56 protein-coding genes and 5 pseudogenes (1 of these 61 running past the window's edge) are annotated in these 55,623 nt (G+C 63.8%); 29 read left to right on the forward strand and 32 right to left on the reverse strand.

Annotated features, from left to right (window positions below):
- Positions 1-14: 14 nt before the first annotated feature.
- The 3 genes from U5L98_RS12920 (at position 15) to putP (ending at position 3,940) form a co-directional block, all read left to right on the forward strand.
- Positions 15-1,177, forward strand: a protein-coding gene (locus U5L98_RS12920) for an IS3 family transposase (protein ID WP_322558684.1) whose coding sequence is annotated in 2 segments (ribosomal slippage) — positions 15-273 and positions 273-1,177 — 1,164 coding nt in all. Because the reading frame shifts where the segments join, the coding sequence is not laid out codon by codon here.
- A 176-nt stretch (positions 1,178-1,353) separates the two neighbouring features.
- A complete protein-coding gene (locus tag U5L98_RS12925) occupies positions 1,354-1,725 on the forward strand; it encodes a hypothetical protein (RefSeq protein WP_322558685.1) in 372 nt (123 codons plus the stop codon).
- Between the two features lie 724 nt (positions 1,726-2,449).
- Positions 2,450-3,940, forward strand: coding sequence for a sodium/proline symporter PutP (gene putP / locus U5L98_RS12930; RefSeq protein ID WP_322558686.1), 1,491 nt, complete (start codon positions 2,450-2,452; stop codon positions 3,938-3,940).
- Between the two features lie 177 nt (positions 3,941-4,117).
- Here putP and U5L98_RS12935 read toward each other — a convergent pair whose 3' ends face one another.
- Positions 4,118-4,411 (reverse strand): hypothetical protein, encoded by a 294-nt coding sequence (locus U5L98_RS12935; RefSeq protein WP_322558687.1) that lies wholly within the window; start codon positions 4,409-4,411, stop codon positions 4,118-4,120.
- 227 nt (positions 4,412-4,638) lie between these two features.
- Between U5L98_RS12935 and U5L98_RS12940 the strand changes: the two genes are divergently transcribed.
- Positions 4,639-5,268 carry an OmpW/AlkL family protein gene (locus U5L98_RS12940; RefSeq protein ID WP_322558688.1) on the forward strand — a complete coding sequence of 210 codons (630 nt, stop codon included), beginning with the start codon at positions 4,639-4,641 and terminating at the stop codon, positions 5,266-5,268.
- Between the two features lie 65 nt (positions 5,269-5,333).
- Here U5L98_RS12940 and U5L98_RS12945 read toward each other — a convergent pair whose 3' ends face one another.
- Complete coding sequence (locus tag U5L98_RS12945) at positions 5,334-5,834, reverse strand: gamma-glutamylcyclotransferase family protein (protein ID WP_322558689.1); 501 nt, start codon at positions 5,832-5,834, stop codon at positions 5,334-5,336.
- A 3-nt stretch (positions 5,835-5,837) separates the two neighbouring features.
- Complete coding sequence (locus tag U5L98_RS12950; RefSeq protein ID WP_322558690.1) at positions 5,838-6,170, reverse strand: YqcC family protein; 333 nt, start codon at positions 6,168-6,170, stop codon at positions 5,838-5,840.
- A gap of 297 nt (positions 6,171-6,467) precedes the next feature.
- On the opposite strand from U5L98_RS12950, the gene U5L98_RS12955 reads away from it, so the two are divergent.
- From U5L98_RS12955 to U5L98_RS12970, 4 genes are all read left to right on the forward strand, one after another.
- Positions 6,468-7,493: a DUF3549 family protein gene (locus U5L98_RS12955; protein WP_322558691.1), complete on the forward strand. Its 1,026-nt coding sequence runs from the start codon at positions 6,468-6,470 to the stop codon at positions 7,491-7,493.
- Between the two features lie 24 nt (positions 7,494-7,517).
- Positions 7,518-7,955, forward strand: coding sequence for an ATP-dependent zinc protease (locus U5L98_RS12960; protein WP_322558692.1), 438 nt, complete (start codon positions 7,518-7,520; stop codon positions 7,953-7,955).
- Positions 7,956-7,986: 31 nt separating this feature from the next.
- Entirely contained in the window at positions 7,987-8,895 is a 909-nt protein-coding gene (rimK, locus tag U5L98_RS12965) for a 30S ribosomal protein S6--L-glutamate ligase (protein ID WP_322558693.1), read from the forward strand.
- A 108-nt stretch (positions 8,896-9,003) separates the two neighbouring features.
- Positions 9,004-9,450 carry a hypothetical protein gene (locus U5L98_RS12970; RefSeq protein ID WP_322558694.1) on the forward strand — a complete coding sequence of 149 codons (447 nt, stop codon included), beginning with the start codon at positions 9,004-9,006 and terminating at the stop codon, positions 9,448-9,450.
- On the opposite strand, the gene U5L98_RS12975 is transcribed toward U5L98_RS12970, so the two are convergent.
- The 7 genes from U5L98_RS12975 to U5L98_RS13005 form a co-directional block, all read right to left on the reverse strand.
- Positions 9,371-10,153, reverse strand: coding sequence for a SanA/YdcF family protein (locus U5L98_RS12975; protein ID WP_322558695.1), 783 nt, complete (start codon positions 10,151-10,153; stop codon positions 9,371-9,373). The two genes, U5L98_RS12970 and U5L98_RS12975, sit on opposite strands and share 80 nt — an antisense overlap.
- A 20-nt stretch (positions 10,154-10,173) precedes the next feature.
- Positions 10,174-10,746 carry a putative Fe-S cluster assembly protein SufT gene (gene sufT / locus U5L98_RS12980; RefSeq protein WP_322558696.1) on the reverse strand — a complete coding sequence of 191 codons (573 nt, stop codon included), beginning with the start codon at positions 10,744-10,746 and terminating at the stop codon, positions 10,174-10,176.
- A gap of 18 nt (positions 10,747-10,764) precedes the next feature.
- Positions 10,765-12,006, reverse strand: coding sequence for a cysteine desulfurase (locus tag U5L98_RS12985; RefSeq protein WP_322558697.1), 1,242 nt, complete (start codon positions 12,004-12,006; stop codon positions 10,765-10,767).
- A gap of 3 nt (positions 12,007-12,009) precedes the next feature.
- A complete protein-coding gene (gene sufD, locus U5L98_RS12990; protein ID WP_322558698.1) occupies positions 12,010-13,383 on the reverse strand; it encodes a Fe-S cluster assembly protein SufD in 1,374 nt (457 codons plus the stop codon).
- Positions 13,380-14,132 carry a Fe-S cluster assembly ATPase SufC gene (gene sufC / locus U5L98_RS12995; RefSeq protein WP_322558699.1) on the reverse strand — a complete coding sequence of 251 codons (753 nt, stop codon included), beginning with the start codon at positions 14,130-14,132 and terminating at the stop codon, positions 13,380-13,382. The genes sufD and sufC overlap by 4 nt, the downstream gene beginning before the upstream one ends.
- 143 nt (positions 14,133-14,275) lie before the next feature.
- Entirely contained in the window at positions 14,276-15,718 is a 1,443-nt protein-coding gene (gene sufB, locus U5L98_RS13000) for a Fe-S cluster assembly protein SufB (protein ID WP_322558700.1), read from the reverse strand.
- A 70-nt stretch (positions 15,719-15,788) separates the two neighbouring features.
- On the reverse strand, positions 15,789-16,250 hold the full coding sequence (locus U5L98_RS13005) for an SUF system Fe-S cluster assembly regulator (protein ID WP_322558701.1): 462 nt from the start codon (positions 16,248-16,250) through the stop codon (positions 15,789-15,791).
- A 393-nt stretch (positions 16,251-16,643) separates the two neighbouring features.
- Here U5L98_RS13005 and U5L98_RS13010 point away from each other — a divergent pair, with 393 nt between their 5' ends.
- The 7 genes from U5L98_RS13010 to U5L98_RS13040 all read left to right on the forward strand — a co-directional run bounded on the left by U5L98_RS13010 (position 16,644) and on the right by U5L98_RS13040 (position 23,062).
- Positions 16,644-17,309, forward strand: a complete 666-nt coding sequence (locus U5L98_RS13010) for an ABC transporter permease (RefSeq protein WP_322558702.1) — start codon at positions 16,644-16,646, stop codon at positions 17,307-17,309.
- Positions 17,310-17,348: 39 nt separating this feature from the next.
- Entirely contained in the window at positions 17,349-18,509 is a 1,161-nt protein-coding gene (locus U5L98_RS13015; RefSeq protein WP_322558703.1) for an ABC transporter ATP-binding protein, read from the forward strand.
- A gap of 4 nt (positions 18,510-18,513) precedes the next feature.
- Positions 18,514-19,245, forward strand: a complete 732-nt coding sequence (locus U5L98_RS13020; protein WP_322558704.1) for an ABC transporter permease — start codon at positions 18,514-18,516, stop codon at positions 19,243-19,245.
- A 48-nt stretch (positions 19,246-19,293) separates the two neighbouring features.
- The gene (locus tag U5L98_RS13025; RefSeq protein ID WP_322558705.1) at positions 19,294-20,175 is read left to right on the forward strand and encodes a glycine betaine ABC transporter substrate-binding protein; all 882 of its coding nucleotides are present in this window, start codon (positions 19,294-19,296) and stop codon (positions 20,173-20,175) included.
- A gap of 91 nt (positions 20,176-20,266) precedes the next feature.
- Positions 20,267-21,109: a nitrilase-related carbon-nitrogen hydrolase gene (locus tag U5L98_RS13030; protein ID WP_322558706.1), complete on the forward strand. Its 843-nt coding sequence runs from the start codon at positions 20,267-20,269 to the stop codon at positions 21,107-21,109.
- Between the two features lie 20 nt (positions 21,110-21,129).
- Complete coding sequence (locus tag U5L98_RS13035; protein ID WP_322558707.1) at positions 21,130-22,038, forward strand: complex I NDUFA9 subunit family protein; 909 nt, start codon at positions 21,130-21,132, stop codon at positions 22,036-22,038.
- A 46-nt stretch (positions 22,039-22,084) separates the two neighbouring features.
- On the forward strand, positions 22,085-23,062 hold the full coding sequence (locus U5L98_RS13040; RefSeq protein WP_322558708.1) for a ribose-phosphate pyrophosphokinase: 978 nt from the start codon (positions 22,085-22,087) through the stop codon (positions 23,060-23,062).
- Between the two features lie 38 nt (positions 23,063-23,100).
- Here U5L98_RS13040 and U5L98_RS13045 read toward each other — a convergent pair whose 3' ends face one another.
- Positions 23,101-24,156 (reverse strand): hypothetical protein, encoded by a 1,056-nt coding sequence (locus tag U5L98_RS13045; protein WP_322558709.1) that lies wholly within the window; start codon positions 24,154-24,156, stop codon positions 23,101-23,103.
- 275 nt (positions 24,157-24,431) lie between these two features.
- On the opposite strand from U5L98_RS13045, the gene U5L98_RS13050 reads away from it, so the two are divergent.
- Positions 24,432-25,070, forward strand: a complete 639-nt coding sequence (locus U5L98_RS13050) for a DsbA family oxidoreductase (protein ID WP_322558710.1) — start codon at positions 24,432-24,434, stop codon at positions 25,068-25,070.
- 107 nt (positions 25,071-25,177) lie between these two features.
- Positions 25,178-26,320 carry a histone deacetylase gene (locus tag U5L98_RS13055; protein WP_322558711.1) on the forward strand — a complete coding sequence of 381 codons (1,143 nt, stop codon included), beginning with the start codon at positions 25,178-25,180 and terminating at the stop codon, positions 26,318-26,320.
- A 103-nt stretch (positions 26,321-26,423) separates the two neighbouring features.
- Here the strand turns inward: U5L98_RS13055 and U5L98_RS13060 are convergent, their stop codons facing one another.
- The 3 genes from U5L98_RS13060 to U5L98_RS13070 all read right to left on the reverse strand — a co-directional run bounded on the left by U5L98_RS13060 (position 26,424) and on the right by U5L98_RS13070 (position 27,932).
- Positions 26,424-26,555, reverse strand: coding sequence for a hypothetical protein (locus U5L98_RS13060; protein WP_322558712.1), 132 nt, complete (start codon positions 26,553-26,555; stop codon positions 26,424-26,426).
- Positions 26,556-26,559: 4 nt separating this feature from the next.
- Positions 26,560-26,997 (reverse strand): nucleoside deaminase, encoded by a 438-nt coding sequence (locus U5L98_RS13065; RefSeq protein WP_322558713.1) that lies wholly within the window; start codon positions 26,995-26,997, stop codon positions 26,560-26,562.
- A gap of 176 nt (positions 26,998-27,173) precedes the next feature.
- Entirely contained in the window at positions 27,174-27,932 is a 759-nt protein-coding gene (locus U5L98_RS13070) for a VIT1/CCC1 transporter family protein (RefSeq protein WP_322558714.1), read from the reverse strand.
- Between the two features lie 135 nt (positions 27,933-28,067).
- Here U5L98_RS13070 and U5L98_RS13075 point away from each other — a divergent pair, with 135 nt between their 5' ends.
- The 4 genes from U5L98_RS13075 to U5L98_RS13090 all read left to right on the forward strand — a co-directional run bounded on the left by U5L98_RS13075 (position 28,068) and on the right by U5L98_RS13090 (position 32,134).
- On the forward strand, positions 28,068-29,138 hold the full coding sequence (locus U5L98_RS13075; RefSeq protein ID WP_322558715.1) for an SO_0444 family Cu/Zn efflux transporter: 1,071 nt from the start codon (positions 28,068-28,070) through the stop codon (positions 29,136-29,138).
- A gap of 81 nt (positions 29,139-29,219) precedes the next feature.
- On the forward strand, positions 29,220-29,810 hold the full coding sequence (locus U5L98_RS13080) for an NAD(P)H-dependent oxidoreductase (protein WP_322558716.1): 591 nt from the start codon (positions 29,220-29,222) through the stop codon (positions 29,808-29,810).
- Between the two features lie 19 nt (positions 29,811-29,829).
- Positions 29,830-30,792 carry a zinc metalloprotease HtpX gene (locus tag U5L98_RS13085; RefSeq protein WP_322558717.1) on the forward strand — a complete coding sequence of 321 codons (963 nt, stop codon included), beginning with the start codon at positions 29,830-29,832 and terminating at the stop codon, positions 30,790-30,792.
- 91 nt (positions 30,793-30,883) lie between these two features.
- Complete coding sequence (locus U5L98_RS13090) at positions 30,884-32,134, forward strand: M20/M25/M40 family metallo-hydrolase (RefSeq protein ID WP_322558718.1); 1,251 nt, start codon at positions 30,884-30,886, stop codon at positions 32,132-32,134.
- A gap of 70 nt (positions 32,135-32,204) precedes the next feature.
- On the opposite strand, the gene U5L98_RS13095 is transcribed toward U5L98_RS13090, so the two are convergent.
- The 3 genes from U5L98_RS13095 to U5L98_RS13105 form a co-directional block, all read right to left on the reverse strand.
- Entirely contained in the window at positions 32,205-33,098 is an 894-nt protein-coding gene (locus U5L98_RS13095) for a ribose-phosphate diphosphokinase (protein ID WP_322558719.1), read from the reverse strand.
- A 13-nt stretch (positions 33,099-33,111) separates the two neighbouring features.
- Entirely contained in the window at positions 33,112-34,695 is a 1,584-nt protein-coding gene (locus tag U5L98_RS13100) for a thymidine phosphorylase family protein (protein WP_322558720.1), read from the reverse strand.
- A 91-nt stretch (positions 34,696-34,786) separates the two neighbouring features.
- Positions 34,787-35,161, reverse strand: coding sequence for a DUF393 domain-containing protein (locus U5L98_RS13105; RefSeq protein WP_322558721.1), 375 nt, complete (start codon positions 35,159-35,161; stop codon positions 34,787-34,789).
- 192 nt (positions 35,162-35,353) lie between these two features.
- Between U5L98_RS13105 and U5L98_RS13110 the strand changes: the two genes are divergently transcribed.
- Complete coding sequence (locus tag U5L98_RS13110) at positions 35,354-35,806, forward strand: hypothetical protein (RefSeq protein WP_322558722.1); 453 nt, start codon at positions 35,354-35,356, stop codon at positions 35,804-35,806.
- Between the two features lie 347 nt (positions 35,807-36,153).
- Here U5L98_RS13110 and U5L98_RS13115 read toward each other — a convergent pair whose 3' ends face one another.
- From U5L98_RS13115 to U5L98_RS13140, 10 genes and pseudogenes are all read right to left on the reverse strand, one after another.
- Positions 36,154-37,152 carry an IS5 family transposase gene (locus tag U5L98_RS13115; protein ID WP_322558723.1) on the reverse strand — a complete coding sequence of 333 codons (999 nt, stop codon included), beginning with the start codon at positions 37,150-37,152 and terminating at the stop codon, positions 36,154-36,156.
- Between the two features lie 686 nt (positions 37,153-37,838).
- Positions 37,839-38,054: a DUF3732 domain-containing protein gene (locus tag U5L98_RS13120; RefSeq protein WP_322558724.1), complete on the reverse strand. Its 216-nt coding sequence runs from the start codon at positions 38,052-38,054 to the stop codon at positions 37,839-37,841.
- Positions 38,055-38,062: 8 nt separating this feature from the next.
- Positions 38,063-38,191, reverse strand: coding sequence for a DUF3732 domain-containing protein (locus U5L98_RS19025; RefSeq protein WP_416208260.1), 129 nt, complete (start codon positions 38,189-38,191; stop codon positions 38,063-38,065).
- Positions 38,182-38,568, reverse strand: a pseudogene (locus U5L98_RS13125) (DUF3732 domain-containing protein); the annotation flags it as partial. The gene U5L98_RS19025 and the pseudogene U5L98_RS13125, both read right to left, overlap by 10 nt.
- A gap of 1,221 nt (positions 38,569-39,789) precedes the next feature.
- Positions 39,790-40,239, reverse strand: a pseudogene (locus U5L98_RS19030) (three component ABC system middle component); the annotation flags it as partial.
- 43 nt (positions 40,240-40,282) lie between these two features.
- Positions 40,283-40,504: an ABC-three component system protein gene (locus U5L98_RS19035; RefSeq protein WP_416208245.1), complete on the reverse strand. Its 222-nt coding sequence runs from the start codon at positions 40,502-40,504 to the stop codon at positions 40,283-40,285.
- Positions 40,401-40,700, reverse strand: coding sequence for an ABC-three component system protein (locus U5L98_RS19040; RefSeq protein WP_416208261.1), 300 nt, complete (start codon positions 40,698-40,700; stop codon positions 40,401-40,403). Before U5L98_RS19040 ends, U5L98_RS19035 begins: the two co-directional genes overlap by 104 nt.
- Complete coding sequence (locus tag U5L98_RS13130; RefSeq protein WP_322558726.1) at positions 40,675-41,499, reverse strand: hypothetical protein; 825 nt, start codon at positions 41,497-41,499, stop codon at positions 40,675-40,677. Before U5L98_RS13130 ends, U5L98_RS19040 begins: the two co-directional genes overlap by 26 nt.
- A gap of 740 nt (positions 41,500-42,239) precedes the next feature.
- Complete coding sequence (locus U5L98_RS13135) at positions 42,240-43,523, reverse strand: Xaa-Pro peptidase family protein (protein ID WP_322558727.1); 1,284 nt, start codon at positions 43,521-43,523, stop codon at positions 42,240-42,242.
- A gap of 82 nt (positions 43,524-43,605) precedes the next feature.
- On the reverse strand, positions 43,606-44,487 hold the full coding sequence (locus tag U5L98_RS13140) for a hypothetical protein (protein WP_322558728.1): 882 nt from the start codon (positions 44,485-44,487) through the stop codon (positions 43,606-43,608).
- A gap of 109 nt (positions 44,488-44,596) precedes the next feature.
- On the opposite strand from U5L98_RS13140, the gene U5L98_RS13145 reads away from it, so the two are divergent.
- The gene (locus U5L98_RS13145) at positions 44,597-45,481 is read left to right on the forward strand and encodes a LysR family transcriptional regulator (RefSeq protein WP_322558729.1); all 885 of its coding nucleotides are present in this window, start codon (positions 44,597-44,599) and stop codon (positions 45,479-45,481) included.
- Positions 45,482-45,570: 89 nt separating this feature from the next.
- Here U5L98_RS13145 and U5L98_RS13150 read toward each other — a convergent pair whose 3' ends face one another.
- On the reverse strand, positions 45,571-46,047 hold the full coding sequence (locus U5L98_RS13150) for a YbhB/YbcL family Raf kinase inhibitor-like protein (RefSeq protein WP_322558730.1): 477 nt from the start codon (positions 46,045-46,047) through the stop codon (positions 45,571-45,573).
- A 180-nt stretch (positions 46,048-46,227) separates the two neighbouring features.
- On the opposite strand from U5L98_RS13150, the gene U5L98_RS13155 reads away from it, so the two are divergent.
- Positions 46,228-46,689, forward strand: coding sequence for a flavodoxin family protein (locus U5L98_RS13155; RefSeq protein ID WP_322558731.1), 462 nt, complete (start codon positions 46,228-46,230; stop codon positions 46,687-46,689).
- A gap of 486 nt (positions 46,690-47,175) precedes the next feature.
- Positions 47,176-47,793: pseudogene (locus tag U5L98_RS19045) on the forward strand (TAXI family TRAP transporter solute-binding subunit); the annotation flags it as partial.
- A gap of 264 nt (positions 47,794-48,057) precedes the next feature.
- On the opposite strand, the pseudogene fadA reads toward U5L98_RS19045, so the two are convergent.
- Positions 48,058-49,230 (reverse strand): annotated as a pseudogene (fadA, locus tag U5L98_RS13160) (acetyl-CoA C-acyltransferase FadA); the annotation flags it as partial.
- Positions 49,231-49,281: 51 nt separating this feature from the next.
- Complete coding sequence (gene fadB / locus U5L98_RS13165; RefSeq protein WP_322558732.1) at positions 49,282-51,459, reverse strand: fatty acid oxidation complex subunit alpha FadB; 2,178 nt, start codon at positions 51,457-51,459, stop codon at positions 49,282-49,284.
- 144 nt (positions 51,460-51,603) lie between these two features.
- On the opposite strand from fadB, the gene U5L98_RS13170 reads away from it, so the two are divergent.
- From U5L98_RS13170 to slyA, 3 genes are all read left to right on the forward strand, one after another.
- Positions 51,604-52,491 (forward strand): DUF5924 family protein, encoded by an 888-nt coding sequence (locus U5L98_RS13170; RefSeq protein ID WP_322558733.1) that lies wholly within the window; start codon positions 51,604-51,606, stop codon positions 52,489-52,491.
- Between the two features lie 13 nt (positions 52,492-52,504).
- On the forward strand, positions 52,505-52,948 hold the full coding sequence (locus U5L98_RS13175; RefSeq protein ID WP_322558734.1) for a DUF2914 domain-containing protein: 444 nt from the start codon (positions 52,505-52,507) through the stop codon (positions 52,946-52,948).
- Between the two features lie 85 nt (positions 52,949-53,033).
- Entirely contained in the window at positions 53,034-53,477 is a 444-nt protein-coding gene (gene slyA / locus U5L98_RS13180; protein ID WP_322558966.1) for a transcriptional regulator SlyA, read from the forward strand.
- A gap of 3 nt (positions 53,478-53,480) precedes the next feature.
- Here slyA and U5L98_RS13185 read toward each other — a convergent pair whose 3' ends face one another.
- Positions 53,481-54,011: a preprotein translocase subunit YajC gene (locus U5L98_RS13185; RefSeq protein ID WP_322558735.1), complete on the reverse strand. Its 531-nt coding sequence runs from the start codon at positions 54,009-54,011 to the stop codon at positions 53,481-53,483.
- A gap of 105 nt (positions 54,012-54,116) precedes the next feature.
- Between U5L98_RS13185 and U5L98_RS13190 the strand changes: the two genes are divergently transcribed.
- The gene (locus tag U5L98_RS13190; RefSeq protein WP_322558736.1) at positions 54,117-54,572 is read left to right on the forward strand and encodes a universal stress protein; all 456 of its coding nucleotides are present in this window, start codon (positions 54,117-54,119) and stop codon (positions 54,570-54,572) included.
- Positions 54,573-54,666: 94 nt separating this feature from the next.
- Here the strand turns inward: U5L98_RS13190 and U5L98_RS13195 are convergent.
- Positions 54,667-55,623 (reverse strand): annotated as a pseudogene (locus tag U5L98_RS13195) (ATP-binding cassette domain-containing protein); it runs 969 nt beyond the window's last position.

The following is a 55,623-nucleotide window of genomic DNA, read 5'->3' on the forward strand; positions in this document are numbered from 1 at the left end:
CAACGAGGTGACCCATGGCAAAGCAAGCTACCACGATGAAGAAGACACGTGCCCGTTACTCCGATGCCTACCGCGAGGAGGCACTCGCTCTCGCTGACCTAGTGGGGGCTGCCGCTGCCGCCCGTGAACTGGGCCTGCAGCCCAGCCAGGTCTATCAATGGCGCGCCAAGGCCCAGCAGAAGAAGAACACCTCCGAGCGTGAGCAATCACTGGCAGATGAGAATGCCCGGCTTAAGCGTCAACTCGCTGAAATGACAGAGGAATTGGCCATAACAAAAAAGGCCGCGGTGTACTTTGCGAAGAGCCTGAAGTGAAGTACGCCTTCATTCAGCAGCATCGTCAGGCATTCAGCACCCAGCGTATGTGCGCCGTGCTCGGTGTGGCACGCAGCGGCTACTACGCCTGGCGACAGTGTGGTGGCGAACCGTCCCCGCGGCGCCGCCAGCAGGCCATCACCGACCAGTGTGTGGCTCAGGCCTTTCAGCAGAACAAGGGGCGCTCAGGCGCCCCCAGGCTGACTCACGAGCTGAACGATGCCGGCGTATCGGTCTGCCGGTATACGGTGGCTGCCAGCCTCCGTAGGCAAGCGCTCCGGGCGAAAGCGGCTCGCAAGTACAAGGCCACCACAAACTCACGGCATGGACTGCCCGTAGCGCCCAACCTACTGAAACAGGACTTCACCGCCGATGCGCCGAATCAGAAATGGGTCGGCGACATTACCTACCTGGCGACCGGCGAGGGCTGGCTCTACCTAGCCGTGCTGATCGACTTGTACTCACGCAAGGTCATCGGCTGGGCAATGAGCGAGCGCATGACCGCTGACCTAGTCGGTGATGCTCTGCAGATGGCCCTGTGGAGCCGCAAGATGCCGAAGGGTGTGATTGTCCACTCTGACCGCGGGAGCCAGTACTGTTCGACGCTGCACCAGTCGCTGCTGACCCGGTACGAGCTCCAATGCAGCATGAGCGCCAAGGGCAATTGCTACGACAATGCGTGCGCCGAGAGCTTCTTCCACAGCCTCAAGGTTGAGGCCATCCATGGCGAGCGATTCGAGACGCGGAACGCCATGCGACGACAGGTATTCGAGTACATTGAGTTGGACTACAACCGGCAGCGCCGGCACAGTGCAATCGGGATGATCAGCCCAGAGACCTTCGAGGCCCGAATGATCGCTTAGATCGGTGTCCACCAATGCTGGGTAAGATCACCTCCTTGAAACCATGTCGCAGAACGTCACGACATATCGTCGTGTACGGCTGTGATTCGTACGGGGGGTCGTGTATGTTCCGTGAAGCACACACCGCATCACCGGACCCGGCAGTAGCAGGGTTCGGCCATCCGGAGTCGCGAACCATGGCCCTCTTCCTCCTGGTCCTCGTTGTCTGCCTGGCCATCTTCGGCGGCATGATCGCCCTGCTGATGCTCTCCGGCACCCCGCGCTACCGCACCGAGCCCGAGCACCTCCTCGAGCTGTTCGACAAGGCGCTGGAGAGTCGCGTCAGCGAGACCGAATGGAACGCCATCATCGGCTATCCGATACGCCATGACGACTATCTGGACGGTATCCGTCGCCGCGCCCAGCGGCTGATGGATGAACACGGGCGTCACGGTCGCGTAACCCGAGGAAAACCCCTGCTCGACACCACCGGCCAGGAGGAGTTCGCGGCTCTGCGCGACCACCTGGCGGCCCACACTTCTCTCGTGAAGCAGAAGCAAAACGAGTAATGAGCGTTGAATCTCGCTCCTGAACGATGTGATGTCATGTAGCCTTAACCGGAAGGGCAGGTTCCATGACGAGTGTGATCCGACAGAATTCCCTCGACACCGCCACCCATCATCACTCCCCTGACTTCCCTGGGTTAGTGACAGGGCATAGGGGGCAGTCGGAATTGAAGATAGAGGGTCAGGAAGACTCGATTTCGGTGTTTTCCGGATACATGGCGCCCGCCAGCCATGGGCACTGCTTCGCATCAAAGACTGACAACGAACCATCGACACTCGGCATCATCAGGAAAGCCTCCTCTCCGCCGGGTTTCCGGCATGAGCTAACCTCGCTGTTTGACGCCCCGCGTTCATTGCACACCGGACGAGCCACTGAGGTGCCTGTTCCTCGGACACAGGGCCGAGGGCCGCTCGTCCGAATTTCCTGCTACGCTTTGCGACATAGCGGAGTAACTGTCAATACAGTTGCCATCAGAAGCAACGGATCAATGTTGTCACCAGGCATCGAAAAGACTTGATAGGCGCTTTGCCTTTGAAGAAGTGAAAAACAAAAATCGGACGATAGGAGGTGAGCATCGAGATAGGAAATCTGGCGTCACAGGCGGTAGCGCCTTGTTGCGTGAATAGAAAACGAAGTTAACAAATAAAGCGGGGCGCTACCGGTTTTCCACGGTGAACGCGCCGACCTGTCGGAGCTCGCTCCGTCCTGACGAACTGGAGAATTTTTATGGCTATAGGTGTCTGGATCAGTCTATTGGGTTACTTTTTGCTGATGATTGCCATCGGCTTTTATGCAATGAAAAAAGCCACATCTTCATCTGAAGATTACATGCTGGGTGGCCGATCCCTCAGTCCACAAGTGGCGGCCCTGTCGGCCGGTGCGTCGGACATGAGCGGTTGGTTGCTGCTGGGTTTGCCCGGGGCGATGTTCGTATCTGGCTTGGGTTCGGCCTGGATCGGCATCGGCCTACTGGTGGGGGCGTTCTTCAACTGGACGCTGGTCGCACCACGCCTTCGTGAACAGACGGTTCACTATGGCAATGCGATCACCATTCCAGAGTTTCTGGCAAACCGGTTTCCGACTCGGGCAATGTCGCTGAGAACGGTATCCGCTATTGTCATAGTGATCTTCTTCGCGGTTTACACGGCGTCGGGCCTGGTGGCTGGCGGCAAGTTGTTCGAAAGCGCATTTTCGGGCATTTTCAATGTCGGTGGCCTGAGCAACTATGCCATGGGTGTCATTATCACATTGGGCGTGGTGCTGGCCTATACTGTCGTCGGCGGCTTCCTGGCCGTGAGCCTGACGGACTTCGTGCAAGGCTGCATCATGATGCTGGCACTGGTTCTCATGCCGGTGGTTGTGCTCTTTGGCGAAGGTGGCGGTGGTTACTCCCAGGCATCACAAACCCTGAATGAAGTCGATCCCACGCTGCTATCGTGGACGGAAGGACTGACCATTGTCGGGTGGCTGTCTGCGGTGACGTGGGGGCTGGGGTATTTCGGGCAGCCGCACATCATCGTACGCTTCATGGCCATCCGGACGCTGAGGGAAGTTCCTGTCGCCCGTAACATCGGCATGAGCTGGATGCTCATCTCGTTGATAGGCGCGATCTCTCTGGGTGTGTTCGGCCGGGCCTATGCGATCCGCAATGGTATGGATGTTCAGGATCCGGAAACGATCTTTATCATCCTGGCGAATCTGCTGTTCCACCCGCTGATCACCGGCTTCCTCTATGCCGCCCTGCTTGCTGCGATCATGAGTACAATCTCCAGCCAGCTTCTGGTGTCGTCTTCATCACTGACCGAGGACTTCTACCGCCTGTTCCTGCGTAAAGAGGCTTCGGACAAGGAGACCGTGTTCGTTGGCCGGGTCTGTGTCGTGCTGGTGGGCCTGGTTGCAGCCGTCATTGCCTCTGATCCGGACTCTCAAGTTCTGACGCTGGTAAGTAACGCCTGGGCAGGTTTCGGTGCGGCCTTCGGCCCGCTGATTATCCTGTCGCTCATGTGGTCGCGCACGAACGGCACTGGCGCCATCGCTGGCATGGTTGTGGGTGCGGTCACCGTCATGATCTGGATCTCACTAGGCTGGAACGGTGAATTCATGGGGGGTCCCGGCGTATACGAGATCATTCCTGGCTTCATCGCATCCTTTATCGCCATCCTGGTGGTGAGCAACGTAACGTCCGATGCTGGTGAATATCAGCAAATCACTCGCTAAACGAGCGCGCCTGACGCACTCAATCCAGTAAAAGGGCTCCTGCGGGAGCCCTATTTGTTACTGATGCACCAAGCATTTCAGGCAGCGTCTGACTGGCGCATACGCAGAAAAGCCGCCTTCCGGCGGTTTTCCTCATTTTCAGGCATCCCTTCCGCTGATACTCCGTTCCCCGACGCGTCAGATGATGGTCGCCCGAACCAGCAACACCAACGTGAAAGCGCCCAGCGCTGCAAGGCTCCAGGGAGGGGTGGTCATCCGCCGCAACCAGTGGCGGTGCGCCTCCAGTCCCATGGCCGCCATGAAGCCAGAGCCCAATGCCCAGACCCCCAGTCCGATCAGAGGCAGGCGCAGTCCCATCGGCAACGTGCTGATCAGGTCGGGCTGCCACAGCAACCACAGCGCCAGTGCTGCCGCCAGCAGCATCGCCCCCAGGGTCACACCGGGCAGGCGTCGACGTGTTTCGGTCTCCATCTCACTCTCCTTTTCGCCTATTTCCAGTCAAGACGATTCACGGCAAGGATGCGAGCCCCGAGCACGGCCTGCTATCCGACCCTGACAGCGTCGAACCATTTTCTCTTTCATGCTACTGGTAGATAAAGCTTGCGCTATATCAATAATCGACGGGCCCTGCCGAGATACACTCACAGCATGTTCCATTGCGGCAAGCGACCGCACACTCATCAAACAGGAGTTGAAACATGCGCAAGATCGCTCTTCCCACCCTGCTCGCCGCTGGCATCGCGGCAGCCGCAGTCACCACCAGTACCCAGGCCTTCGCCTACGGCGCGGGTGACTTCTTCACCCGCGTGGGTGTGGCCAAGGTCGAGCCCACGAGCGACAACGGTTCGTTGGCCAATGGCGCCTTTGAAGTCGACGTTCAAGATGATAGCGGCTTTGCCTTTACCCTGGGCTATCGCTTTACCGACAAGCTGGGCGTCGAGTTGCTTGCCGCCGAGCCTTTCGGCCATGATATCGAGCTAAACGGTGCCACGCTGGCCTCCACGGACCATCTGCCGCCGACCCTGACCCTGCAGTATTACCCCTTGGGCGGAACCGCGGCCAGAGTCCAGCCCTATGCCGGTATCGGCATCAACTACACCCTCTTCTCCAATGAGAAGATCGCCACCGGCGACGATCTCGAACTGGATGATTCCTGGGGCGCCGCCGGCCAACTGGGCGTAGACCTGCTGATCGACGACAACTGGGCGCTCAATGCCTCCGCCTGGTACCTGGATATCGATACCGATGCCAGCCTGAACGGAGCCGACATCGGCACGGTCGAGATCGATCCCGTGGTGGTGATGGCCGGTATCAGCTATCGCTTCTAGGCGTCAGCCGACAGGTGACGGGGCCCGCCCACTGGCGGGCCCCGTTGCGTTTGCGCCAGGCACCATCAGCGCGGCGAGTGGCGCGAAAGCCCGAGCGCCGTCAGGGTCGCCTCGTCGAGTCCACTGACTGCCTCCACTGACGTCAGCCGCGCATGGTAGGCGGCACTGAGAAAGGGCTCACCAGCCAGCAGGTGTTCAAGATACTCCCGCGCCGGGCGCAACGCCTCGGCGGTGGTACCCGGCGCAGCGATATACACCCAGGCATCGAACGTTCCCTCGCGGGTCACGACCGGCAGGCGATGGCGATCGTACTCCCGGGGATAGCCCTCGAAGGGATCCATGCGGCGTATATGCTCGGGGGCCTCCAGTTCGAACACCGCCCCCTCCACGCGCTCACCTTGCCAGGGGACCACATTGGCGTGGGCAATACCTGCCACCCGAGACGCCTTGTCGAAGCGCAGCGCATAGTCGTGCAATGCACCGGCGACCACCCGTCGAGTAGGGCCTATTCGGGCCGCGACCCGGGCAGGATTCATGTTGCTGCCGTAAGCGAAGTACCAGGGCATGATTCAGTTCTCGGTGACCAGGCGATCGATCTCCTCGACCACCTTGCACATCAGCAACCGGTCGCTGACACGTGCTCCATTCTGCTCCAGCCAGGCGTCCACGGCAGGGGCGACGTCGCAGGTCGCCGGCATCGGCGCGCGCGCCTCGACCAAGGCTTCCAGGCGAACGATGAACACGAAGCGCAGCCACTGGGGCAGCGTCATCGTATCGATGCAGAACGGCTGTACGCTGCGGAAGGCATCCGCCTCGGGGCGCTCCATACGCCACAGGCTGGCGGCCTTCATGGTGGCTTCGAGCTCGCGCAGGGCGGTACCGAGTTCGTCGTGAACGCTCATGGGCAATCTCTTTGGTGCATGTGAGGCTATTATCTCCGCTCGGCCCCACCGCTGGCCACCCCGAGAACCCTTGTCGATACGCTAGCGTCCCCTTCACGCATCTTGTGCACAGTGCACAGATATCCTGAACGGGCCTGTGGATAAACGTTGGAAAGGTCTCCCCTGACCGCTTCCCATGGGCCATGAGCTGGACTGGTCAACAATTGACCAATGGCGGATGGCGCCGATGACCCTCATGGGCGGCTGACAGCACCCCGACGCCGCGGTAGAGTGCACGGTTCCTGACCCGGAGAGAGCATGCAACCAATCCACAGCCTTCACGATTTCTTCCTGCGCAGCGGTGCCGAGGTGAGGCTTTACCACCTGGGACGGCGGGTCGAGCCCTGTGCGCTCGACACCCTGGCCGCCTTCGAGGTCGGCGAACTGGCCTGGCCGGTCCCCTGGCAGGGAACGGCTCGCTTGGCCATGGTGTTCCGCCTTGGCGACCTGGAAGACCCGCTGATCTGGTTCCTGGCCTTGCCGCTGGACGAACAGGGCCATCTCGACCCGGCACCGCGGGACGCCTTCGTGCAGCGCCTCCTGGAAACCCTCGGCCGCAATGTGCAGGGTCTGGGGCGCGCAGAAAGCACCCAGATCGACAACCTGATGAAAGACAATCCCCTGGCCTTCAATCCCGCGCTGCCCTTCCAGGCCATGCTGCATGCTCGCGCCAGCCTGGATACGGGCCTCCCCGCCAGCCAGCACCTAGAGCCGGTCGAGGCCTATCTGAGCGGTCAGCAGGCGATCGACTGGCAAGCCCTGGGCCTGCAGGGCCTGGCCGATTTCGCGGTGCGCCTCGACGCGACCTCGAGCCGGTCGCTAGCCGCTCGTCTCGACACTCTGCCTGGCGAGGTACTGACCTCGCTGTGCTACTGTCTGGAGCATGTGGCGATTACCGACGACCTGGCACGCGCACTGCGCCGTCGCGGGGAAGCGGCAAGCTGCACGGGGGATATCGAGGTTTTCTGCGCCTGCGTTCGAGCCATGAGCGGCGCCTCGACCGAGCTCGCCGGCACCTGGTTCGATGTGCTGCTCGATGACCCGGACGCCTGTGGTCCCGACCTGCTGGCGGCAATCGCCGGACGCGGCTGGCACCATCTGGAGGATGCCGAGCGCTTGCCCCGCTTCCTCACCCGGCTGGCCGAGACTTCCGGGGCGGAATTCACGGCGGTGGCCCGTGACCTTGCCCTGATTCCCCGACTGCGCCTGCCGCTACTGATGACACTGCGTGAGGCCGAGACGGACTCCGCCATCGGCCACCGTCTGGCTGGCCTGTCACGCTGAGTGCAGAGACCTCGGAGCGAAATGATGAAAGAACTGCCCTATACGCCCATGGCGGTAATCGGTCGCCGCGAGATGGTCACCCTGCCGGAGATGCATCTGACGCTCTGCGCCAAGGCCGATACCGGCGCCCGAACCTCGGCGCTGCATGCCGAGGACATCGAGTCCTACGAAGAGGACGACCAACTCTGGGTCAGCTTCACGACCCGCAGCGGCGGGCCAGGTACCCCGGCCCATGTGCACCGCATGCACCTGCATGACCGTAGGCGGGTCACCAGTTCCAACGGCCAGGCCGAGTGGCGCTTCGTGATCCGCACGATGATGCAACTGGGCACCCTGTCGTTCCCGGTGGAGCTAAGCCTGACCGACCGGCGCGATATGCGCCATCCCATGCTGCTGGGCCGCCGAGCCCTGCGACGCCTGCTGGTCGCGCCCGGCGTAGCCTTTCTACATGGTGAACCCTGAACCTTTCCGGCCATCGACCCTGGAGCCCTGAATGCATATCGCGCTGCTATCCCGCAACCGCAACCTTTATTCCACGCGGCGCCTGATCGAGGCGGCCGAGCGGCGAGGCCACACCGCCCGGGTGGTCGACACCCTGCGCTGCTACATGAGCATTGCCTCGCATCATCCCTCGATCCACTACAAGGGCGCCGAACTCGAACACTTCGATGCGATAATCCCACGCATCGGCGCCTCGATCACCTTCTACGGCTGCGCCGTGCTGAGACAGTTCGAGATGATGGGCACCTATGTACTCAACGACAACGTGTCCATCACCCGTTCCCGCGACAAGCTGCGTTCGCTGCAGCTCTTGTCGCGTAAGGGTCTGGGTCTGCCGATCACCGGCTTCGCCCACTCGCCGGACGACATCCCCGACCTGATCACCATGGTTAGGGGTGCCCCCTTGGTCATCAAGCTGCTTGAGGGCACCCAGGGCATCGGGGTCGTGCTGGCCGAGACCAACCAGGCAGCCGAGAGCGTGATCCAGGCCTTCATGGGCTTGAAGGCCAACATCATGGTGCAGGAGTACATCAAGGAGGCCAAGGGCGCCGATATCCGCTGCTTCGTGATCGGTGACAAGGTAGTGGCTTCGATGAAGCGCCAGGCCGCCGAGGGCGAGTTTCGCTCCAACCTGCACCGAGGGGGCAGCGCCAGCTCGATCCGCATCACCCCTGAGGAGCGCTCCACGGCGATCCGCGCCGCCAAGGCCATGGGGCTGCGGGTGGCCGGTGTCGACCTGCTTCGCTCAAACCACGGCCCGGTGATCATGGAGGTCAACTCCTCGCCGGGGCTACAGGGCATCGAGACGGCTACCGGCAAGGACATCGCCGGTCTGGTCATCGAACATCTCGAGAAGAATGCCGCCCATCGACACAAGATCCCGCCCCGCCCCAAGGGCTGACTCCTCAGCCTAAGAGCTAACGGGTGGCCGGCAAATTATTGGGTCCCGGGGGTGGCAAATAGGAAGCGGGAGCCCCACAATCTGCGTCACCGGAGGAGGTGAACGCTCATGTTTCTCGACAATCGCCAGGTGGCGATGGACAGTGCCCTCGAGGCGATGGCCGACAGTATCGACTACTTTCAGGACAATCTGGAGCGCCTGAGACCCGCGCTGCGCGACACCCTGAAGCCCCATTACGAAGCTCGCGCGACATCGATGCACGAGCTCCAGGAGCTGTCGCGCAAGCACCTCAACCTGCTGCCCCGCGACGCCGATGTCGAACGCGACGACTACATGTGGCTATGGAGCCGGTTGAAGAGCTTCGTCGGCAACGAGAGCCAGGTGGTGATCGGCGAACTGCTGGAACAGGAACGGGTACTGATGCAGGCGCTCTCGACGCTGTTCACCCACCCTCTGCCCGAACCTATGGAGCCGGTCATCGAGGAGTGCTGGAAGGGCTGTCGGGCGCTGATCCGCGAACTGTATCGTCTCCAGAAGCAGGGCCCGAAGCCCTGAACATTCCCGATGGGAGCAACAGACGATCACGCTCCCGAGGCATGATCTGCAGGGGTTCGAGCGGCCCCAGGAAATGCGGTTCGCGCTCCCACAGGTAGAGATCCCCCAGGGTGGCAACCCGCGCCACCCACTCCCGCAACTTGAGTCGCCAAATCCCGGCCACCGCGCGCTCCGGCGCCGCGCAACCCGTCACCTCTAATCCAAGCGCCTCGCCGATGAACAGCGCACGTGGCAGGTGCCAGTCCTGGGTGATCAGCAGCGCCCGCTCCACACCGAACACGTCTCTCGCCCTCGCCAGGGTGTCAAAGGTACTGAAGCCGGCATAGTCCAGGGTCATGTCCCCGTCGCGCACCTGGCGGCCACGCAGATCACGCCACATGCTCACAGGCTCGTTGTAATAGCGGGTGCTGTTGTCTCCGGAGATCAGCAGATGATCGACCCGCCCAAGCTGGATCAGGTTAGCCGCAGCATTCATGCGCCCCTCGAAGTGCGGGTTTCGCGCGCCGCTGCGCGTCCAGTGGGATGTGCCGAACACAATGCCCACGGTCTCGCTGCCACAGCGCGACAGCTCGCCCTCAATCTTGCCCTTGGTGCGGCCCAGCATATAGAAGTTGGCCGACACGAACAGCAAAGCCGCCAGGAGCGCAAGCGCTCCCAGGGACATCAGTACCGCCTTGAAGACCTTCCAGAATGGCCGGTGCATCACACTCCCCGGAGGAGGCGCTAAAACATCCCGAGTTCCAGCTTGGCCTCGTCGCTCATCATCTCACGACTCCAGGGGGGATCGAAGACGATCTCGGTATGGACCTTGCTGATCTGCGGCGCACCCAGAATCTTGTTGCGGGCATCGGCGGCAATCACGTCGCCCATGCCGCAGCCCGGTGCCGTCAGGGTCATGCGGATGGTGACGATGCGATCACCATTGATCAGCCGCTCGATGCGACAGCCATAGACCAGGCCCAGATCGACGATGTTCACCGGAATCTCGGGGTCGAAGCAGGTTCGCAGCTGGTCCCACACGAACTGCTCGATCTCGTCCTCCGAGGCATCCTCGGGCAGCGTCGGCCGCGGCAGCGCCTCGAGGCCCAGGGCATCCAGGTTGGCCCCCTCGATCAGGTAGAGGCGCCCCTCGAAGCCCACGCTGACCGTGCTGCCCTTGGCCTGCATCACGCTGACGATGCTGTCTTCCGGCAGGGTCACGGTCTTACCGAAGGGAATGGAGATCGCCGCCACGTCCCGCTGCAGGGGCAGTTCCTGGCCCTTGTGGAGGGTGGCAATCTGCTCGATATCGCTCATGTCACTCCTTGATAGGCTTCAGCGCAGCATGCCGATGACACGCTCGAGCCCCTCGACGAAAACGTCGATCTCCTCGGGCGTGTTGTAGGCGGCGAAAGAGGCCCGGCAGGTGGCGTCCACCCCGAACCGCGCCAGCAATGGCTGGGCGCAGTGATGGCCGGTACGGATCGCCACCCCGAGCTGATCGATCAGCAGTCCGATGTCCTGAGAGTGCGCCCCGTCGACCACGAACGACAGCACGCCCGCCTTGTCCGGCGCAGTGCCCAGGACACGCAGCCCCTCAAGGCTCTGCACCCTCTCGGTGGCATGCTCGAGCAAGCGCGCCTCCCAGGCACCAATCAATTCGAGGCCGATTCCCTGGACCCACTGCAGGGCACGCCCCAGGGCGATCACCTCGGCAATGGCCGGTGTCCCTGCTTCGAATTTGTGCGGGATGCCGGCAAAGGTGGTGGGCGTCTCGAAGGAGACCGTCTGGATCATCTCGCCGCCCCCCTGCCACGGCGGCATCGCCTCGAGCAGTTCGGCCTTGCCGTATAGCACGCCCACACCGGTAGGCCCGTAGACCTTATGGCCGGAGAAGGTATAGAAGTCGGCATCGATGTCGCGCACGTCGATGGCCTGGTGGGGGGCGGCCTGGGCACCGTCTACCAGGATTCGGGCGCCGTGCTCGTGGGCCACCCGCGCCATGTCGCGTACCGGATTGATGGTACCGAAGGCGTTGGAGATATGGTTCACCGCCACCAGTCGGGTGCGCTCGGTGAAGAGGTCACGATAGGCTGCCATGTCCAGCACACCGCGCTCGTCCACCGGGATCACCTTGATGGTGAATCCCAGTTCACCGGCCAGCAGCTGCCAGGGCACGATGTTGGAGTGGTGCTCCAGCTGCGAGATCAGCACCTCGTCACCGCGGCCCAGGTTGGTGCGCCCCCAACTGTTGGCCACCAGGTTGATCGCCTCGGTGGTACCACGGGTAAAGACGATCTCGCGATTCTGCTCCGCGTTCAGGAAGACACGTACCGTCTCCCGGGTGCCTTCGAAGGCCGCGGTGGCCTCGTCGGCCAGGGTATGCAACCCGCGGTGGATGTTGGCGTTGTAGCGACCGTAGTAATCGTCGAACACCGCAATCACCTGGCGCGGTGTCTGACTGGTGGCGGCATTGTCCAGGTAGACCAACGGCTTACCATGTACCTCCCGGTCGAGGATCGGGAAGTCGCGTCGCAGCTTCGCCACGTCCAGCGTCAGGTCACTGAAGTTGGCCATGGCTCACTCCTCGTTCAGGGCGGCGGCGGTTTCCACCAGGCCGGCCAGATTGAAGCGCTCGGGAAGCTTGCCCGCCACCGCCAGTTCGACCCGCTCGGCGATGGCGTCGAGATTGACCTGCTCCAGCACCTCGCCAGCGAACGCCAGGGTCAGCAGGCCGCGGGCGGTCTGCTTGTCGATGCCGCGGGTGCGCAGGGCGAAAACCGCCTCCTCATCGAGTTGGCCGGTGGTGGCACCGTGGGCACACTTGACGTCATCGGCGTAGATCTCGAGCTCGGGCTTGGTGTCGATCTCGGCGCGATCGGAGAGCAGCAGGTTGGCATTGCTTTGCTCGGCCTCGATCTTCTGGCTGTCGCGCTTGACGATCACCTTGCCGTTGAACACGCCATGGGCCCGGTCGTCGAGGATGCCCTTGTAGTTCTCGTGGGAGAAGGTGTGGGGCGCGTTGTGGTTGACCAGGGTGTGGTTGTCCACGTGCTGGCGGCCCTGTCCGTAGAAGAGGCCGTTGAAGTGGGTCTCGGCCCCCTGGCCATTGAGCTCGGCCACCAGGTCATTGCGCACCAGGCTGCCGCCCAGGTTCAGGTTGAACGACGTGTAGCGGCTGTCGCGGGCCTGCTCGATATGGATACTGGCCACGTGAAGGTCGGTAAGCGCCGCCTCCTGCAGCTTGTAGTGAGTGAGGATCGCACCGCGATCGAGGATGATCTCCTCCACCAGATTGGTGAAGTTGGCGGCATCCTCCTCGCCCGCATGATGCTCGATGACCGTGGCCTGGCTGCGCCCGGCCATCTCGATCAGGATGCGTGGATGGCTCATCACCGGCACCTCGCCCGCGCGGGAGAGAAACTGCAGGATGATCGGCTTCTCCACCACGGTGCCCGGCGCCAGGCGCAGGACAGCGCCCTCTTCCATGAAGGCAGTGTTGAGTGCCGCAAAGGACGAAAACTCGACCCCCGTGAGCCGGCCCAACGGGCCGCCCACCGCCTCGTGGTTCTCTTCGAGGGCACGGGAGAGCGGCACCAGTTGCACGCCCCCGGGAAGGTCGTCGAGCTGCGACAGGGCCGGGGCGAAGACACCGTCGACAAAGGTCAGTCGGTGGGCCTCCACGGGCAGGGTCAGCCGCGCCGCCGTGGCCGGAGAGAGCTCGGCATCCGTGGCCAGGTGGAAGTCACCGCGGGCAATGGACCGCACATCGGTGTACTTCCACTGCTCGATACGGCGGTGGGGAAAGCCCAGCGCCTCGAAGCGTGCGGCCCCCGCCTGACGTCGGGCAGCGATCCAGCTCGGCTCGACGCCCTGGGCGGCGATACGTTCAGCCACGCGTTCATTCAGCCGATCGAGGAAACGTGTCACATCGCTCTGCACTTCTTCACTCATGCGGCGGTCTCCTCCTGCACCCAGTCATAGCCACGGCTCTCGAGTTCGCGGGCGAGATCGGCATCGCCACTCTTGGCAATGCGGCCATCGACCAGCACATGCACGCGATCCGGCACGATATAATCGAGCAGACGCTGATAGTGGGTCACCAACAGGATGGCGCGGTCTTCGGCACGCAGGGAATTGACGCCGTCGGCGACCACCTTCATGGCATCGATGTCGAGCCCCGAATCGATCTCGTCGAGCATCGCCAGCTTCGGCTGCAGCACCAGCATCTGCAGGATCTCGTTACGCTTCTTCTCGCCGCCGGAGAAGCCCTCGTTGACGGCACGCTGCAGGAAGCTGGTATCCATCTTCATGGAGGCAACCTTCTCCTTGATCAGCTTCATGAACTCCGGTGCCGGAATCTCGCCCAGGCCCTGCGCCTCACGCTGGGCGTTCAGCGCCGCCTTGAGCAGATAGATGTTCTTCACCCCCGGGATCTCCACCGGGTACTGGAAACCCAGCAACAGGCCGGCACGGGCCCGCTCCTCGACTTCCATCTCCAGCACGTCCTGGCCCTCGAAGGTGATCGAACCCTGGGTGACCTCGTAGCCGTCCTTGCCGGCGATCACTGCGGAAAGGGTCGACTTGCCGGCCCCGTTGGGACCCATGATGGCGTGAATTTCACCGGCGTTGATGGTCAGGCTGAGGCCCTTCAGGATCTCGGAACCCTCGACCGTGACGTGCAGATCCTTGACTTCGAGCATGTTGACTACCTTTTCGATTCTGACGAGCCGACAGGGCGACTTCGATAAATTCGTATGTGCAGCTACGGTTTTCGTGGGAGCCCAGCTTGCTAAATTGAGCTCCCACAATGGCTGAACTCGATAACGGTTACCTCACCGGCGCCTTAGCCCACGGCACCTTCGAGGGTGACGTTCAGCAGAGCCTCGGCCTCGACGGCGAATTCCATGGGCAGTTCCTGGAAGACGTCCTTGCAGAAGCCGTTGACGATCATGCTCACCGCATCTTCTTCGGAGATCCCCCGGCTCTGGCAATAGAACAGCTGGTCCTCGCCGATCTTGGAGGTGGTCGCCTCATGTTCGACGGTGGCGGTACTGTTGCCGATTTCCTGGTAGGGGAAGGTGTGAGCGCCGCACTGATCGCCGATCAGCAGCGAGTCACACTGGGTGAAATTGCGCGCTCCCTTGGCCCGCGGCCCCACCTTCACCAGGCCGCGATAGGACTGGTTGCTGCGACCGGCAGAAATGCCCTTGGAGATGATGCTCGAACGGGTACCCTCACCGATGTGGATCATCTTGGTGCCGGTATCGGCCTGCTGGCGGCCGTTGGTCACCGCCACGGAGTAGAACTCGCCGATGCTGTGCTTGCCGCGCAGCACGCAGGAGGGATACTTCCAGGTGATGGCCGAGCCGGTCTCGACCTGAGTCCAGCTGATGCGGGAACGGTCGCCGCGGCAGTCTCCGCGCTTGGTGACGAAGTTGTAGATGCCGCCCTTGCCGTCCTCGTCGCCGGGATACCAGTTCTGAACCGTGGAGTACTTGATGTAGGCATCCTCGAGCGCCACCAGCTCCACCACCGCCGCATGCAGCTGATTCTCGTCGCGCTGTGGCGCGGTGCAACCTTCCAGGTAAGAGACCTGAGCGCGGCTCTCGCAGATGATCAGGGTTCGCTCGAACTGGCCGGTATTGGCGGCGTTGATGCGGAAATAGGTGGAGAGCTCCATGGGGCAGGTCACGCCTTCCGGCACGAAGACGAAAGAACCATCGGTGAACACCGCCGAGTTCAGCGCCGCGAAGTAGTTGTCGCCCTGGGGCACGACGCTGCCCAGATACTGCCTGACCAGTTCCGGGTAGTCGCGGATCGCCTCGGAAATGGAGCAGAAGATCACCCCCGCCTCGTGCAGCTTCTCCTTGAAGGTGGTGGTCACCGAGACGGAATCGAAGACGGCGTCAACTGCCACGCCGGCCAGGGCCGCGCGCTCATGCAGGGGAATGCCCAGCTTTTCGTAGGTCTCGAGCAGCTTGGGATCGACCTCGTCGAGACTCTGGGGCTTGTCCTCGTCACGCTTGGGTGCGCTGTAGTAGGAGATCGCCTGGTAGTCGATGGGCGGGTAGTCCAGGTGCGCCCAGGAGGGCGACGTCATCTTGAGCCACTGGTGGTAGGCCTTGAGGCGCCACTCCAGCATCCACTGGGGCTCGCCCTTCTTGTTCGAGATGAAGGCAATGGTGCTCTCATCCAGACCCGGCGGTACCGTATCGCTCTCGATGTCGGTCACGAAACCTTCCTTGTACTCGCGACGGACAAGCTGTTCCATTTCCTGACTTGCCATGATGTATCCCCTCCCGGGCGGTTGGGTCGGCGAGCAAGGCTCACCTCGGGTAGTGAAATGCTCGGGTGCGTCAGGCCTCGGCGGCCAGACTCACGCTCTGAATGGGCAGCTGCACCGGCAACTTGATCGGGCTGGTGTCGGCGAGGTGAGCCAGGGTGACGCTGTCGAGCAGGGTGCGAATGGCCAATGAGACCCGCTGCCAGTTGTCAGCAACTCCGCAGGTGGCGGCAAGATCGCATTCGCCATCGGCCTGGCTGCACTCGGTCATCGCCACCGGCCCTTCGATGGCGGAGATGATGTCGCTGGCGGTGATCCGTGACGCGGGACGTGCCAGGGAGTATCCCCCCTGGGCGCCTCGGCGCGACTCCAGCAGCCCGGCTCTCACCAACATCTTCAACGTCTTGCTGACTGTGGGATGGGGCAGCTGGACCGCCTCGGCAAGCTCCGCGGCGGCATGAGGCTGCTCCGGGTGACGGGCGATTTGCGCCATCACCACAGCGGCATAGTCGGTCAGCCGAGAAAGCTTGAGCAAGGCCTGGCCCCCCGGGGGTGAGCACCCCCTCAGTTTCGATTGGGGACCATTTTAGTCCTGTATCATTTTGATGTGAAGCCCCGGCGCACAATCGGGCGGATCGCGACACGTTCACGGACGTTAACGACAATAACGATAATCAATCTCATTTAATACGCTAGTCGAATAACTCCCCAACCGTGGCAGGCATCAGCACTACCAATTCTTACCATTGCGCATCGTCATTCTCAGAAAAACAAATAGATAGGTCGCTCTGCTAAGCTGTGGCATCTCGCATGAGGCAATTCGTCGCCCCATCGCCCCTTATCGCGATTCCGTTACGCCCGGCACCGCAGGGTTGCCGTCAGACCGCTATGCTTGCAAAGGGACGGGGCTTAACAAGAGAGAAACGACGTGGAACTGATTCTTTACGCACTGGACAACATCGACCTGTTGGTCACGCGCACCCTGGAGCACATCTCTCTGGTCGGCGTGGCCGTCGGCATCGCCACCCTCACCGGGGTACCCATCGGCATCGCCATCACCAAGAACGAGCGTGCGGCCCAGAGCGTGCTCTACGCCGCCTCGATCATCGTCACCATTCCGTCGATTGCGCTGTTTGGCATCATGATCCCGGTGCTCTCTCTGATCGGCCAGGGCATCGGCTACCTGCCGGCGGTGATCGCCGTGCTGCTCTACTCCCAGCTGCCGATCATCCGCAACACCTATACCGCCATCAACAACGTCGACCCGGCGCTGCGCGAAGCGGCCCGGGGAATCGGCATGAGCCCCAACCAGCGGCTGCGCTTCGTGGAAATTCCCCTGGCGGTGCCGGTGATCATGGCCGGCGTGCGCATCGCCGTGGTGCTCAATATCGGGGTGATGGCGATTGCCGCCTACATCGGCGCCGGGGGCCTGGGCACCTTCATCAGCCGCGGCATCTCGCAGTCCGACCCCCGCCAGCTGATCGTCGGTGCCGTGGCGGTGAGCCTGCTGGCCATCATCGTCGACTACACCCTGCTTTTCGTGCAGAAGCGCCTGACGCCCCGCGGCATGGAGCTCGACGCCTCCACCGCCTGATCGCGAGCCCCTGACGACCGAGACGACAAGGACACCCGAATGATCCAACTCGATAGCCTGACGAAGGTCTTCGACACGCCCGAGGGCGCCGTGGTCGCCGCCGACCATATCAGCATGGACGTGCCCAACGGCGAGATCTGCATCCTGCTGGGCCCCTCGGGCTGCGGCAAGACCACCACCCTGAAGATGATCAACCGCATCGTGAAGCCGACCTCCGGCAAGGTGTTCATCAACGGGGAAGACACCACCGACATGGATACCCAGGATCTGCGCCGCAATATCGGCTATGTGATCCAGCAGATCGGCCTGTTCCCCAACATGACCATCGAGGAGAACATCACGATCGTGCCCAAGCTGCTGGGCTGGAACAAGGCCCGCTACAAGGAGCGGGCCCGGGAGCTGATGGCGATGATCTCCATGGAGCCCGACGCCTTCCTCAAGCGCTTCCCCAGCGAACTCTCCGGCGGTCAGCAGCAGCGCATCGGAGTGGCCCGGGCGCTCGCCGCCGACCCGCCAGTGATGCTGATGGACGAGCCCTTCGGGGCCATCGACCCCATCAACCGGGCGGTGATCCAGGACGAGTTCCTCAAGATGCAGCAGGAACTGAAGAAGACCATCATGTTCGTCAGCCACGACATCGACGAGGCGATCAAGATGGGCGATCGGGTGGCGATATTCCGCGAGGGCAAGCTGGTGCAGCACTCCTCACCCGACGACCTGCTGGCCGCGCCGAAGAACGCCTTCGTCGAATCCTTCCTGGGCGAGGACCGCGCACTCAAGCGCCTCAACCTGGTCAAGGTTCAGGAGGTGGTCTCCGACGAGATCGCCACCGTCGCGCCCGGCGACACCATGGAGACGGCACTCGCGCGCATCGAGGAATACGGCTATCAGAACGCCATCCTGATGGTAAACGACCAGCGCCAACCGGTAGGCCTGATCTCCCGGGCCAAGGCGCGCACCACCAAGGGCTACTGCCGTGACCACTTCGAGAACGTGCCGGGTACCGTGACCCTGGGCGATGACCTGCGCAAGGTCGCCTCACTGATGTTTTCCCAGGACGCCACCTGGCTGCCCTGCGTGGATGATCAGGGGCGGGTCTGCGGCCAGATCACCCAGCGCGCCATGACGCACCACCTGGGGTCGCGCTTCCGCGCCCGCGAGGCCGCCGCCCGGAATCCCGACAGCGCCGTCAAGGAGTGAGCCGATGCCGATCCAGAGCCTGAACGGGGCCCTGCGCGCACTCCTGCTGGTGGCGATCTTCGCCGCCGGGGTATGGAGCCAATCGAGCGGGGTCATCGACGACTTCCTCTTCTATCTGCCGGATGTGCAGTACCTGGCCATCCAGCACCTGTGGCTGACGGCAATCTCCGGCAGCCTGGCGATCCTGGTCGCCATCCCACTGGGCATCGTGCTGTCACGCCCGAGCATGGCGCGCTGGGCGGAATCGCTGATGCAGGTACTCAACGTCGGCACCACCATTCCCACGCTCGCGGTGCTGGCCCTCTCCATGAGTTTCCTGGGCATCGGCATGGTACCGGCGGTCTTCGGCCTGTTCGTCGCCACGCTGCTGCCCATCACCCGCAACACCTATGCCGGGCTCAAGGGCGTTGACCCAGCGCTGATGGAGGCCGCCGCCGGGATCGGCATGTCGTCGACCCAGCGCCTGATGCGGGTGGAGCTGCCCAACGCCCTCTACGTGATCTTCGCCGGCATGCGCACCGCCCTGACCATCAACGTGGGCACCGTGCCACTGGCCTTCCTGATCGGTGCCGGGGGGCTCGGTGAGCTGATCTTCACCGGCATCGACCTGTACGATCCGGTGATGATGCTGTCCGGCGCCATTCCCACCGCCCTGCTGGCGATCGTGGTCGATGCCCTGATCGCCACCGTCGCGTTTCTGGTGGTGCCACGCGGGGTCAACCCGTCGCGCGCCTGATCGTTCGAACCGTGCCACATTATTGTTACACCACAAGGAGAAGCACTCATGAAACGCTTGATAACCACCCTGTCCAGCCTGGCCCTGGCCGGTGCCATGACCACAGCCGGCGCCGCCGACATCACCGTTGGCGGCAAGAACTTCACCGAGCAGCAGATCCTCTCCAACATGACAACCCAATACCTTGAGGGGCTTGGCTACGATGTGGAGAACCGCTCCGGCATGGGCTCTGCCGTGCTGCGTCAGGCTCAGGAAAACGGCCAGATCGACCTCTACTGGGAGTACACCGGCACCTCGTTAATCAACTACAACGACGTCACCGAACGCCTGTCGCCCGAAGACACCTACGCACGGGTCAAGGAGCTCGACGCAGAGAAGGGCCTGGTGTGGCTGGAGCCTTCCGACGCCAACAATACCTATGCCTTGGCCATGCGCGAGGAAGATGCCGAAGAGCGCGGCATCGCCACCCTTTCCGAGCTGGCCCAGGCGGTCAATGACGGCGAGGACCTGACCTTCGCCCTGAACGCGGAGTTCTATGCCCGCGAAGACGGCTGGCGCCCACTCCAGGAAGCCTATGACTTCCAGGTCGACCGCGGCGATGTCAGGCGCATGGACTCCGGCCTGGTCTACCCCGCCCTGCGTGACGGCGACGTCGAAGTGGGCCTGGTCTTCGCCACCGATGGTCGTATCCCGGCCTTCAACTTCCACGTGCTGGAAGACGACCAGAACTACTTCCCGGCCTACGCCCTGACACCGGTCGTGCGCCAGGAGACCCTCGAAGAGAACCCAGAGCTTGCCGAACAGATGAACGAGCTGTCGGCGATGCTCGACGACGAGACCATGGCCGAACTCAACGCGCGGGTCGACGTGGAGCGCGAGAACATCGAAGATGTGGCCCGCACCTTCCTCGAGAACAACGAGCTGCTGTGACGCTCCCCGACATGGCTGGCATAATGCTGGCTATCGCAGTAGGCAAGGAAGGCCGCCCACGGGCGGCCTTCCCTCTTTCCAGGGGGATGAGATGCACTATCAGGACAGACTCCGGGTCGGCGCCGCCCAGATCAACGCCACCCTCGGCGAGGTGGATGCCAACCTGGCGCAGCATCTCGACATTATCCAGGACGCCTGCGAGCAGGGCGTCGAGCTGCTGGTCTTCCCCGAGCTCTCGCTCACCGGCTACGGGCTGGGTAGCCGGGTAATGCAGGTGGCGATGCCGCTGGAGGACCCGCGCCTGCGTGAGCTGGCACTGGCCTGCCGCGAGATGCAGACGGTGGTGGGCTTCGTCGAGGAAGCGAGCCCCGGCGAGTACTACAACGCGCTCGCCATCCTCCAGGACGGCGAGATCACCGCAGTGCATCGCAAGCTGAACCTGCCCACCTACGGCGGCCTCGAAGAGGGCAAGTGGTTCACCCACGGCAGCGACCTCACGCATACGCCGATTCGCCCCGGCTGGTCGGCCACCCAGCTGATCTGTGCCGACCTGTGGAATCCGGCACTGGTCCATACTGCACTGCTGCCGCGCCCAACCGTGCTCTGCGCACCGATCAACTCGGCCTCGGGTATCGTCAGCGATGACTTCTCCAACGAGCAGAACTGGGCGCTGAACATACGCTTCTATGCCATGACCTATGGCACACCGGTGATCATGGCCAACCGCTACGGACCGGAAAATGGCAGCCACTTCTGGGGCGGCTCGCGAATCCTCGGCCCCAGGGGCGAGCTGCTCGCCGAGGCCGAAGCGCGCGAAATGCTGATCACCGCCGAGCTCTCACGCACCACCATCGCCCGGGCCCGCTTCGAGCTGCCCACCCACCGCGATGCCGATACGCCGCTGGTGCGCGAGCTGATGGCCGGTTATCGTTAAGCGGCCACAGGGAGGGGATGATGCGCGAGGGTCCAGTTACGGTCTTCGGCGGCACCGGCTTTCTCGGTGATGCCATCGCCCGCGAGTTGGTCGAGGCCGGCCGCGGGGTGCGTATTGCCGCTCGCCACCCTGCCCTACCAGCCTGGTTCGAGGACGGGGATCCGGTGGAACTCGTCACCGCCGATATTCGCGACGAGGAAAGCCTCGCCGCGGCCCTGGAGGGCGCCAGCGCCGTGGTCAATGCCGTCAGCCTCTATGTGGAAACGCGCGATGCCAGCTTCGAGGCCATCCATGTAACGGGAGCCTGGCGACTGGCCAGCAAGGCTCGGGCAGCCGGCATCGATCGGCTGGTGCAGGTCTCGGGCATCGGCACCCGCCATGACTCGGCCTCGGCCTACGTGAGAGCCCGCGCCCGGGGCGAGGACGCGGTGCTGGACGCCTTCCCCAAGGCGATCATCGTGAGGCCAAGCGTGCTGTTCGGTCCCGGAGATGCCTTCCTCACCGGCCTAGAAGGCCTCACCCGGCTACCGTTGATCCCGCTGTTCGGTCGCGGAACGACCCGACTACAGCCGGTACACGTGGTGGATGTCGCCAGGGCCATCGCCGTACTTGCGGGCCGCTCGGCCCCGGGACGACGCTTGTTCGAGCTCGGCGGGCCCGACGTGCTGAGCTACCGCGAGATCCTCGAGACATTGCTCGCCCACCTGCGCCGCGAGCGGCCGCTGGTGCCGGTTCCCTTCCTCGCCTGGCGGCTGGTGGCAGCCTTGGCCGTCTGGTTGCCCGGCCAACCGCTGACGCGCGACCAGGTGATCCTGATGCAGACAGACAACATTGCCGATGTGAACGTCGGTGGTTTCCGATACCTCGACATCATGACTCACTCGCTGCGCGAGAGCCTGCCTGCCTGCCTGCCACCTCACGACACCTGACCCCTCCTGCTCGTCAAAGCCGGGCCCCAGCGTCTATGCTGAAGACATGAAACTATTCTCTCTCAACGCCAGTCGTCCCTTTGGCGAGAAGGTGGCGCAATCGCTCGGCATCTCGCTTGCCGAACACGAGGAACGCGACTTCGAGGATGGCGAGCACAAGGCTCGACCGCTGGAAAGCGTACGTGGCGAAGATGTCTACGTGCTGCAGAGCCTCAATGGCGACCCCGAGCAGGGCGTCAACGAACGGCTCTGCCGGCTACTGTTCTTCCTGGGCGCCGTCCGCGACGCTGGAGCCCGGCGGGTCACCGCCGTGATCCCCTATATGGCCTATGCGCGCAAGGACCGCCGGACCAAGTCGCGCGACCCGCTCACCTCCCGCTATCTGGCCATGCTGCTCGAGGCCATGGACATCGATGGCGTCATGACGCTCGATGTACACAATGTCGCCGCCTTCCAGAATGCTTTTCGCTGCCTCACCCATACCCTCGACACACGCCGCCTGTTTGCCGATTACATGCGCGAGCGCTGTGGCGACGACAAGGTGGTGGTGGCTTCCCCTGACCCGGGCGGCGTGAAGCGGGCGCAGGGCTTCAAAGAGATGCTGGAGCCCATGTTGGGTCGCGAGATCGGCGCAGCCTACATGGAGAAGCGTCGCAGCGAAGGCAAGGTCAGCGGCACCCTGCTGACCGGCGAGGTCGAGGGCGCCACCGTGCTGGTCGTGGATGACCTGGTCAGCTCGGGGGGCACCCTCCTGCGCGCTGCGGAGGCCTGCCTGGAACGAGGCGCGAAACAGGTGTATGGCCTGGCGGCACACGGTCTCTTCGTCGGTGATGCCGACCGAGTGGTCAGTGATCCACAACTGACCAAGCTGATCGTCACCGACACCGTCCCCCCCTCCCGCCTCGATGACGAGGTGATCAAAAAGCACCTGGAAGTGGTCAGCGCTGCCCCGCTCTTTGCGGAGGCGATCCGGCGCGTTCATGAGAATGGCTCGCTCAACGAACTGCTCGAGGGTCCCGCGTGACGGCGACCTCGTCACCGCTTCAGCGGCGGGGGCCAGGCCTAGTCGAGATCACGGCAGGCCCGTAGCCCCAGCGCCAGATACTCCCTGGCCCGGGGCTCCCATTTATCCGGCGTGCGCGGGTCTGGATCGAGCAGATGGGCCAGCGACAGGCGAGCCCTGAGACACGCACGATAGGCCGTGTAGAATGCCAGCAGCCGTCTGTCTGGCCGATCCTGGAGGCGTCTTGCACATTCGCTGACCAGACACTCGCCTATCCAGGCGGCCCCCAGTCGCTCGCACTCGAGCCCCAGGAAACGCAGTTCATCGAAGGGGTCAACCAGCCGCAATGGCCGGCTGAATTCGAGGCAATCGATGATCACAGGGGGGTCGGAGAGACAGACATGCTCGGGGCGCAGGTCGCCATGTCCCTCGACGATCCGTCCCTGGCGAGCACGACTCCCCAGCAGCTCGGGCTCCTCCTCCAGAAGACGGTCGAGTCGATCGAGCATGAACGCCACGCCCTCTCTCGCCACGGAGAAGCGGGTATCCTCGATGACCTCCCGATTCTTTTCGAGTTCGCGCTGGAACTGGTCAAGATACGTTTCTGCCGACATCTCGACCGGCTCGAGCCCCTGATAGAAGTCTGAGAGCCGCTCGGCGACCAGGGTGATCCGTGTCTCGGTGACGGTGCCCTGCGTCAGGGCCACATCCAGCATGAGGTGCTCGGGCAGTCGCTTCATCACGACCAGCCAGTCCACCACCTGCTCGTCAACCTCCTGCCCTTCCTCCTCCAGCACCAGCGTACCGTCGTCATCGAGCCGCAACCCTGCCACCCCGAGGTAGACCTCCGGCGCCAGACGACGGTTGAGGCGAACCTCTTCGTGGCAAAGCAGCTCACGGTCGCGCAGGAAGTGGCAGTCACGGTGATTGTACTCAACGGGCTTCTTGAGCTTGTAGACCCGATCCGTCGTCAGGAAGACCCAGGCCATATGGGTCTCCTTGACATCGACCTCACCTTCGAAACCGGCGTAAGCCCGGGAATCCGACAGGAACGCGACCTTGTCCCCTAGGGAGACATTATTTGCGGCAGCGTTGTGGGATGAATCGTTGGCCATGGGAGTCCTCTTCCAGCGTGACCAGAGAATACCATACCACCTCGATGAATCCGGACGAGCGCTTCATCGGCCACTGCCGTCGATGTCGGGGTCGCGGCCGTTCCACCATCGCAGACGCACGCCCGTGGCGGTAGGCTCAGGAGAGACATCACTGGCAGGACGGAGAGAATGGGCGGCATGAGGCCATCACCCGACTGCTCCTATCCTGCCATGTCCTGTCAGATGAGCCGCTGTTACCCTTTCGGGCCCTGCCGTACCGCCACAGGAGGCAACCGATGACCCGACCGCGCATTACCCTCGATGTCTTCAGTGATTACGTCTGCCCGTTCTGCTATCTGGAAGCCCCGGAAATCGACGCCCTGGCCGAGCGCTTCGGCGACCTGGTGGAGATCCGCTGGAGAGCCTTCGAGCTGCGCCCCAAGCCCGAGCCGACCCTCGACCCTGACGGCGACTACCTGCACGACATCTGGGAGCGCGCCGTCTATCCCATGGCTGCGCAGCGCGGCATGACCCTGCGCCTGCCCCGCCTCCAGCCGCGTTCGCGGCTGGCCCACGAGGCCACTGCCTGGGCTGAAACGCAGGAAACGACCCATCCCGGGTGCACCAGCGCCCTGCGCTGGGCACTGTTTCGGGGCTTCTTCGAGGAGAGCCTGGACCTCGCCGACCCCGAGGCACTCGTCCGCGTGGCGCAGACGCTCGATCTAGATGGCGAGGCCCTGCGCCAGGCCCTGGCGCAGGGCGACTTCCGCCCGCAGGTAATGGCCGACCAGCAGACCGCCCGGGAGCTCGGTATCGGCGGCGTGCCGGGCCTGCGCTTCTCGCTGGATGGGGAGCACGCCGGCGTGCTCGAGGGCGCCCAGCCGCGCCGCCAGCTGTTCCTGGCGGTGGAACGCCTGCTCGACGCCATGCGCTGATATGACAGGCCACCGTTCTCCACCCCCGATGCCAAGCCCCTGATATGCTGTAGTCAGATGCATGAGCCACCACGATCTTATAATTTGCACAACATGGAGCTTTCACAGTGGCCGAACTGAACAGCGTGATCGCCTTCTATGACGAACGGATGCTGGGCCATGAACCGGATATCGAGGTGCCCTTCCTGCCGGGGCGCATGGACAAGCGAGTCCGCTCACTGTTGTCGGGGCTGGGGGTGCCCTGGAAGTATCCGGAACACCCTGCCCGGCTCACCGCCATCCGGCACTTGCTGGAACTCGAACCGGTCCCCGGAGTGACCTTCGAGACCGGCATGCCGGCAACTCGCGAGCAGCTAGGGCGCGTCCACACCAGCTCCTACCTGGACAGCATCTTCGAGCTGCGCGGCAAGAGCGCCTGGCTGGACGTGGATACCACGGCCGTATCACCCGGCAGCGTCGAGGCCGCCGAGGTAGCCGCCGGCACGGCGATCGCCGCCGTCGAGGCGGTGGTAATGGGGCGAGCCGAGAGCAGCTTCGCGCTGGTCAGGCCCCCCGGCCACCACGCCGAACCGGTGCGCGCCCGCGGCTTCTGCCTGTTCAACAACGTGGCGGTAGCCGCCGCCCATGCCCAGGCGGCGCTAGGCTGCCAGCGGGTCATGATCATCGATTGGGATGCCCATCACGGCAACGGCACCCAGGACATCTTCTGGGCGGATCCGGATGTGCTGTTCTTCGATATCCACCGTGCTTCTCCCTTCTACCCCGGCACGGGAAGTCTCGAGGAGGTCGGCGTGGGCCTTGGGGATGGCGCCATCATCAATGTTCCCCTACCTGCCGATGCCGGCGACGCCGCCTTCCTCAAGGCCTTCCGTGAGATTCTGGTACCGGCGGCCGAGTGGTTCCGACCCGACCTGATCCTGGTCTCTACAGGGTTCGACCCCCACAGCCATGACCTGTCGCTGAATGTCTCCTATGACGGCTTTGCCGCCATGACCGGCATCCTGCAGAGTCTGGCACGCCAGCAGTGCGGGGGAAGGCTGGTCTTCGTGCTGGAAGGCGGCTACAACCTGATATCGCTGGCGCGCGGCGTCAGATCGGTGCTCAAGGTGCTGGCCGGCGACGAACCACCGGAACCCGGCTTGCGCGGCCTTGCCGAAGTGGAGGCCGCGGCGGCCTTCCATCGTAGTGCCTTCGTCACCGAAACGGACGCTTCGGCTGTTTCACTCGACGCCGACCAAGACAGGCGATAAAGCGCGACAGGAGCCAAACAGCCTCATGTCCCACCTTTGTGACTCCTGTGACTCCAACTCGGGCCGGAAATGCCATCCTGCGGCATGCCGCTTGCGAACAAGGTTATTTGACCTCGACCTTGCGGCGATTGGCTTTCTTGCGCTTGGGCAAGGAGAGCTCCAAGACACCGCTCTTGAAGCTGGCCTCCACCTTGATACAGGTCAGCCGGCAACGCGTCAGACGCGGGCGCCACACCGCGCTACTCGCCGATATCCTCGTGCCACAGCTCGGGAGAGGCCGCGATGAAGCCCTCCATCAGCGCGATGCACTCGGGGTCCTGCAGCACCTCGACCTCGACCCCACGCTCCCTCAGCAACGCTTCCTCGCCCTGGAAGGTGCGGTTCTCGCCGATCACCACCTTGGGGATGCCGTAGAGCAGGATGGCGCCGCTGCACATCGGACAGGGCGAGAGGGTGGTATAGAGGATGCTGTCACGGTAGGTCTCACCCGGGTGGCGCCCGGCGTTCTCCAGGGCATCCATCTCGCCGTGCAGCACCGCGCTGCCCAGCTGCACACGACGGTTGTGGCCGCGGCCGATGATGACCCCGCGATGCACCAGCACCGAGCCGATAGGAATGCCACCCTCCTCGAGGCTGTGGCGGGCCTCCTCGAACGCGGCGTGCATGAAACGGTCCATTCGCTGACTCCCTGCTGCGTGACGGTGTGACCTAGCCTACGCTGCCCTCGCCCGAGCTTGCCAGCAGAGAGGCCCAGCCAGTCCCGCTCGCCCTCGCACAGCACCTGAGTGCCTCGAGAGGCCAGTGGGTTGCCATAGCCAACGCAACCCCGCGATTCAACCTGTCCGGAGCCGAGCTACAAGCCCACACCGAACAGCGCCTGCGCCAGGTGGCCAGTGAGGAAGGCCAGCCCCGCCGCGGCGCCGCCGATCAGCAGGGTCCTCAGCCCCGACTTCAGCACCGGCTGCTGGTAGACCAGGCTCTTGCCCATGCCGATCAGGAAGAACATCAGCCCGGCCACCGCCAGGCTCGCCAGGAACTGCCGGGTGGTATCCAGCCCGGGGATCGCATAGGGCAGCAGCGGCATGACGCCCACCACCAGGAAGGCGAGGAAGGTAGCCAGCGCCGAGCGCAGCGGGCTCAATCCCACGGTCTGCAGGCCATGTTCCTCGGAGACCATGGTCTCCACCCACACCTCGCGGTCGCTGCAGATGGTCTCCACCACCCGCTCCAGGGTCTCGCCGGTAAAGCCCTTGCGCTGGAAGATCTGGCGGATCTCCTCGCGCTCGCCCTCAGGTACCTCGTCGATATGGTGGTTCTCGCTGCGACGCACCCCCTCGACATGCTCGCGCTGGGCCTGGATCGCCTCGTAGTTGCTGACCGCCATGCTGAAGCCATCCGCCAGCAGGTTGGCAACACCCAGCACCAGCGCAACGGTGGAAGAGAACCCCGCGCCGAAGGCCCCGGAGACCACGGCGAAGGTGGTCACGCAGCCGTCGATGCCGCCGAGGATGGCATCGGGCAGATGCCGGAGCCGTGAAGGGGCACGTAGCCGCCGTTCGATCACCTCCGGGCGATGCTCGTGCTCCAGCGCCTCCCGCCGCCGGTCGTTCATGGCTCACCTCGCTGCCTCATTCATGATGCTTCCAGCTTGGCACAGCCGACATTCTCACGCTCCCGAGACACGACACGCTTGACGGACGGGTAACCGGCGGCCACAGAATAGGGCACCCCCCTGAGGAGTCCGCCCATGTCCCTGTTGAACGCCATCCTGGCCGTTGCCCTCTCCGCGGCCCCCTGGCTGCTGCTGGGGCTGGTGATGGCCGGGCTGATCAAGGCCCTGGTCTCCGAAGCCCTGCTCCAGCGCTGGGTGGGGGGCCAGGGGCTGGGTAGCATCGCCCGCGCGGCGGTGATCGGCGCTCCTCTGCCGCTCTGCTCCTGCGGAGCCATCCCCACGGCGCTGGCCATGTATCGCGGCGGCGCCTCGCGCGGCCCGGCCACCGCCTTCCTGATCGGCACCCCGGGCATCGGCGTGGATTCCATGGCCATCACCTATGCCCTGCTCGGTCCCTTCATGGCCGTGGCCCGGGCGACGAGCGCGGTTCTCACCGCCATCGTCACCGGCCTGCTGGTAGGCCGCACCGTTGCAAGCAGCGAGCCGGCCAGCGGCGCGCCACGGGACGAGCCCGACTGCGATAGTTGCTGCAGCAGCGGTTGTGACGAGGCGCAGGACGCCCCTGCCGAGACTGCTGAGGCAGGGCTCACCGGCCGACTGGCCGGCGGGCTGCGCTATGCCTTCACCGATATCCTCGACGATATCAGCCTCTGGCTGCTGGTGGGCCTGCTGGTCGCCGGCGGCCTGATCGCCCTGGTGCCGCCACAGCAGCTCGCCGAGCTGGGCAGCGGCCTGGGGGCCATGCTGATCATGGCGGTGATCGGGATACCGCTGTACATGTGCGCCACCGCCGCCACGCCCATCGCCGCCGGCCTGCTGCTGGCCGGTGTCTCGCCTGGCACCGTGCTGGTCTTCCTGATCGCCGCACCGGTCACCAGCCTGGCCACCCTGGGCGTGTTTCGCCGCGAGATGGGCAACCATGGCCTGGTGGCCTATCTCGTCGGTATCATGGTGAGTGCGGTGCTGCTGGGACTGGGCGTGGATGCCGTGGCAAGCTGGTGGAAACTCGACATTACCCGCCAGATCGAGGAAGTAGGCGAGCTGCTACCGGCATGGATCGAATGGCTGGGGCTGATCGTGCTGACGGGCCTTGCCGTGAAGCCGCTGCGCCGCAAGCTCGCCGACCACCTGCCCCACCCCGCCTGATCTTGCCGCCTCGACTGGCCATCAGCGTGTGAACCCGCCGGGCCCCAAGGTGTCGAGAGAGAGGCAATCAAAGGAGACTACATGACGGATCGCCTACCCCATCCCCGTATTCTGGTCTTTGCCGGCAGCAGCCGTACCGGCTCGTACAACAAGGCGTTGGCGCGCCTGGCTGCCGAGCGCATCGAGCAGCTGGGTGGCCGGCCCACCTTCATCGACCTGCGCGACCACCCCATGCCGCTCTACGATGGCGACCTGGAGGCCGAGCAGGGATTGCCGGAAAATGCCCTGGTGCTGCGTCGCGGCCTGGCCGACCATGATGGGCTGCTGATCGCCTCGCCGGAGTACAATGGCTTCATAACCCCGCTGCTCAAGAACACCCTGGACTGGCTGACCCGCCCCCACGAGGGCGAGAGCGGCCTCGCACTGTTCGAGGGCAAGCTGGCCGCGCTGGTGTCTGCCTCGCCCGGCGGGCTGGGCGGCATCCGCAGCCTGGCGCTGGCCCGCCAGCTGCTAGCCAACATTGGTGTGACGGTGCTGCCCGACCAGCTCGCCGTAGCCCGCGCCGCGGATGCCTTCGACGAGGACGGCCAACTGCGAGACGAGAAACAGAGGGAAAAGCTGGACGCCATCTGCCGGCGGCTGATCGACAGCCTGCACCGGCTGCACGGCTGACCACGGCAAAGAGCGGCCCATGCCGACAGGAACACAACGACTCTGGCGCAGCCGGATTAAAAACAGCCTGCAGACCCTGCTGATCATGGGAGGGCTGGCACTGGTGCTGGCGGTGCCCGGCTATCTGCTGGCCGGCGGCTTGGGGATCGTGGTGAGTCTGGGCATCGTGGTGGCCGTGGCCCTCGCCGGTAGCTGGGTACCGGCCCGTTACGTGCTCGCCGAGGCCGGAGCTGGCCTGCTCGACCGTCACCAGGCGCCTAAGCTCTACCGGCTGCTCGAAACCCTCTACCAACGTGCCGGCCTCACCCAACCCCCACAGCTATTCTATGCCCCCTCGCCGGACCTCAACGCCTTTGCCGTGGGCACCCGCGACGATGGCGGCATCGCCGTCACCGACGGCCTGCTGCGCACCCTGACGCTGCGCCAGCTGACCGGCGTACTGGCCCACGAGGTGAGTCACTTACGTCATGGTGATACACGAGTGATGTCCATGGCCGCGGCCATGACTCGCCTGACCCTGTGGCTGACCACGGTGCTGCAGATCAGTCTGCTGCTGATGGTGCCAATGATTCTGGCCGGTGACGTTCGACTACCCTGGGGACTGCTGCTGGTGGTAGCCTTATCACCCAGCTTGAGCACCCTGCTTCAGCTAGCCCTCTCCCGCAACCGCGAGTACACCGCCGATCTGGATGCCGTGGCCCTGACAGGCGATCCTGAAGGGCTGGCCTCGGCGCTGAACGTGCTGGAACGCTACCAAGGGCGCTGGCTAGCCACGCTGTTCGGCCGCCACCCGCCGGCGGGGCTCGACTGGCTGAAAACCCATCCGCCGACAGACGAGCGCGTTCGCCGGCTGATGAGCGTCGACGAGACCCCGGAACCCTCCCTGCATCATCCTCTCGATGATCAGGGCCAGGCGCCTGCAGAAGTCATCAGACGCCCGGGCCCCATGGGCCGGCGCTACTGGATGCGCCGCCGACGCTGAGGCGCCTTCCCCCTTCTTTTCAGTGATTCTTACTGACTATTTCCCATCGACTACTTCCTGACAACGACCAGAACGAGCGAGAAAGAACATCATGAGTGATACGCAAAAGCCCTGGAACAGCCCCATGCCCAACCCGCAGTTCGACCTGATGCGGCGCATCCTGTCGGCACCCAGCCCGGTAGGGCTCGAGGCCGCCATGACCTACGGCGTGCTCAAGCCCCACTTCGAGAGCTTCGCTCCCGCGGACTGGCAACTGCAGCAGTTCATGGGCCACGCCGGCGTGGTGCTGGACACCCACCCGGGCCGCGACGACCTCTTCAAGGTGATGATCATCGGTCATGCCGACAAGATTCGCATGCAGGTCCGCTCGATCAGTGAAGACGGCAAGATCTGGATCAATACCGACTCCTTCCTGCCAGGCGTGCTGATCGGCCACGAGGTCACGCTGTTCAGCGAGGACCCCAAGGCGCCCGGCAGCTACCGGCGCATCGAGGGCGGCACCGTGGAAGCGCTGGGCGCCATCCACTTTTCCGACCCCGAACAGCGCTCGGGCGACAAGGGCATCAAGAAGGAGCAGATCTACCTCGACCTGCAGATCCACGGCGAGAACAAGAAGCAGCAGGTGGAGAACCTGGGCGTGCGAACTGGGGATTCGATCATCCTCAACCGGCCCATCCGCCCAGGCTTCAGCCCGGACACCTTCTACGGCGCCTACCTGGACAACGGCCTGGGTTGCTTCGCCACCGCCGAGGTCGCCAGGCTGATTGCCGAGGCGGGCGGCACCAAGCAGGTGCGCGTGCTATTCACCATCGCCAGCTACGAGGAGATCGGCCGCTACGGCAGCCGCGTGATGGCCGGTGAGCTGCAGCCCGACGCCATCATCGCAGTGGACGTGAACCACGACTATGTCGCCGCACCGGGGATCGGCGATAGGCGCATGCAGCCGCTGGAAATGGGCAAGGGATTCACCATGTCGGTGGGCGCCATCGCCAGCGAACAGCTCAACCGAATCGTCGAGACCGCTGCCCGGGAACATGGCATCCCCATGCAACGCGACATCGTCGGGGTGGACACCGGCACAGACGGCATGGCCGGGGTGCTCGCCGCCGTGGACTGCGCCGCGACCTCTATCGGTTTCCCGATCCGCAACATGCACACCATCTCCGAGACCGGCTACACCAAGGACGTGATCGCGGCAATCCATGCCATCACCCATACCGTGCAGGCGCTGGATGCCCTGCCGGACCCGCACCGGGAGTTCCGCGACAACCATCCGCGTCTGGACCAGGCCGGGCCGCTGACGCACCAGGGAAGCGACAAGCCCGAAACGAAGGAAAAGTAACCCCGCACCCGCGAGTGAACGCCTCCAGCAGGGCGGGCCTTGAGGCCCGCCCTGCGGCGTTTGGGCAGCGCTAGCCGAGCGAAGCGAGTGCCTCTGCCAACACTGGCGCCATGGCGATGGCATTGCTCTCGTGCGCGATGCAGTCGGTGCTCCAGACCTTGTCGACGCCGGCCGACTGGATCACCGCCAGGGCATCGCCGGCAAACAACGCGTGGGTGATCGCCACGTCCACGGACGCCGCACCAGCAGCAAGCAGCGCCTCGGCGGCACGGGCGAGCGTGTGACCGGAGCTTGCCACGTCATCCATCAGCACCACCTGACGGCCGACCACCTCGAGAGCCGGCAGTTCGACCTGCACGTTACGGTCGCCGTTACGGGTCTTGCGACAGGTGCCGGCCTCGAAGCCGGTGATCTCGGCCGCCTGGCGGACCCACTGCCCAGCCTCCTCGTCCGGCCCCATCAGCAGCGGCGCATGGCGTTTCTCGGCAATCAGCTCGGCCAGGCGCGGCGCGCCGGAGAGCGCGATGGCGTGCTCAAGGGGGATCGCCTGGTCGAGGCGCTCGATGCGGTGCAGGTGCGGGTCAACGGTGATCACGGCGTCGAACAGGTCGGCGAGAAAGCCGCCGACGATGGTCTGGCTGACGATCTCGCCGGGGTGGAAGGCGATGTCCTGGCGCATGTAGGCGAGATAGGGCGCGACCAGCACCAGGCGCCTGGCGCCCTGCCGGCGCGCGTGTCGCGCCAGCAGCAGCAGCTCGATCAGCTTGTCGTTGGGCCGGTCGAGGCTGCGATAGAGCACCAGGGTATCGGGGAACGCGCCGTTCTCGGCAACGGGCAGGCGCAGCTTGAGCTCCTCGTCGGGGAAACGGTGGCGCTCCACCGCCTGGGCGGGCAGATCCGCCGCCTCGGCGAGGCGCCTCGCGGGCGCCTCTTCGTCGGGAAAATACACCAGTGCGCGCGTCATCGAACCTCCCTGGTCAGAACTCGACGTTGAGCCTTACGATCTCGTCGGGCCGGCCGATGGCGATGCCGGGATCCCGCTCGGTGGACTGATGGGCGAAGGTCAGCTCGTTGCGATAGGCGGCATGCACGCGATAGAGCGGCTGCCCCCTGGTGACCGGGTCACCGATGCGCCTGAGCAGATCGACCCCCGCGCCGGCCGCCTTGGGGGCACCGGCCAGGCGGGCGATGCGCGCCAGCTTGAGGTTGTTGATCCCGGTGACCACGCCGTCCGCCACGGCCAGCACCTCGAAGCTGTGGGGGGCCAGCGGCGGGCTGTCCGGGTTGAAGGGCCTGGCGCCCTGGGCCTCGATGATCGCCTGCATCTTCTCGGCCGCGCGGCCGTCGTCGAGGATGTCGCGGGCGATGCCGAAGCCGGCCCCACCGCGCACGTCCGGGTCGAACTCCAGCATCCGCCCAGCCAGGCGTAGTGCCTTCAGGCGCAGGTCCATGGGTGCCTCGGGGTGATTGGTAAGCACGCGCATCACGTCGCGGGCCTCCAGCACGGGGCCGATGCCGTGCCCCACCGGCTGGCTGCCGTCGGTGATCACCACGTCCAGCGTCAGCCCCATGCATCCGGCCACGAACTCGAACAGCCGGCGCAGCTGTCGTGCCTCGGGCATGGAACGCACCTTGGCGTTGGGCCCCACGGGGAGATCGAGCAGCAGGTGGCTGGAACCGGCGGCCACCTTCTTGGAGAGGATGGAGGCAACCATCTGGCCCGGCGAATCGATGGAGAGCGGGCGCTCAACCGAGATCAGCACATCGTCGGCCGGCGAGAGCTCGCTGGTGCCGCCCCACGCCAGGCAGCCACGATGGGTGCGCACGATGTCGCCCAGCACGTCGAAGGGCAGGTCGACATTGGCCAGCACCTCCATGGTATCGGCGGTGCCTGAGGGCGAGGTGATGGCCCGCGACGAGGTCTTGGGGCACAGCAGGCCGTGGGCCGCAACGATTGGCACCACAAGCATCGAGGTGCGATTCCCCGGGATGCCACCGATGCAGTGCTTGTCGACGACCGGATGCTCGTGCCAGTCGAGGCGGCGCCCCACCCGGCTCATGGCATCGCTGAGGTAGAAGACCTCCTCGCGGTCGAGCTCGCCGCGATCGCAGGCCACCACGAAAGCCGTCAGCTCGATCTTGGAATAGCGAAGCTCAGCAATGTCGCGGATGATGTGCAGGAAGTCTTCCCGGGAGAGCCGCTCGCCGGCGAGCTTGCGATGCAGGGCGGGAATCGAGGCCGGGGGCTCCGCCTGGGAGACGCTCACCGGATGGCCCTCCGCCACATCCAGTGCCTCGAAGGCATCCTCGGAGAGGCCGAGCTGCTCAGCATCAACGATGGCGGCATCATCTACCACGTTGAGGCTCGCCAGGATGCGCTGACCGTTGGCGCGGATCTCCACCTTGGAGAGCGCCTGGAAGCCCTCGGCGCGATAGAGGTCGCACTCGCGATGCAGGTAGGCCACGTTCTCGCGGTAGGTATCGATCCCGACCCGCTTGAGCGAGAGCGGCGAGAGGGTATCGTCCAAGGCTTCCGGCCGGGTGGCATCGGGGGTCGTCATGACGGTCTTCCTTGCAGCGAACGCCAGTCTGTTGGGCCACGCGACCCGCGAGTGACGATTTCCCTCATCCTAGCAGCGCCCCGCAGGAGGGTCATTCGGGCATGCGCCCCTCTCGCGCCAGGCGCCGGCGCACCCAACGATCGTAATACCAGCGAAGGGCTTCCTTGAGCCCCGGCAGGCCGATCAGCCAGGCCAGGGGCTTGAGGCGCGGCACCCGACGCATCAACAGGATATAGGCATCGATGCCCTCGCGGATGCGCCCGCCCTCCTCTTCCACGTGCAGGGAGAGCAGCGCCGACTGGGGGTCGACGCCCTTCTCGCGCAGTGTCTCCTGGTGCGCGTTCACATCGCACCACGCCACCTGGTCACCGGCCTCACCCGCCCAGCGTTCGTAGCGGGCGCGATCCCGCCGGCAGATGGGGCAGGCACCGTCATAGTAGACCTTCAGCGGTGGTAGATCGGACATCGGGCTTCTCCTTACGACATTGGCCTACCGCGGCAGACTCGTCTCGGCCACCAGGGTTCATTGCGTAGCGACAGAACGCCTTGGCCCCTTGCCAGAGCAGCGGCTTCTCGGCTGTGCCAAGAAAACAGCCTGACACATCGCGGCCACGCTGGCGCGCCAGGCCAAGGAAGCGTTCCAGAGGCGCCTGCCGACATGCCCGAGCCACAACCGCTTGGCGCAGTAGAGGAGGAAGACTTTAAGCAACGGGCGAGGAGCAATTCGCCGAGCCGGCACCATCAAACCGAGTTCGAGGCGCAGCGAGCGCTCACTTCGCCTCCCCATCACGCCAACAAGGCCTCGGGCGAACAAGTTCGCACCTTGAAGATCCTGATGATCTCGGGCGTCTACCTGCCGAGGGTGAGCGGCGCCTCCACCTTCCTCATCAGCTTCTGCAGTGTCCTGGAGCGACTGGGCCACTCGGTGACGCTGATCTACCCGGCTATCCAGTGGGTCAGACGGACAGGCCGGTGGTACCCACGCATTGGCTCCGCCACCGAGGCCTTGGTGTTCGCCTCGCGCACCGAAACACAGAAGCTGATGCTGCTCGAGGCTCTGGCGCTAGGCACGCCGCGCAATGGCACGAGGACATTTAGGCGTCAAGGGTAGTGGCCATCTAACGGAACTGCTTTGGATTGTAGCCCGACGCCATAACATCTCGGATTACTCAGAAAAAAACCGGACAAGGCTCGGCAACTCACTAAAAACTGACTGTATTCGGCCAAAAGCATTAATTCGCATGAGCTGATATAGCGCAGAGCGCAGCGGCGTACCGTCAGGGACGTCCGCTGGCAGGCTTACCAGCTTGGAAAAGACTTAAGGAACCGCTGAACAATTCGACTCTGGCCGGCTCAAGCGCCCAGCGCGGCAAATTTGACGCCTCAGCGGTTGTTTTCTGACCACCTCAGGTGGCCTGTCTGGCCTGGCAACCGGGTTATCCGGCTGCCAGGCCAGATTCAAGACACACTACCCCCGTCAATTCGTCCTTCACATCGTTTCGCCAGCACCAGGTTGGCCAGAGCAAACAGGCTGAACAGCTGTGCCTCGTTCTTGGCCAGCCCCTTATAGCGCACCTTTCGGTAGCCAAACAGATTCTTGATGACGTGGAACGGATGCTCGACTTTGGCACGCATGCTGGACTTGGTCTTCTCGATCTTCAGCAGCAGCTCTTTCATCGGGCTGTCTTCCATCTTCTTGATGGCGCCGCGCTTGGCAGCGATACAGCAGCGAGAATCCTCGACGTTATTGTCTTCACCAAGGCGCTTGCCCATCCCGATGTAGCCGGCATCGGCGTGGACCCGCTTATCCGCCTCTCGCACCAGGTGCTCCGCCATCGTGACATCTGCCACGTTGGCCGAGGTGCCCACGACGGTATGCGCCAGTCCGGTCACCGCATCGACACCGATATGGGCCTTCATGCCGAAGTACCATTGATTCCCTTTTCGGGTCTGCTTCATCTCGGGGTCACGCTGCTTGGCCTTGTTCTTGGTGGACGGCGCGGCGGCAATGATGGTGGCATCGACAATGGTGCCCTCGCGCATGAACAGCCCCTGGTCAGCCAGGCTGGCGTTGATCTCCTCGAAGATCCGTTGGGTCAGGGCATGTTTCTCGAGAAGGTGGCGGAACCGCAGTAGCGTCGTGGCGTCAGGCACGCTTTCGATCGCCAGGTCGATACCGACGAAGTCGCGCATGGCCTGGCTATCGTAGATGGCATCCTCCAGCGCCTCATCGGCAAGCGCATACCACTGCTGAAGGAAGTAGATACGCAGCATCCGTTCCAAGCCAATGGGCGGACGACCCCGCTTGCCCGCCGAGTTCGGGAAGTAAGACGGCGACAGCGCCTCGATCAGGCGTTGCCATGGCACCAAGGCATCCATCTCGGCCAGGAACCGCTCCCGGCGGGTGACCTTCTTCTTGTTCTGGTGCTCAGCCTGGGCAAACGAGATCTGCTTCATCGGATAGCTCGTATCAGGCAGCGACAAGGAGAGTGCCATTTTACCCCGCCAGGCGCGCTCAGGCAGCTCCAGCGGGATTTATGCAGCGTTTCCTTAATGACATTATTCGGCATGATTGCCATGGATGACCTATGCCAGTTCATCATGTTGCTCCTGTAAAGCCTGAAGAATAAACAGCGATTTCCTAATCAGGTTCCTCGCTAAGGTGCGGATCGAAGACCCCAGCGACCGTTAAACTTACCACCATGATATAAATTGTTTCTTACCCGCCGAATGTGAGAGAGGAGAATCTGAGGAGAACGTTCTTCGAGTGTTCACGACCTGCCAAGACAGAACCTGGTCTTTCAAGATCTGCTTCTTTGGCGGGTGGGCAAAGAGATAATATGATGGCGTCTTGTAATTACTCCCGTTCGGTTCGTCTAGAACCAAGCCACCAATTTCGTTCGAGAACCTATCCCATTCAGGTTCAGCTTGACCGCCTACTCCGCTACGCGCGTATTGCATCGCTTTCAGAGCATATTCGTATTGGGCGAAAAGCTTGAAAAAGCAAAATGCCAAATTATCGAGACCCTCAGGCATGCTCTCACCTTTTGGGAAGTTATCGATGTGTGTCCACTGGAGTGGTGGAGGTCCACCGTCCGATGCTTGCTGTTGATAGGTGCACGCATTATTAGTATATCTTCTGTTCACCTTCGCTCTTCCCGCCGAGGCCAATCTTCTGGAATCAGAGCGAACCCACCGCGCCACCTCTCCACGACGCCGCTCTGGTACCATTCTTCGTTGATGTCGGCGTGCTCGGTCACGATGACTTGGAAGCCCGGGGAAATGCCGGCGACCACGTCAAAGACGAAACGGAACATCCGTGACACGGCATGCCGATCATCCTCCCCGATCATGGCCATCGATCCGTCTACATCCTTCTCAGGCGGGAACTCGACTTCGACGGCTGATCCAAGAAAAGAAACCGTGGCACCGGCCGGTCGCGCTGCGTGAACCACTCGTGCAGCGCGAGACGTCGATGAGATGATAGCCGACCCAGTTCTCACCGCTCCCGATACGGTCCATGGGGACAGGGCCGTCTGCAGTATCGGCAACAATGGTCAGCTTCTTGATGTCGAGCCGTAACGGATACTTCGAATGCTCGAGATCCAGCTCGCGCGCCCAGTCTGTCATGCGACATCCGAGGATCGAGGTGATCGACTCGATGCGCTCCTTCACCCGTTCGTTGCTAAGCTCTTCTTCGAGCGCGGCGCATTGGCTCCGAAGCAGCTCGGCCTGCTCCTCTAGCTTCTTCGAGTCTGGCAGTTCGGGCAAGCTCTCCAGGTAGAGCGACACCCTGCCAAGGATGAGCGCACGCTTCGCTGCGTCATCGCGGAGGTCCTGAAGCTGCTCGCTGGAACGTCGGACGGCCTCCATCTCGGCGCGGTTCTTTGCCAGCTCAGCATGAACGCCTTGAAGTCGTCCCTCGATCTCGGCGATGGCCTTTTCCACCTGGGGCGAGCTCAGTGACTGACTCAAGCCGCGTAGAGACGTCGGTCAGTGCCGTCCGCAGGGCCTCCACACCAGGAATTGACGCAGAACCACCCAGGGACTGTGAGCACAGGGGACATGCGTGCCCTGGCTCCTGTCCCTCGAAGATGCCGATGGAGACAAGCCGCGCGCGCTGTTCATTGGCCTCACGGGAGAAGCCCTTCTCATCACGTTCAAACGCCCGGGCGGCCCCGATCTCGTCTCGTAGCCGTCTCTGTTGCTCAAGCAGCTGATTTCGCTCGTCGCTCAACCGCGTGTACTCGGTGTTCGCCTCAGTGGAAGGTGATGCCGCTGCGGCCGTTCAACCGGTACCTTGGATACATCCTGCAACGCTAAGACTGTGTCTTCCCAGGTCTGTGCGATGGCAGCAGTTAGGCCGGCGTCTCTCGCCTGAGCGCAGCAGCGTCGCGGCCTTGCTGATGCCATCACCTTGCAGGCTCGCAGCTCGGAGTCTCTGGCGGTCCACGGCACGTAGCCGCTCCCGAAGGCGCCTCAGCTGCTCACGCTTTCGAACGTACTCATCGTCAACCGCACCAAGGAAGTAGGGGAGAACGTCCTTCAAGCCTTGGGCCACGAAGTTGTCAGCAGCGCCATGGAAGAGCTGCTGGCGCCGAATGATCTCGTCCTGAGGCTGAAAGCAGAATGAGATGGCATGCCTGACCGTGGCCGAAAGCGGAGTCCGAATCTGACCCGCCGGAGGCTCGTGGATGTTGTCGCTGATCCCGGACAAGTTCGACAGCAGGCTGACAAGCCCCTTGGTATTCGTGGTCTGTCTGAGCGCGTTCGCTGCAGGGGTGGAGACTTCATCGCGGAGCTCGACGAAGCAATCTTCACTGGATTGGGCTCGCGGGTCTGGGCATCGACGGGCTATGAATGCCTGCCCCCTGTCGAGCTGGAGGCGAACACCGAACCACGACACGCAGCGACGAATCGGCCCTTCGGGGATCTCTACACTGGCTGGCACCAAAGCAGTAGTCGACAATGTCGACGAGTCGCAGACTTCCCAGTCTCAGATGCCCGTAACAACGTTCACGCGCCCAGGCTGAAGAGGTAGCTCGCGCGCCCTCCCGTCGTGGCTGAACACGACAATTCCGAGGATCTGTACGCTCATGGCCGCACTCCTATTAGGGCAAGAACCGTCGCGGCAGCGCCAGCATGAGCGAACCACTTGCCCACGAATTCAGCCTTCTTCACGGTCTCCCGCACTTCGTCGCTCGAACCACGCAGCGACTTGCGAACCGACTTTCTCCAGCCGTCTACGCCGACCACCTGACCCTCGTAGATCGAGAAGAGACCGTGAACACCCCCGAACAAGAGTGCTTCCTTAGTGAACTCAGCGAGAAGCTGTGCGCGGGAAGCTATTCGCCCACGAGCAAGCGCGTCGCCCTCCAGCCACGTTGCCAAGGACGTTCGGGTATCTCGCGGCAACGCTTCGCGCGTGCGGCGATCCAGCACGAGCGGCAGAACGAGGAAGGCCTCCTCAAACGCGAGGGCGGTTGCGCCAAACGAAGCGTGCCCTCGTGTAGCATGCCAGAGGAGGTTCGCGCAGTAGCCCCGATTACGAGCGTTCGTTCTTCACGCGACCTCTCGTTCCAAGCCGTCATGCTGCGCCCTCCTCCCCGGCGAGCAGGTGAGCCAATCGATCACGAAACTCGGGATGCCAACCGACTCGGAGCTCATCGGCCAGCATATGCAGTGATCCGCGGCAAACAAACGGCTCAGTCACGCTGGGGCGAATGAGTACGGATGCCAGTTCCGCCCATTTGAGAACGGAGCGAGCGGCCTCTTCTTTGGCCTGATCTGTCGGCCGTCCCGAGTTCATCGCGCATACCTTCGAAGACGAGATCCCACTCTTCGATCAGCCGCTTCTCGTATCTGCGCAGATCTAGGCCAACAACGAGTTCGTCCCGGAGCCAGCGAGACCGTTGCTCAAAGGCACGATAGTAGTCGCGGATGGCAGCTGCTACGCGTCGCTTCCCCGCCTTGATGAGGTCAAGCTGGTTGAACGAAGTTCGAATTTTCGTGGGCCGCCCGCGTTGCCTCGTCGAGGTTGAACTCGATCAGGTCGTCATCGATTGGCAATGACTCCTGTTTGAAGCCCTCGCGCGAGATCGGACATTTGAGCTTCGACCTCGACGGAACCGATCCGGTCGCCGTTCGTGCTGCTGAGTTGGTCCAGTACTCGCCGAAGCCACCAGCCCTCGAGGCGGTCGAGGAAGGCCGCGTGATGTTCCTTGTCGACGGCCCGGGAACCTCTCGCCGAAGCTCACCGATCAAGGTCATTGACGGTCGGAGCCACGTCCAAAACAGTGACGCGCGCCAGCGATGCAGCGCGCTGTGCCGGAGAAGAGCTTCCAAGTAGACCGCGTACGCTGGCTTGTTGGCAGCGCTACTCGAAGACTGGGCCGTCGCATCGAGCCGAGTCAACGCGGCCTGCACGTCTCGGTTGCTTCCTCGCAAGTAGGATGCGGCACTGCCGTCCGACGCTTCACCGGTAGTGACCAGGCACAGGCTGGCTGTGGAGGGAACCTGTCCAGAGGCTGTCTCCTCGAACCAAATCCTAAGGGTCTTCCAGAGATCTGTGCTGGCATCCGTTAAAGATGCTGCGACGTTCCGGTGGTGCTTGGTCTGCAGAAGTTCGCGAGGATCGCCGCCGACGCTCTCGAATGCGACGTCATCTAACGTTTCGATTCCTACAAGAAAGTCGGGCTCAGATTTCAGCCGTTTCAAGGTCCATAGGAGCGCCGAACGGACCTGATACAGGTAGCCTAATGCGGGATCTACAGCCGCAAACTGGTTTGGCTTGGCATCCGTCATTAGGTCTCGCTCGCGTTCATGTTCAACTCGTACCTAATAAGTATAGACGGCGCGCGCATGTGCTGACTAGCGCGCAGGCAGGCTCAACAGTGTTTTATAGGACGCTACAACCTCTCCAACCCATTGTCACCATGGCCGCTTTGGGTCGAAAGGAGCCATGCAGTCTTCCTTCGCGCTGCAAGCAGCGCTCCTACGAAAACTGTGGCGAAAATCGCGGCCAAGGGCGGATTTCACGCTGCCCTGCTCGGGGCCGGTGTCTGGTGGCTGCATTCCGTTTTTCTCTACTGCCTGGCCTCTTATGGCTCTATGGTAGACGCAACGTTCTAATATTGCCCGGCGGATCGCGCGTATCCGCGGCAAACGTCGACGATCACCTACACGATGTAGGCCAACGGATACATCCTGCCGTCGTTATGGCCGCCAAGGTAGCAGCATGGGCAGCGGCGCAGGCGGGTGGAGCGGTAGCAACACCCTTGAGAAGGCATCGGCCTCGAGAGAGCGAGCTCGTGGCAACAGGCGCTACCAGGAAGAAAGGGATCGGCAGAGACAGGATCGCCCATCCGCGGCGGGATGGGCGATGCGAAGACACGGCAAGCGGGTCGGGCGTCAGCTAGGACGCGGTGGGAGGCCACCGACACCGGCACGCTGATGCTCCCGTGCCCACTTCAAGGTGGCGGTCGCCGTCCAGGCGCTCGCCGCCGATCCAGTGGGTCAGGGTCTGCATGTCGCGTCCTTGTGCTTCAGACTTCACGGCCGAGCAGCGCCTCGTTGAAGGGGTAGCGAGAGAGCTTCTCGACGCCGGTGTCCGTGATCAGCACCTCCTCCTCGAGCTTGACGCCGTCGGCGGCGCCCACCTCGCCGATGTAGCTCTCCACCGAAACCACCATGCCGGGTTCGAGCACACCGTCCGAGGAGAAACGGTCGAAGTCCATGTGGTGGGCCACCAGCGGCGTCTCGCCGTGCATGCCCACGCCGTGGATGATCGAGGGGTAGCGGCGGTCCAGAAAGCGCTCGGGGATCTTCCAGGCCTGTTCGGCGATCTCGCGATAGCTCATGCCCGGCTTGAGGATGCCCATGTTGTGGTGCACCTGGTCATAGGCCATGCGGTAGATCTCGCGCTGGTAGGCGCTGGGTTTGCCCGGGCCGACGTGGAAGGTGCGCGAGAAGTCGGAGTAGTAGCCGTGGCAACCGATGGTGTCGGTGTCCAGCGCCACCAGCTCGCCGGGGCGAATCTTGCGGTCGCTGGCTTCATGGAACCAGGGGTTGGTGCGCGGCCCGGAATTGAGCAGGCGGGTCTCGATGAACTCGCCGCCACCGCGGATCACCTCGCCATACATGATGGCGAACAGCTCGTTCTCGGTGACGCCGGGCTTGATCGCTGCCTCCACCTCGGCCACCGAGGCCTCGCTTGCCGCCATGGACTGGGCCAGGCAGGCGATCTCCTCGGGGGTCTTGATGCGCCGGCAGTGCAGTGTGTCCTGCATGCAGTCGAAGACCTCCAGGCCCTGGGCCTCCAGCGAGCGGGCCAGGTTGAGCGCACAGCGATCCAGGCCAACCTTCTTGTTGCCGCGGCCGTGTTCCTGGACCAGCTCGGCGATCTCCACGCCGAAGGGGTCCGAGGAGAGGTTGTCGCGCTGGTTCACCGCCGACCACACCACCTTGGAGGTGCGCGACTCGTCGATGGTCTCCAGCCAGGTGGAGATGTGCGCGCTGCCCGGATACTCGAAGAGGATGATCGGGCCTTCCAGCGGCACATAGACGTAGCGCGTGGAGTTGCGCAGGAAGTAGCCGAACATGTTGCGCGAGCCGGTGGCGTAGCGCTGGTTGTTGGGGTCGAACAGCACCAGGGCGGCGTAGCCCTGCTCGGCCATCATGGCGCGCAGGCGTTCCAGGCGCCCGGCGCGCAGCTGCACAGGATCGAAGGCGGTGGGAATGCTGTCGCCGTTTGCCATCGGCGCAGACGGCACGACCGGAATCTGGTCCGGTTCGCTGTCGGTCAGTTTCTCTGACTCTACGATGCTCATGGGGTCTCTCGTTGTGTCGTCGGGGCGATGGCCGCCTGCATGCGCGGCCATCGGCAAGGGAAGTGGGAGACGGCGTCGAGGCTCAGTCGGCCAGGCTGTCCGAGCGGTTCATGCCCTCATCGAGCAGCCGCTCGTGGATCGGCGCCATGCGACCGAAGATGTTCCTGGCGCGCTCGGGGCGGCCGATGAAGCCCGGCTCCTTGGCATAGGCGAAGATCACGGTGTGGCGCTCCTTGTCGCCCTCCACCGGGGTGACCCGGTGCAGCGAGTAGCGGCCGAAGAACACCTGCAGATCGCCGGGCTGGAGATCGAGGCTCTTGAGGCGCGAGCGGTCGCCGTCGATCACCTTCTCCACCTCCGCGAAGTTCTCGCCCTCGGGGCTGCGGATGCCCGGGGCATACTCGAAGCGGCCGCCGCCATGGGACTGGCGGGTCATCATGGTGACGATGAACTCGTTGGTGTCGTAGTGCCACGGATGCTGGCAGCCCTCGCGCAGCACGTTGACCACCAGGTCGGCCAGCGGGTCAGCGTACTGGTGGATCTCCTCCATGCCCACCACGGCGCCGATGAAGCGCTGGAAACCGGGATGCTCGTAGACCTGGCGGATGATGGTGTCGCGGCCGATGCGGTCGCCGGCGACGAAGCCGTTGGTGCGGTCATCGAAGCGGTTCACCGGATGGTGGGCCGGTTTCTCGGGGTCACCGGCACTGTTGTAGGGGTTCGTCTCGGTCTGGTTGTAGTGCGCTTCCGGCGAGAGGCGCTCGGTCTCGCGCTCGAGCCGCGCCAGGGCCTCCTCGGGAACGAAGTTCTTGAGCACCACGCAGCCGTCCTCGTCGAGTTGGCGGCGGCAATGCTCGATCAGGGTGCGGCCGGCGTCGCCGTCCAGGTCATCAACGGGGTAGCGGGCCAGGTCAATGAGGCCATCGAGGGTGTTGGTCGTCTGGACGTCAGCGGTTGCCTGCATGGCTATCCTGCTCCTGAGTGTTTCGGGATGTGGTGGACAGCATAGTGGCGTCCCATTCATAATAAAAATGAATGATTGAGATGAAACCAATTTCAAGAGCTCATTGTTCATGGATACAGTGCTACTTCGCACCTTCGTCACCGTGGCCGAGTGCCAAGGCTTCAGCGCCGCTGGCAAGGTACTGCATCGCACCCAGTCGGCGGTAAGCCTGCAGATCAAGCGTCTCGAGGACCAGATGGGCCAGGCGCTGCTGGAGCGCACCAGCCGCAGCGTATTGCTGACCGCCCCGGGGGAGCGCCTGCTGCCCTATGCCCGCCACATGCTCAAGCTCGAGGACGAGGCCCGCGGGGCCCTGGGCGACCTGCAGCGCGGTGAGCGGATCCGCTTCGCCACCTCCGAGGAGCAGGCCGCCGCCTACCTGCCCGCCCTGCTGCCCCGCTACGCCGAGCGCTTCCCCGATACGCGCCTGGAGATTCACTGCGACATGAGCGCCAGCCTGGTGAAGCGTTTCCAGGAGGGCCTGCTCGACGTCGTACTGTCGATCCGCCATCTGCCGACCCAGTCGGGCCATCTGCTCGGCTGGGAGCCAATGGTGTGGGTGGTGGCCGAGGGCGTCTCACCGGCCGATTGGGCGACGCTGCCCCTGGCGCTCAACCCCGAAGGCTGCATCTTTCGCGCCCATGCCCTCTCGGCCCTGGGTCGCGAGGAGCGACGCTGGGATGTTCATTATTCCAGCCAGTCGCCCACCGGCATCAACCTGCCGGTCCAGGCGGGCCTGGCGATGACGGTAAAGACGCCGCGTAGCATTCCCGAGGGTTGTCGCATCGTTAGCGAAACGGAGGGCCTGCCGCCGCTGGGCCAGGTGGAGATTGAACTGCACCGCCGTCCGGGACACACCAGCGAGGCTTTGGAAGCGTTCTGCGAGGAATTGGAACACCTGGTAATCGACCACGATAACGTGGCCGCCCCGGACCAGGGAGAGGTCGCGACCTGAGCCGGAGGGCTAAACGCCGCGGGCCCGCGTCGAGGATGACGCGGGCCCGCTTGCTCTTGCCTTTGGAGGGCAAGGGAACGCCGCCCGGTTCAGTCGCGTTGGTAGGTACCTACCAGGCGGTTCATGCCGAGCAGATGGGGCTCGATCTGCTTGAGCAGTTCCGGCAGCGACAGGCCCTCTGGCAGGTCAGTGGCCTTGTCCAGCGCCAGCACCCAGAAGTAGTAACGATGGACGCCATGACCTTCCGGCGGCATGGGGCCACCGTAGCCCTTCTTGCCCATGTCGTTGAGCCCCGCCGCGCCCTGGCCGCTGTTCTCGTCAAGCGTGGTGGTGGACGCCGGCAGGTTGTAAAGCACCCAGTGCACGAAGCCGTAGCTGCCGTTCTGCACCAGGGGGGCGTCCGGGTCGTGGCAGATCACCGCGAAGCCCTTGGTGCCCTCCGGGGCGCCCTGCCAGGAAAGCGCGGGTGAGATGTCTTCCCCCTCACCGGTGTATTTCGTCGGAATGGCGCCCTCCGCCGCAAAGGCGGAGCTTTCCAGCTGCATGGTCGAGAGTGCAAAGGCCATGGTAATCAACCTCCCTGGGTATCCAAGATGTTGAGGATGTCAAAGACAGTGAAGAAGTCTGCGCTTGGGCGTAACGGTGCGATTGTGCCGGCTCAGCGTCGGAGAAAGCCCGATGCCTGTCAACGTCACCTGCCCATGGCATGATGGCCGCACGCCACGAATTCAACCCGGGAGACCGCCATGCCTCGCCTGCTGATCGTCGCTCACGCCCCCTCGGCCAATACCCTCAAACTCCGCGAGGCCGCCGAACGCGGCGCCCAACACCCTGACATCGAGGGCGTCGAGGTCACCGTCAAGGCACCGCTGGAGGCAGGCCCGGACGACGTGCTGGCCTGCGACGCCATCCTGCTCGGCACTACCGAGAACCTGGGTTACATGAGCGGTGCCTTGAAGGATTTCTTCGACCGCAGCTACTACCCGGTACTGGAAGAGAAGCAGGGCCTGCCCTGCGCGCTCTATATTCGCGCCGGCCGCGACGGCACCGGCACTCGCCGAGCGGTGGAGGGGATCGTCACCGGGCTGTGCTGGAAATGGGCGCAGGAACCGCTGACCCTGCGCGGCGAGTGGCAGGACGCCTTTGCCGACCAGGTGGAAGAGCTGGGCATGGCAGTGGCGGCGGGATTGGAGGCCGGCGTGATCTAACTTTATACGTTTATATTCTTTCGATAGCTCCTTCCGGCTCTCGAGCACCTGCTATACCTCAAGAGTGGCCGTGTATGCGCAAGCATGCTCGGTCTGTCTCGATGCCGCATCGATTGATCGCGCGACGACACGACAACGTCAAAAAGAACACAAAAATTCAAACTGTCGGCCAGAAATGATGTGAAGTCTTCCCACCTTCGGCTTCCCTCCAGTCTCTCCTTGGTTCTGGTATGCCTCTGGTCGACTCACTGATGCGAGGTGAGTCATGAAACCAACCGCAAGGCTGCTAGCCGTCGGAGTGGCCAGCCTGTTCCTCTGGAACCCATTGTCAGCCCAGGCTGACGACCCGCTCGTCATTGCCACTGCCAGCCCCTCCGGCGTCTACCATGTGGTCGGTCGCGCGCTGTGCAGAGTTGTCGAGACGCCCTGCCGGGCCCAGCCAAGTAACGGCTCCAGTGCCAACCTGCGGCCCTGCGAAGTGGCGAAATGAAGCTGGCCATTGTCCAGTCGGACCTTCAGCACTATGCCACCCAGGGCATCGAGGGATTCCGCAAGGATGGGCCAGACGAAGGCCTTCGCGCGGTGTTCTCGCTGCACAGCGAACCTTTCACCCTGGTAGTGCGCCGCGACTCCGGAATCCAGAGCTTCAACAACCTGCAGCAACGCTCGGTTAACATCGGCAATCCGGGCTCCGGGCAACGCAGCACCATGCTGAGGTTGATGGATGCCCGAGGCTGGAGCCGCAGTGACTTCCGTCTGATTCATGACCTGCCGGTCGACCAGCAGTCTATGGAGCTCTGCCACGGCAACATCGATGCCATGGTCTACACCGTGGGCCACCCCAATGCCTCGGTGGCCCAGGCCATCCGGCTGTGCAATGCCGCAATCGTCGACGTGCAGGGCGAGTTCGTCGACCTGCTGGTGAACGCTTACCCCTATTTCACGCGAGCCTCGATTCCCGGTGGGCTCTACGGCCCGGACCAGCCGGCGGTGCGCACCTTCGGGGTCAAGGCTACCCTGGTCGCCACGGCAGACACCGATCCCGACCTGGTCTACCAGCTGGTCGCGAGCGTCTTCGCTGATTTCTTGCGCTTCAAGGCGACTCATCCGGCCCTCGGCCAACTGACGGCCCAGACGATGATCCGTGACGGGCTCAGCGCCCCCTCCATGAGGGCGCGCTGCGCTACTACCGCGAACAGGGATGGATCGAGGCGGAAGGCATGGTGCACGAACGCAACGAGCAGCGCCGCCTGGCCGCGCGCGGCGCGACAGTGCTTGACTGAACACCGCGCGTGCAACGCAGAACGGCACCCCGAGGGGTGCCGTTCTGCTTATTACCGCGAGGATGATCAGACCGAGCGTGTCACTGAGGCGTTCAAAAACCGTGGCCACGCCCTGCCCCATGCCAATGCACATGGTCGCCAGGCCCAGGGTGGTATCACGCTCCTGCATCACGTTGAGCAGGGTAGTGATGATGCGCGCACCGGAGCAGCCCAATGGATGGCCCAGCGCAATGGCACCACCATGGAGATTGACCTTGTCGTCCATGTCGTCGTGCAGGCCCAGATCCTTGAGCACCGGCAACGACTGGGCGGCAAAGGCCTCGTTGAGCTCCACGGTCTGGATGTCGTCGATGGTCAGGCCTGCCGTCTTCAGCGCCTTCTTCGAGGCCGGCACCGGGCCGTAGCCCATTATGGAGGCATCACAGCCGGCCACGCCGGTGGAGAGCACCCGGGCGATGGGCTCGAGGCCCAGTGCCCTGGCATGCTCGTAGCTCATTACTGCCATGCCGGCCGCCCCCACCGAGAGCGCCGAGGACGTGCCGGCGGTCACGGTGCCACCGCGGGGATCGAAGGCCGGCTTGAGCTCGGCCATTTTTTCCAGGCTGGCATCATCACGAATTACCTCGTCGCGGTCGACCCGGACCCGGAAACCGTTGGCGTCATGACCCTCGATGCCGATGATCTCTCGGTCGAAGCCGCCGTTCTCCATCGCCGCCTGGGCACGCTGATGCGACCGCACGCCGAAGGCGTCCTGATCCTGGCGCGAGATGCCGTGCATCTTGCCTAGCAGCTCGGCGGTCAGCCCCATCATCATGGCGGCCTTGGCCACGTGCTTGCTGGCCGCGGGGTTGACGTCGACGCCGTGGGTCATGCCCACGTGCTCCATGTGCTCCACGCCGCCGACGATATAGAACTCACCCATGCCGGCCCGGATGTTGGCGGCGGCGATATGCAGCGCACTCATCGACGAGCCGCACAGGCGGTTGACCGTCTGGGCCGGCACGCTGTGGGGGATGCCGGTAAGGATCGCGGCATTGCGAGCAACGTTCATGCCCTGCTCGAGGGTCTGGTTGACGCAGCCCCAGATCACGTCGTCGACCTCGGTCGGGTCGAGCCCTGGGTTGCGGTCGAACAGCGCCTGCATCACGGCGGCGGAGAGGTTTTCAGCGCGCACGTGGCGGAAGGCGCCCTGCCTTGCCTTGGCCATGGCGGAACGGGCACAGTCGACCACCACCACGTCTCTCGGATTCAAGCTCATCGATAACTCCTTAAATAATGTCCGGAACGTCCTGACCGTTGGGTGGCGGGCTCAGCCCTTGGCCTGGCGGGGATAGAATCGCTCGCCGGCGCTGGCCATCTCGCGCAACTTTTCGGTGGGCGCATAGAGCGGGCCGAGTTCCTCGGCCAGGCCCTCGGCCAGCTCGACGAAGGCATCGACACCCATGGCATCGATATAGCGCAGCGCGCCGCCTCGAAACGGCGGGAAGCCGATGCCGTAGATCAGCGCCATGTCGGCCTCGGCAACAGTGCCGACGATACCGTCCTCCAGGCAGCGCACGGCTTCCAGGCACAGCGGCACCATCATGCGGGCGATGATGTCGTCGTCCGAGAGCTCCTTCTGCTCCTTGACCACCTGCTTGACCAGCGCATAAGCGTCGTCGTCATTGACCTTCTTCGGCTTGCCCTTCCTGTCCTCTTCATAGGCGTAGAAGCCCTTGTCGTTCTTCTGCCCCAGGCGGTCGTTGTCGAACATCAACTGGACGGCGCTCTTGCCATCCTGTGCCAGGCGCTCAGGGAAGCCTTCCGCCATCACCTCACCGGCATGCACGGCGATATCAATACCCACCACGTCGAGCAGGTAGGCGGGGCCCATGGGCCAGCCGAACTTCTCCATCACCTTGTCGATGCGCTGGAAGTCGGCGCCCTTTTCCAGCAGGAAGTTGAAGCCGCCGAAGTAGGGGAACAGCACACGGTTGACCAGAAAGCCGGGGCAATCGTTGACCACGATGGGCGTCTTGCCCATGGCGCGGGCGTAGGCCACGGTGGCCGCCACGGCGGCATCACCGGTCTTTTCGCCGCGGATCACCTCCACCAGCGGCATGCGATGCACCGGGTTGAAGAAGTGCATGCCGCAGAAGTTCTCCGGCCGCTTGAGATTCTCGGCCAGGCGGGTAATGGAGATGGTCGAGGTGTTGGTGGTGAGGATGGCCTCATCGCCGACCGCCTCTTCCACTTCGGCCAGCACCTTGCCCTTGATCTTGGGGTTCTCGACCACCGCTTCGACCACCAGATCGACATGCTCAAAGTCACCGTAGGAGAGAGTCGAGCGGATGTTGGTGAGTCTCTCGGCCATCTGCTCGGTGGAGAACTTGCCCCGCTCCACCTGCTTGGCGAATAGCTTGCGCGCCTCCTTCAGGCCAAGCTCGACGGCTTCTGCCTTGATGTCCTTCATCAGGATCGGCGTGTCCTTGGAGGCGCTCTGGTAGGCGATGCCGCCCCCCATGATGCCGGCACCCAGCACCGCCGCCTGCTTGACGGGCCGCGCCTGCTTCTCGTAATGACCCCCCTTCTTCTTGACCACCTGGTCGTTCATGAACAGGCCAACCAGATTGAAGGCGACATCGGAGAGCGCCAGCTTGGCGAAGGCCTTGGCTTCGATGGCCTGAGCACGGGCTCTCGACTCGCCGGCGCCCTTCTGAATGACCTTGATGGCCTCGATGGGTGCCGGGTAGTGCGGACCCGCCTTACCGGCCACATAGCCCTTGGCGGTCTCGAAGGCCATCATCTGCTCGATAGGCCCGAGGCCCAAGGGGCCTGTCTTCTCTGCGCGGCGGGCCTGGTAATCGAGTTCGCCCGCCTGAGCGCGGGCCAGGATGTCGTTTGCCGCGGCTTCCAGCTGCTCGCCAGGCACCACGGCATCCACCGCCCCCATGCTGAGTGCAGCGTCGGCGCGGTTCTCGGTGCCACCGGCGATCCATTCGATGGCGTTGTCGGCACCGATGAGTCGCGGCAGTCGCACGCAGCCACCCCAGCCCGGCAGGATGCCCAGCTTGGTCTCGGGCAGGCCGATCTTCGCTGACTCGGCCATGACGCGAAAGTCCGTGGCCAGGGTGATCTCGCAGCCCCCACCGAGGGCCAGGCCATTGATGGCGGTGACGGTGGGGAACGGCAGATCCTCTATGGCATTGAAGATGCCATGCACCCGCTCGAGAAAGTTCTCGATCTGCTCCGCTCCCTGCTCGAACATAGCTTGGAACTCGGTGATGTCGGCGCCGACGATGAACGCTTCCTTGGCGCTGCAGATCATCAGGCCCTCGAGACCACTTTCGGCCCGGATGGCCGAGACGGCCTCCCCAAGCTCCGCGACAACGGCGCTGGAGAGTTTGTTGACGGACTCGTCCTTCAGATCGAAGGTGAGCGTGGCAATGGCATCGCTCCCGTCCTTGAGACCACGAGCCACCGTGATGGCATTGCCTTGATAGATCATCCAGGAACCTCCATGCAGGAATTCATACGGCCGTTTGATTTTTGTCAGCTTGGTGCAGCCGAGACCGAACGTCAAGCCCTGCCAACAGCATGGCACGTCCAGGGCCACTCACCCCAACGGGACCCCGGCTGTTAGACTCGACGGATGAACCGAGAACCCTCGACGGATTCGCCCCAGCCCTCCGCGACAGCTGCCGTCGGCAAGCAATCGCCGCGCCTCAGCGCCTGGCAGGCTCGCATCGAACGGCTGGTGGAGCTCGTGCGGCCCTGGAGCTGGCTGTGGCCACCGATGGCCCTGGCCGCCGGCCTGGGAAGCTTCTTCCTGGTGGAACGCCAGCAGTGGCTGGGCGCGATGCTGGCACTGGGCATGTTGCTGGCCTGGGTGCTGCTGCTTTCCGAGAGCCTGATCGGCCGATTACTGGCCCGGCGTGGCTACCCGGCCCTGCCGCGTGGTGTGACCACCTTCATCGCCCAACTGATCCACCAGGAAACGCTGTTCTTCACCCTGCCCTTTCTGCTCGCCACCACGGTATGGCACAGCGGCCAGGCGCTCTTCACCCTGCTGATCATGGCCATGGCGCTGCTGTCGATCCTCGACCCGCTCTATTACCGGCTGGCCGAACGGCAGCGCTGGCTCTACTTCGCCTTCCATGCGCAGTGCGTGTTCCTGGTGGTGCTGGTCACCTTGCCGACCCTGCTGCACCTGACCACCGGCCAGAGCCTGCTGCTGGCCATCGGTGCCATGGCGCTTTTCAGCCTACCGAGCCTGATGCACCTGCTACGGCCGATGACCCCCTCACGCTGGCTGGCGATGTTGGCGCTGCTGCCACTGCTGGCCGGAGGTGGCCTGGGTGGGTCGCGCCTGGGTGCCACCCGCCAGCCTGCGGGATCTTCGGGCAGCGCCCTACCTCCGGGGCTTCGATACCCAGGCCAGAACCCCCATCGGCAGCACGCGCCTGACCCCGTCCGCGCTGACCAGCGAGGGGCTTTGTGCCTTCGGCGGCAATCCAGCTGCCCCCCGCGGCCTGCGTGAGGACGTTGTACATGTGTGGCGACAGGACGGTGAAGAAGTCGACCGCATCCCGCTGGAGATCCAGGGAGGACGCGAAGCCGGTTACCGATCCTGGAGCCACAAGCAGAACTTTCCCGAGGACACGCCAGGCGAATGGCGCATCGACGTGATGACCGATCGCGGCCGGCGGATCGGAATGCTGTCGCTTCAGCGAGTGAGTGACGACGCTCAGGCAGGCCACCCTGGGCCGACGGCAGGATCGAGCGCCCCTGGGCGCTCCCCGGCGGACGTCTGCGTGAACTGCTGCCTCGGCCCGAATCGGCCTCCGACGGAGCAGCCGGAAAGGATGGCGAGACCGAGACGAGGAGTGGAGGACGAGGTGGAAGACGAGGAGTGGGAGGACCAAGGAGATCAAAGAGACCGAGGAGATCGAAGAGACGGGCAGGTATGGCGGGCGAGGCCAGGAGGAATCCAATGATAAGCCTGCTTGCGTTCCGCGGCGGACGGTTCCAGACAATCCCAGGAGGCTTCTCCCGGATGCACAGAGCCCATGCCGCCAGAACATCGGCTTCCAGCTTTCCCGCGTGCCACGCCTGTGGCGCGCCGTCATCGACCGGCGCCTGGCGCCGCTGGGCCTGACCCAGACCCGCTGGATCACCCTCTATCACCTCTGGCGCCTCGGGCGACGGCCAACCTGGATTGCGACCTGGGCCGTGTTCATCGGCGTCGAGCGCCTGCCTGTTCAACCTGGCCCGCGCCCGGACCAGCTCGCCGAGCAGGGACTGGTCGAGCGGCGCGGCTGCGATACGGACCGCCGCACCAAACGAATATTCTTGACCCCCGAGGCCACGCCGCTGCTGGAACAGATCGACGCGGTAGTCAGCCAGGCGCGCGGCGAGATGCTGGCAGGTCTCGACGACGCAGAGGTCGAGCAGCTGGCGAGCCTGCTGTCGCGCATCGAGGAGAACGGCCTGGCGATCCAGGCCTGCGAAGACGTAGAGTCATAATCTTCAGCCGCGCGGCCCGTCCAGGGGCCGCTCCTTCCCCGGCTGATCGGGATGCCCGGCCAGGGCATCGCGCAGGGCCGCGAAATCCTCCAGGTAGCTGGAAAAGCGCTCGGCATCCTGTGACTCCCACCACCAGAGACCGAGAGCCGCCCTGTTCGATTCCAGCACCTTGGCATCCAGGGGTAGGCGGGTCAGTAAAGCCTCGAGCGGTGCTTCGGCCGCTTCTGGCAACGGTCGCAGCGGTTCGAAGCGCCAGTACCAGCCATGTCGAAACGGCTTCAGCGCCGGGCCTGCCTCGACGTCTCGCACCAGCGTGAAATCAGGCCCTGGCTGCTGGGGCGGATAGGGCCAGCGGTAGTGGGGCATGACCCCCCTGGCTTCGTGAAACGGTGGCTTGTCCAACTTAACGGTGACGCCTGCCCGGCTCATGGCCGTGCGCATCTGCGCCACCCGCTTCTGGCGAGGGTTCGGCTTGAGCCAGAGCACCGGTGAAATCACCAGCATCACCGCGATAAAAATGATCACCCAGGCCATGCCGTTCTCCTCGTGAATCTTGATGCAATTCGTTGTCTTGTCATGCGAGGCATCCTAGAGTGGAAGCGTCCCCAACACGCTGGACGCTGTACGGAGAGTCACATCATGAGCAACGAATATCGTCATGTCCTGGTCGCCGTCGACCTGACCAAGGACTCCTACAAGGTGCTGGAGCGGGCGATGCAGATCGCCGACCGCAACCAGGCCAAGCTATCCATCATGCACACCCTGGAGCCGCTGGGCTTCGCCTACGGCGGCGATATCCCCATGGACCTCACCAGCATCCAGGACCAGCTCGACGAACATGCCAAACAGCGCCTGGCCGAGATCGCCGACACCCATGTGCCCAGCGAGAACCAGCACGTGGTGGTGGGCATGCCCGACACCGAAATCCACCGCTTCGCCGAGGAGCAAGACGTCGACCTGATCGTGGTCGGCTCCCACGGACGCCACGGCTTTGCCCTGCTGCTCGGCTCCACCTCCACCGGCGTGCTGCACGGTGCTCGGTGCGACGTGCTGGCGGTGCGGGTGGGCGCCAAGGGCGAGGAGACTGAAGAGTAACGAGTCGCGCCTTACTCCTCCCCAAGGGCGCCCAAAAGGCGCCCTTGGGGTTTCAGACCCGACGCCAGCGAAACGCCACTGAATCGCCGCGTTGTCACTCGCCGGCGGCCATCGCCTCGAGCTCCATCCACCGCTCCATGGCCGCTTCCAGCGTGGCCTGGGTATCGTTCAGCGACTGCAGGGTCGCCGAGACGGTATCGGCATCCTGCTGATAAAACCCCGGATCGCCCACCTGAGCCTCGTAGGCGGCCACCTCCTCCTCGAGACGTTCTATCTCGCCCGGCAGGCCGTCGAGCTCCCGCTGCAGCTTGTAGGAAAGCTTTGCCGGCCGGCTCGCGGGGGTAGCACCTGCCTTGGTCGATGCCGGAGCGTCGCTCGCCACCGGGGCCGTGGGTTCGACATGCTGGCGCGCCGCCCCTTCCCAGGGCGCCGGCGGCAGCCGACCCCCTGGCGCACCCAGTCGCTGTAGCCGCCCACGTATTCGCGTACCCGACCCTGACCCTCGAAGGCCAGTACGCTGGTCACCACGTTGTCCATGAAGGCACGATCGTGGGAGACCAGCAGCAGGGTGCCATCGAAGTTGAGCAGCAATTCCTCGAGCAGTTCCAGGGTCTCGACGTCGAGATCGTTGGTCGGCTCGTCCAGCACCAGGACATTGGCCGGCTGAGTGAACAGCTTGGCCAGCAGCAGGCGGTTGGACTCCCCGCCCGAGAGCGCCTTGACCGGTTGGCGCACCCGCTCGGGGGTGAACAGGAAGTCCTGCAGGTAGCTCATCACATGACGGTCGCGACCGCCCACGGCGATGCGATCGCTGCCCTGAGCCACGTTGTCGTAGACGCTCTTCTCCGGCTCCAGCCCGGCACGCAGCTGGTCGAAGTAGGCGACCTGCAGCTTGGTCCCGAACTGCACCTTGCCTTCGGTCGGCTCGAGCTCTCCGAGCAGAATCTTGAGCAGCGTCGTCTTGCCGGCACCGTTACGGCCGATGAAGCCGATGCGGTCACCGCGCTGAATCTCCAGGGTCAGGTCGTCGATCACCACCTCTTCGCCGAAG

Origin of the sequence: Halomonas sp. (assembly GCF_034520545.1) — a bacterium.
GTDB lineage: Bacteria > Pseudomonadota > Gammaproteobacteria > Pseudomonadales > Halomonadaceae > Halomonas.

Coding starts and splice junctions, on each gene's coding strand:
- U5L98_RS12925 (WP_322558685.1), top strand. CDS start 1,354: ATGGCCCTCTTCCTCCTGGTCCTCGTTGTCTGCCTGGCCATCTTCGGC.
- putP (WP_322558686.1), top strand. CDS start 2,450: ATGGCTATAGGTGTCTGGATCAGTCTATTGGGTTACTTTTTGCTGATG.
- U5L98_RS12935 (WP_322558687.1), bottom strand. CDS start 4,411: ATGGAGACCGAAACACGTCGACGCCTGCCCGGTGTGACCCTGGGGGCG.
- U5L98_RS12940 (WP_322558688.1), top strand. CDS start 4,639: ATGCGCAAGATCGCTCTTCCCACCCTGCTCGCCGCTGGCATCGCGGCA.
- U5L98_RS12945 (WP_322558689.1), bottom strand. CDS start 5,834: ATGCCCTGGTACTTCGCTTACGGCAGCAACATGAATCCTGCCCGGGTC.
- U5L98_RS12950 (WP_322558690.1), bottom strand. CDS start 6,170: ATGAGCGTTCACGACGAACTCGGTACCGCCCTGCGCGAGCTCGAAGCC.
- U5L98_RS12955 (WP_322558691.1), top strand. CDS start 6,468: ATGCAACCAATCCACAGCCTTCACGATTTCTTCCTGCGCAGCGGTGCC.
- U5L98_RS12960 (WP_322558692.1), top strand. CDS start 7,518: ATGAAAGAACTGCCCTATACGCCCATGGCGGTAATCGGTCGCCGCGAG.
- rimK (WP_322558693.1), top strand. CDS start 7,987: ATGCATATCGCGCTGCTATCCCGCAACCGCAACCTTTATTCCACGCGG.
- U5L98_RS12970 (WP_322558694.1), top strand. CDS start 9,004: ATGTTTCTCGACAATCGCCAGGTGGCGATGGACAGTGCCCTCGAGGCG.
- U5L98_RS12975 (WP_322558695.1), bottom strand. CDS start 10,153: ATGCACCGGCCATTCTGGAAGGTCTTCAAGGCGGTACTGATGTCCCTG.
- sufT (WP_322558696.1), bottom strand. CDS start 10,746: ATGAGCGATATCGAGCAGATTGCCACCCTCCACAAGGGCCAGGAACTG.
- U5L98_RS12985 (WP_322558697.1), bottom strand. CDS start 12,006: ATGGCCAACTTCAGTGACCTGACGCTGGACGTGGCGAAGCTGCGACGC.
- sufD (WP_322558698.1), bottom strand. CDS start 13,383: ATGAGTGAAGAAGTGCAGAGCGATGTGACACGTTTCCTCGATCGGCTG.
- sufC (WP_322558699.1), bottom strand. CDS start 14,132: ATGCTCGAAGTCAAGGATCTGCACGTCACGGTCGAGGGTTCCGAGATC.
- sufB (WP_322558700.1), bottom strand. CDS start 15,718: ATGGCAAGTCAGGAAATGGAACAGCTTGTCCGTCGCGAGTACAAGGAA.
- U5L98_RS13015 (WP_322558703.1), top strand. CDS start 17,349: ATGATCCAACTCGATAGCCTGACGAAGGTCTTCGACACGCCCGAGGGC.
- U5L98_RS13020 (WP_322558704.1), top strand. CDS start 18,514: ATGCCGATCCAGAGCCTGAACGGGGCCCTGCGCGCACTCCTGCTGGTG.
- U5L98_RS13025 (WP_322558705.1), top strand. CDS start 19,294: ATGAAACGCTTGATAACCACCCTGTCCAGCCTGGCCCTGGCCGGTGCC.
- U5L98_RS13030 (WP_322558706.1), top strand. CDS start 20,267: ATGCACTATCAGGACAGACTCCGGGTCGGCGCCGCCCAGATCAACGCC.
- U5L98_RS13035 (WP_322558707.1), top strand. CDS start 21,130: ATGCGCGAGGGTCCAGTTACGGTCTTCGGCGGCACCGGCTTTCTCGGT.
- U5L98_RS13040 (WP_322558708.1), top strand. CDS start 22,085: ATGAAACTATTCTCTCTCAACGCCAGTCGTCCCTTTGGCGAGAAGGTG.
- U5L98_RS13045 (WP_322558709.1), bottom strand. CDS start 24,156: ATGGCCAACGATTCATCCCACAACGCTGCCGCAAATAATGTCTCCCTA.
- U5L98_RS13050 (WP_322558710.1), top strand. CDS start 24,432: ATGACCCGACCGCGCATTACCCTCGATGTCTTCAGTGATTACGTCTGC.
- U5L98_RS13065 (WP_322558713.1), bottom strand. CDS start 26,997: ATGGACCGTTTCATGCACGCCGCGTTCGAGGAGGCCCGCCACAGCCTC.
- U5L98_RS13070 (WP_322558714.1), bottom strand. CDS start 27,932: ATGAACGACCGGCGGCGGGAGGCGCTGGAGCACGAGCATCGCCCGGAG.
- U5L98_RS13075 (WP_322558715.1), top strand. CDS start 28,068: ATGTCCCTGTTGAACGCCATCCTGGCCGTTGCCCTCTCCGCGGCCCCC.
- U5L98_RS13080 (WP_322558716.1), top strand. CDS start 29,220: ATGACGGATCGCCTACCCCATCCCCGTATTCTGGTCTTTGCCGGCAGC.
- U5L98_RS13085 (WP_322558717.1), top strand. CDS start 29,830: ATGCCGACAGGAACACAACGACTCTGGCGCAGCCGGATTAAAAACAGC.
- U5L98_RS13090 (WP_322558718.1), top strand. CDS start 30,884: ATGAGTGATACGCAAAAGCCCTGGAACAGCCCCATGCCCAACCCGCAG.
- U5L98_RS13095 (WP_322558719.1), bottom strand. CDS start 33,098: ATGACGCGCGCACTGGTGTATTTTCCCGACGAAGAGGCGCCCGCGAGG.
- U5L98_RS13100 (WP_322558720.1), bottom strand. CDS start 34,695: ATGACGACCCCCGATGCCACCCGGCCGGAAGCCTTGGACGATACCCTC.
- U5L98_RS13105 (WP_322558721.1), bottom strand. CDS start 35,161: ATGTCCGATCTACCACCGCTGAAGGTCTACTATGACGGTGCCTGCCCC.
- U5L98_RS13110 (WP_322558722.1), top strand. CDS start 35,354: ATGCCCGAGCCACAACCGCTTGGCGCAGTAGAGGAGGAAGACTTTAAG.
- U5L98_RS13115 (WP_322558723.1), bottom strand. CDS start 37,152: ATGAAGCAGATCTCGTTTGCCCAGGCTGAGCACCAGAACAAGAAGAAG.
- U5L98_RS13120 (WP_322558724.1), bottom strand. CDS start 38,054: ATGGCCATGATCGGGGAGGATGATCGGCATGCCGTGTCACGGATGTTC.
- U5L98_RS19035 (WP_416208245.1), bottom strand. CDS start 40,504: ATGAACTCGGGACGGCCGACAGATCAGGCCAAAGAAGAGGCCGCTCGC.
- U5L98_RS13130 (WP_322558726.1), bottom strand. CDS start 41,499: ATGACGGATGCCAAGCCAAACCAGTTTGCGGCTGTAGATCCCGCATTA.
- U5L98_RS13135 (WP_322558727.1), bottom strand. CDS start 43,523: ATGAGCATCGTAGAGTCAGAGAAACTGACCGACAGCGAACCGGACCAG.
- U5L98_RS13140 (WP_322558728.1), bottom strand. CDS start 44,487: ATGCAGGCAACCGCTGACGTCCAGACGACCAACACCCTCGATGGCCTC.
- U5L98_RS13145 (WP_322558729.1), top strand. CDS start 44,597: ATGGATACAGTGCTACTTCGCACCTTCGTCACCGTGGCCGAGTGCCAA.
- U5L98_RS13150 (WP_322558730.1), bottom strand. CDS start 46,047: ATGGCCTTTGCACTCTCGACCATGCAGCTGGAAAGCTCCGCCTTTGCG.
- U5L98_RS13155 (WP_322558731.1), top strand. CDS start 46,228: ATGCCTCGCCTGCTGATCGTCGCTCACGCCCCCTCGGCCAATACCCTC.
- fadB (WP_322558732.1), bottom strand. CDS start 51,459: ATGATCTATCAAGGCAATGCCATCACGGTGGCTCGTGGTCTCAAGGAC.
- U5L98_RS13170 (WP_322558733.1), top strand. CDS start 51,604: ATGAACCGAGAACCCTCGACGGATTCGCCCCAGCCCTCCGCGACAGCT.
- U5L98_RS13185 (WP_322558735.1), bottom strand. CDS start 54,011: ATGGCCTGGGTGATCATTTTTATCGCGGTGATGCTGGTGATTTCACCG.
- U5L98_RS13190 (WP_322558736.1), top strand. CDS start 54,117: ATGAGCAACGAATATCGTCATGTCCTGGTCGCCGTCGACCTGACCAAG.